The following is a 57,671-nucleotide window of genomic DNA, read 5'->3' on the forward strand; positions in this document are numbered from 1 at the left end:
GCCAGCATTTCAAAGAAAAACCAATAGGGGTAACTTACCATACCCAGTAAATGATACCGGGGATTAAAGAACATGATGCGGTGAAACCAGAGTGTTTCTATCGTGCCCCGCGTCCAGCGATTACGCTGCCTGCCCAATATTTTGGTATTGGAAGGTGCTTCTGTCCAGCAAAGCGGATCGGGAATATAGCTTACCTGGTAGGGCTGTTGGGCCTCTTCCATATACCGGCGCATGCGCACTACCAGCTCCATATCTTCGCCTACTGTTTTATGGTTATACCCACCCGCTTTAACTGCTATCTCTTTATCAAATGCGCCAAAAGCCCCTGAAATCAGCATCAGTCCGTTCATGCGTGCCCACGCCATGCGTCCCAGGATGAAAGCTCTTATATATTCCAGCGATTGCATTCTTGCCCAATAATTGGCTGGCAGATTTACTTTTATTAACCGGCCGTCTTTAATAATACAGGAGTTTGCGATCCGTACTACACCACCTGTTGCAATTACCTTTTTATCCGTTTCTTCCAGGAAGGGCTTAATCATTTTGAGTACCGCATCCTGTTCCAATATACAATCCACGTCTATGCAAACAATATAGTTATTGGCAGACACATTGATGCCTACATTTAATGCGTCGGCTTTGCCGCCGTTTACCTTATCTACAACGACCAGTTTTTTATAAGCAGGGTTTTTGCTCTTATAAATACCTCTTATTTCTTTGGTGGCTATTTTATACTGTACGTGGTGAGGTGTTTTTTCGAGATCATACGCGGCTATAAGTTTTTGAAGGCTATCGTCTTTACTGCCATCATTAATAATGATCACTTCGAGGTTGCTATAATACAAAGAGAGCAGGGAGCGCACATTCTCCACTATATTGGCGCCTTCATTATAAGCCGGTGCCAGTATGCTTACGGAGGGTGCATGGGGCGAGGACGCCAGTAAGCGATAATCGGTAATTGAATTTTTACGCATATACTTACGGGTCGCTCCAATGGAGTAGAGTCCGATCCATAAGTAAAACGAAATCAATACAACAGCATAGATAAATATGCCGTAAGTAAGGAGCAGGGTAAGGAAATTCCAGACACTCATGATGCCAGCTCGTATTTTATTTGATTAGCAATTGAATAGATGGTAGGGTTGTCGGCTGCTATATTGTTCAGCACTGTCATATTTTTGGGATTGATGGCTACTATAGCCCTGGCCGCTTCCAGTTTAATAGCGTCGTCTGCATCATCCAGCTTGCTTTTAAGAAACTCTATATCTGCTTCCGTGCCATTTATTCCTGTTTGTTTTAATATTTCCAACTTGTTTGCCGACGACTCGGCAGAATATTGTTGTTGCAATATTGCAACGGTATTTTCACCGGCAATAATGCCCAGTGTTTTGATCGCCTGGTTTCTTATTTTATGATTATCGCTATTCAGGCATTGTACTACCTCTTTGTGCACCCTGAATTGCTGGTATACTTCGGTGAGTTTAAGCGCGAAATGGACAACATAACTATTGGCTGATTGCAACCACAAAGGCAGGTGAGGCATTTCTTCACTGTTAAAACTGTCCAGCTGTTGCAGTAATTTGATCTGTTGCCATTCATGAAGCGGGTAGTTCAACGCATTAAGAAAGATTAACCCTTTAAAGCCGTCTAGCCCAACGATGGCTGTTTGTGCTTCCATACGTACAAAATCGTTGTCGCTGTTGGTATAGTCCAGTATGTCCGACAACGACTCCCGTTGTTGCATCATGTATAGCTCGTAAATACCTCTTGATCTTAGATGCCAGCGGAAGCTTTTCATTTTTGCTTCTGAGTCTTTTTTCAACCCTGTATGCTCGTATAAATGTACTACGCTGTCTGACAAATGACCCGCTACACTTTTTTTGAAGTTGATAAGATTGTCCGTGACGAATTGTCTTACATATTTTTTCTTAAAATGCACAGAAAAATCAGGCAGGGTAGCAGATGCATGCGCTTCCTCCATTGCCATTTGTTCGCTTATCCAGTCATTAAGTTGATCGGTAATGATTTCCTTTACGCGAAAGCGTTTCTTTTTGGTGTACAAAAACAGGTAGATCATACCCACCAGAATCAAAGTGAGTATACCAAAAAAGGCTGCACTAAAATAAAGATGCTCTGGTGAGAGAAGGCGAAAGAATGCGCCGCTGTTCATGGGCAATGAATTAGCGAGTTAACTGCTTTTTGATACGAATGCTCAATTCGTTCAGGCTAAAGGGTTTAGTAATATAGTCATCGGCTCCCAGGTCAAAAGCTTCCTGTACGATCTTCTCCTGCCCCATAGTGGAGAACACAATGACTTTAATTGGTTTTTCGGCGAGAGACTTGACAGCATTTACAATTTCAAGACCGGATACATAGGGTAACATAACATCCGTAAGGACCAGGTCCGGTAGTTCAGTCGCTAATTTTTCGAGGCCTTCCTTGCCATCATTGCAGCAAATCATTTCAAAGCCCTCTTTTTTAAGTTTAGAAGCTACTGCTCTTTGTATCAATGTATCATCCTCTATAAGTAATACTTTTCCTATTTTAAATAACATTTTTAATCGGGTTGACTATCCTATAGTTTTATACATTTGTAAATGTACAACAGAATAGATGATTATGATGTCTTATGGCGATATAAATAAACTTACTCAAACAATATAATCAGCTAATCTTTAAATTACGATAACTAATAAGAAATGCCCTCTTATGCCTGTAGATGTTGTTAAAAAAAATAATGTTACCGTACGAAATGAAAATGGCAGGCAAACCATTGTATTTGCACATGGGTTTGGTACTGATCAGACAGCATGGGGTACAGTAGCCGATGCTTTTGCGGATAATTATCGATTGATATTATATGATAATGTGGGAGCCGGGCTGTCAGATCCGGCTGCATTCAGTCCGAACAAATATGATACGCTTCACTCCTATGCTGAAGACCTGCTTGGCATTTGCCGGGGGCTTAACCTGGATGACGTTATAATGGTTGGCCATTCAGTGAGTGGTATGATCAGCCTGCTGGCGTCTATTAAAGAACCCGGCCGGTTTAAGAAATTGATATTGGTAGGCGCATCGCCCCGTTATCTGAACAGTGAGGGATACCTGGGTGGATTTACCCAGGAAGCGCTGGATGGTTTATATGCCGCCATGGCCAATAACTATTATGCCTGGGTAAGTGGTTTTGCGCCAATGGTGATGGAAAACGCAGATAAGCCCGAACTTGCCCAGAGCTTTGCCAATTCGTTGGCGTCCATCAGGCCGGATATTGCCCAGTCCGTTGCGCGTGTCATCTTTCAATCGGACCATAGAGCGGATCTTCCGAAAGCAACTATTGAAACATTACTGCTGCAAACGAAACATGACAATGCAGTTCCCGGAGATGTGGCTTTATACCTCAATCAGCATATCAGGGGCAGTCATTTAGAAATGGTAAATGCCGAGGGGCATTTTCCACATATAAGCGCTCCTGATGAGATTATCAGGGAAATTAAAAATTTTATCGGATAAATATTGTGGACAATACTGCAACAGTGGACTGGCAAAAAAGATCGCTTGATTTTTTGTTGAGTTTATACCAGGTAAAAAGCGAGAAAGATGTCGCCCTGATCAGGACGAGGATTACAGACAGTTTGCAAATTCATTCGGGAGCTACGGCAGCAGCCCTTGTGCGGCTGGAAGATGAAGTGACTGCCAGGATACTTTATGCAACCGTACCGACACCATCCAGCTTTTTTGATGCGGAGTATGCGGCTGCCATCATCCGGGCAAACGAAGTAAAGGTTACGGAAGACGCATCATTAAATTTATTGCCAGGTAAGAATATATTGTTCCCGGTTACCCACGGAACTTTGTCCGGGCTTTTCATTATTGCAACTGACAGGCCTGTTGATGAAGCTTATAACACTTTTTTGCTTCAGGCATGGGAAGGTTTAAAAGGGATGACCATGCTGGTGCAAACCTATTATTCCTTCGAGCACCTTTCTGCACGTTACAATGCTATTCTTAGTGCGGTTGATCAGGCGATCTTGTTTTTAGATAACAGGGGCAGGGATGGCTGGGTTAATACTGCTGCTTCGTTATTATTGAATATTGATGCAGGCCGGAACTCATCCTTGGTGATTTCACGGGCCATGCAACAGTGGAGAACTACTGCAGTAAATGCGAAGGAAATCGAACAGGAAGCTGTTAAGCTGTTTTATAAGCCGGACGGCATGGTGAAGGGATGGAAATGGATATTCGGCGACCCGGTATCTAAAGTGCTGGATGTTTCCTGTGTGTCGGTGGTTTCGGATACTATCAAGGGCCGGATGTGGGTATTTGCTGATATCACGCCCATCTATGCAGCCTCAGAACAACTCAAAGAGCTTAACGCCGAACTGGATAAAAAACGCCGGTTGGCGGATGATCAGAATAAGGCAAAGTCAGACTTCCTGGCTAATATGAGTCACGAGATCCGTACGCCGATGAATGGTGTGATTGGTATGACCAGCCTGCTGGCACTTACGCAGCTGGATGCTGAGCAGCGCGACTATGTGGATACCATTCGGGTAAGCGGAGAATCGCTGCTGTCAATCATTAATGATATTCTTGATTTCTCTAAAATAGAATCAGGCAAGATGGAGTTAGAAGCAGCCCCATTCCGGCTCAGTACGGCAATAGAAGAAGCCTATGACCTGATGAGTGTAAAAGCGAATGAAAAAGGACTTGATCTGCTTTATTATATCGAACCTGATGTGCCGTCGGATATCATTGGTGATGCCACCCGGTTCAGGCAAATCCTGTTAAATCTTATTTCTAATGGTATTAAATTTACCCGGCAGGGGGAGATCGAAATAACTGCGGAGAAAATAGGATTTGAAGATAATAGGTATACTCTGCAGTTTACAGTAAAAGATACCGGTATCGGTATTCCTGCCGATAAGTTCTATAAGTTGTTTGACAGCTTTTCACAGGTGGACTCTTCTACTACCAGGAAGTATGGCGGTACCGGTTTAGGACTGGCAATCTGTCAACGGTTGGTGACTTTGATGGAGGGGGACATACGCGTGGAAAGTCAAGAAGGCAAAGGGTCTGCTTTTATATTCACCATTAAGGTGGCGGCCAATACAGCGGTTACACATTTTAAAACGGAAGAAAGGCCTTTAATCAATACATTATATGGCAAAAAAGTGTTGCTGCTTGATGATAATGAAACCAATCTTAAAATACTCAGCAAACAATGTATTTTATGGGGTATGAAGCCTACGGCTGTAAATAGTTATACTGAAGCCATGACTGAGGTTACCGGCGAGCATTTTGACGTGGCGATTATTGATCTGCTGATGCCGGAAAGGAATGGCGTTGAGGTTGCCCGTCTCATACGCGGGGGGAATTCAAAGCTTCCAATGGTGCTCTTTAGCTCGGCCGGTCATTTACCTGCTGATGCCGATATCAAACAATTATTCAGCGCGGTAATTAATAAACCGGCCAGGCACAACGAGATAAAAGAGGCGCTGCTCCGGATATTGGGTGGAACAGGCGTTATAGCAGTTCAACCCGAAACTGCAGCAGAACAGGGAGCAGTTTTGCCCATCCGTATCCTGGTGGCAGAGGATGATTATATCAATCAAAAATTTATCATGCGCGCCATGAAGAAGCTGGGCTATTCGATGGATCTGGCGGTGAATGGTAAAGAGGCCGTAGAAAAGGCGGGGGAGACTGCCTACCAATTGATTTTTATGGACGTAATGATGCCTGAAATGGATGGTTATGAAGCTACCCGGATCATTTTGGAACATCATAGCCACGGCGCTCGCCCCGTTATTATAGGCCTTACCGCAAATGCACTCACCGGCGATCGGGAGAAGCTTTTGCAGGCCGGCATGGATGATTATCTGAGCAAGCCCTATAAAATACAGGATTTGGAAAATTTAATTACCAAATGGTCCTCACGGCTCGCTCCGGATATGGCAATCGCTACAGATAATTACAGGTACATTAACCTGGAGTATATTATGGAACTTGCGGGTGGCGAAAACGAATTTGTCGCAGAAATTATTGAAAGCTATCTTGAAACAGTGGGCCCCAATATCCGCTTGCTGCGGGATGCTATAACAAGTAATAATGCAGAAGCTGTAACCTTTTTGTCCCACAAGCTAAAAGGATCTTTCAGGTTTATTGGTTGTACAGAGCCTGGTAATATCATGGAAGCAATAGAAAATAACCATGAGCACGGGAACCTGGCGCAGATGCTTGAATTGTTACATGCCGTGGAAGAAGAATATGCCGGAACCGAGGAAGAATTAAAACAGGTTTTGTTAACGCTCAATACCTCCGGAGCTTAATGAAATGGTTGGTTATTGGTTGGAATTCTATTTCGACCGGGTAACTATTCCCAGGGTATTCATCAGTTCCCTCGCGGCAGCTGCGCCAGCGCGGTTGGCGCCGATGGTAGATGCAGAAGGGCCGTAACCAACAAGGTGAATACGAGGTTCTTTAATAACCATGGTAGCCAGCCTGCCTCCCATAAGGATTCCACCGGCTTCTTCTCTGGGCAATACCGGCCTCAAATGATCCAGGGCGCTTTTAAACCCTGTGTTCCATAAAATAACATCGGCCTGCTGTTCTGTTCCATCTGCCCATTTTACACCGTTGCCGGTTATTTCACTAAACATAGGGAAGCGTTGCAAAACGCCTCGTCTCCGCATGTCAATTATTTCTGCTGAAACAGGCAGGCCCGTTACCGAAACGACGGACAGGGGTATTAGCCCTTTTCTTACTCTTTCCTCAACCATTGCTACCGCATTGTGACCCGCCATATCGTCAAAAGGCCCTTCCCTGAACTCAGGTGGCCGGCGGGCAACCCAGGTGGTTGTAGTCACCCTGGAGATCTGGTCCAGCAATTGGATCGCAGAAATGCCGGCCCCTACTATAATCACATGTTTGCCCTTAAAGTCATCCGCGGTTTTAAAATCTTTGGTGTGCAATTGTTCGCCTTCAAAATCTTTGGCTCCGGGATAGTCAGGGATATAGGGATTTTCCCAGGTACCTGTGGCATTAATGATACCTGAGGCTGAAAATAATGTGCGGTTAGAATCGATATAAAATCGTTCTTCATGCCGGTAAACCTGTTCCACTTTTACTGGTCGGTAAACCCTTATATCCATTTGCTTTTCATACAGATCGTAATAATGGGGTACCGCTACACTGGCCTGTACTTCTTTTTCATGGGTTTCAATGGTTTTTTCGAAAGACATGCCTGGTAAATCATGAATTCTGTTTACCGTACTTAGTGTAAGTGAAGGCCAGCGGTATTGCCAGGCGCCACCAGCTTGTGGAGCTTCGTCAAGAATGATAAAGCCGGGGCCGATTTCTAATCCTTGTTTTTTAAGATGATAGGCGGCTGACAATCCTGCCTGCCCCGCGCCTATCACCACTATTTTTGTTTTGTAGCGGATCTTGTTGTTCATCACCGTGCTTTATTTATCTCCATCCTAACCCCGGCGCTACATGTTCTAATATAGATGAGAGTACATGCACATTATAGTCTACCCCTAGGGTATTAGGGATGGTTAGTAAAACCGTATCTGCTTCCTGTATCGCTTCATCTTTGGCTAATTCTTTGATGAGTTGATCAGGCTCGGCGGCATAGCTCCTGCCAAAAATAGCCCGCTTATCGGCTTCAATGAAACCGATCTTATCGGTTCTGCCGGCTTCATGACCAAAATAGTAGCGGTCCTGCTCGCTAACGATGGCAAAAACAGACCGGCTTACCGATACCCTGGGTTCCCGCTCATGCCCTGCTTCTTTCCACGCCTGCCTGAATAACCGGATCTGCTCGGCCTGTTGTATATGGAAAGGCTTACCGCTTTCATCAAATTTAAGGGTGGAACTCTGCAGGTTCATGCCTACCTTGCCTGCCCAAACAGCAGTAGCATCCGAGCCGGATCCCCACCAGATACGATCCTGCAGGCCCTGGGAAAAAGGCTCTAACGGCAGTAGCCCCGGAGGATTCGGAAACATCGGGTTAGGGTTGGGCTCGGCAAATCCGGTACCCTTCAATTTTTCAAAAAACTCCAATCCTTTCCGGCGTCCCATATCAGCATCGGTTTCTCCTTCAGCTGGCTCGTAACCAAAATAGCGCCACCCATCAATAACCTGCTCGGGCGACCCTCTGCCAATACCCAGTTGGAGCCTGCCTCCTGATATCAGGTCAGCAGCGCCCGCATCTTCCACCATATACAGCGGGTTTTCGTAACGCATGTCGATAACACCGGTGCCAATTTCGATTTTAGTGGTCTTCGCACCAATAGCTGCCAGTAAAGGAAAAGGCGATGCCAACTGTTTGGCAAAATGGTGCACCCTGAAATAGGCACCATCCATGCCCAGTTCTTCGGCAGCTACTGCCAAGTCGATAGACTGCAACAAAGTGTCGCCCGCTGTTTTGGTACTATAAGCCGGGTGATTGGCCCAATGCCCAAAAGATAAAAATCCTATTTTTTTCATTTATTACTCCTTCAGGGATGCAATGCAAATACGCATTCATCGCCTTTTACAACTTAATCAGATCAGTATTTTCAAAGTTATTAAATAACAACATGGGAGAACTAAAGTTCAATTAGCACGCTGACCTGTGCTTTAATTCATCCGGATACTTATTATTAACGAGTAAGCCGGCTCAATACGTAGTTCCAATGCGGATTATCCGGATCTAATTGTCGGGCTTTTTCAAAATTGATGATCGCTTTTTGCCGGTTGCCGTTTATTTTATAGGTTTCGGCAAGGCTCTCATATACGACAACTGAATTGGGATATTCAGCAGCATTGAGTTCAAATATTTTCAGGGCCGCTGCTGTTTTTTTACTCCTTCTCAATTCAATACCCAGGTTGTTCAACTGGTTCTCATTCAATAGAAGATGAGCGCTGCTGTTAGCTTTAAGTTGCCGATACCTGCTAATGGTTTCATTAATACCCTGTCTTTTTAGTGTTTGCCTTAACGTGTCCAACAGCGCCCAGGGATATTGATAGGTATTGATTTTCGAACCGGGATCAATAATATGCGTGCCGATATCGGTTACTCCGTTATTAGAGTTGGAAAGTACGACCACTGCAAATTTTTTTACTTTGTCAATACCAATGAAAGTCCGGTAGCCGGGCGTTCCTCCGTCTTTAAAAACAATATTTCTTCCGCCGTTTTGCCAGAGCGTCCATCCCATGGTAGCGTAATCAATACCACCGGCTTCTTTTTTTATCTGGCTTTGATGAGTTAGCTTCATTGCCGGATAAAGATCAGTTGCTATCCAGCCCAGGTTGGCTGCTGCAAAAGTGAGCAGGTCATTTACATTCGAGCGGAATGCACCCGCGCCATCTAATGATGCCAGGTTTAAAAATCCTACCGGTTGCCCCCATTCAGAATGGCCGATAGCCGTGTTCTTCAGAAGCGCCGGCGTAAGCGAAATAACCGTGCTTCCCATTTTTAAAGGATTGCAAATATGATCTATCACCAGCTGCTCATAATTTTTTTCTCCTGCAGCCCTTGTCAGTAGATGCCCTAATAACCCATAGGCTGTATTGGAATATCTCCACCTGGTTCCGAAATCGATATCCGCCCGGTAAGCAGCGAGGTATTCATACAACCTGTTGATGTTGTAATCCGCATAGGGATCGTCAATGTTTTTAGGATCTGTATTAAACGGGAACCTTGGGAAGGTAGCTGTATGGACAGATAAATTCAGCAGGGTGATTTCTGTCCCGTTTCGAACAGGAACTTTGACGGATGGAGGCAGCCATTTTGAAATAGGATCTTCAAGACTGAGTTTTCCTTCCAGGCTCATATCAGCCAATATCAGCGAGGTAAAGACCTTAGTGATGGAGCCAATTTCGTAAAGGGTATTGGCATCGGGCTTTGCCGGGTTTCGATCGCTAAGCACACCTTCACTATAAATACGCCTGCCGGCCGAATCAATAATGCCAACTATAATACTTTTGCTTCTTTTACTGTTAACAGCTTCCTTGAGAATTTGTGAGATATGGTCACCTGGTAACTGGCATCGTGCAGGAGCAAAACCTGCTAATAGCAGAACAATTAAGATATATGGTTTCATATTGCTAAATATGAGGTTTAAACTATAAAAGTTAGGTTAAATAAGACGGTGTTCCCAAAGCAAAAAGGTAAAAAGCGCTAAATGTCCTGTCAGTTGCGATTTTAAACGGTAAAAGCAGCAACGCGCAGGCGTCTTTTACACCAAAATGGAATGTATAAAATCAGCATCAGCCTGTGAAATTGATGTATTATTGGCCGTTACCTGCAGGCTTTTATTACTTTCGCCTGGAAATTTATAGATGCGTTTTTGCGAATGAGTCAATATACAAAGACAACCGCCATCGGGTTTTGTGCTGTTTTATTGTGGAGCGCTATTGTGGGACTTATCAGGGAAGTAAGTCATTCTTTTGGTGCTACAGGTGGCGCTGCCCTGATTTATACGGTAGCTTCGCTATTCCTGCTTTTAACGGTGAAATGGATACCGCTTAAAAAGTTTCCGAAAAAATACCTGGTATATGGGGGGCTGTTCATGGTCTCCTATGAACTATGTCTGGCATTGTCTATTGGTTACTCTCAAAATAGTAAACAGGCCATTGAAGTGGGCATGGTGAATTATCTCTGGCCAAGCCTCACCATGGTGGCTACTATTATTTTTACAAAGAAAAAGGCCAACTGGCTGATTTTTCCGGGCATTATCATTGCTATGTTGGGGATCATCTGGGTGTTGGGGGGCGAAGAGGGATTGAATATCGGAGAAATGCTCAGTAATATTCAAACAAACCCGTTAAGTTATGGTTTGGCCTTCCTTGGCGCCATCTTATGGGCTGCTTATTGTGTGGTTACCGTGCGCATGGCCAGGGGGCTAAACGGCGTAACCTTGTTTTTTATACTGGTAGCTGTCGCATTATGGATAAAGTATATCATTATCGGCGATCCGGCTGCGATGCACTTTTCTGCATCATCTGTTATTTACCTGGTGTTGGCCGCGGGAGCCATGGGATTTGGCTATGCTACCTGGAATGTGGGGATACTGGGTGGTAATGTAACTGTGCTGACAGGGGCTTCTTATTTTATTCCGGTTTTATCTGCAGCATTGTCATCGGTGCTTTTAGCAACGCCATTAGGCTTCTCTTTCTGGCAAGGCGCTATGATGGTGTGCGCGGGCTCTACTCTTTGCTGGCTGGCAACCAGGGTGCGTTCAGAGGCGGTACCAGGGCCTGTTTCAGGTGGAGGTCATTAGTTGCAGTCTTGCTCCATTTGATTTTCTGAAGTTTTATTGCCTGTTTTGCAGACATTTGTGCCATAGTCCCATTTTGTACTATGGACAATTTGATCATGAGTTTGGTGAATGAATATATCTTACCCGGAGCAGCCATCGGCACACTTTCTGTGTTCGATCTGCTGAAGCATACCAGCAGTGCGGGTTTTATAGAACAGACAGATTTTCGGGATATCTATCCAATAGCTATTGAGGTAAATACAGGTGTATTTACTAAACGTGATCTGACTGCAGGATTCCCGGAGGTTACCTTAAGCCAGTTAAATGACTCCATTTATATATCCTGCTCCTGCAGCAATCCATCAGGCAAAATGTGCGGGCACCAGGCTGAAGTGATCCATTGTATACTGGAACAAAAAATCTATCGTGTTTTTTTTGACGGTCCTCTACGCCATTCAGTTTTGATGTCAACCGCTAAAGCATATGGTCTTGACAAAGAGCTCAACCTGGATAGCTATTTTCGCTTACATTATAATGGAAGCCAAATTGATATCGAACCGAAAATAGCAGGCCTCCTTAAAATCGATAACCCGGCTTTTCAAAAAGAGTTGGTTCCGCAGTCCCGATCCGTTATAAAGGAGCTGGCAGCCCCGGAGGTAATGCAAAAGCCTTTGTTGGTTATTGGCAGACATCGCTATTATAACCAGTTGAACTTTACGTTGATGCATGCTGAGCGTGCAAAGGCTGGGACCATTAAAAATCCGCTGACTGCTATCGATCCCATGCAGCTGACCTGGAAATCGGACGATGCGGCGGTCATTAAATTTTATACTGCTATAGCAGCTTTTCAAAACAAATATGAGGCAGATCATGTTGCCGGGGAACTGGACGCATTGAGGCAGGTAATTAGCAATCCGTTAAAACTGGAGGCCTATTACCACGACAGGGATATTGCCGAAAATATATCTGCAAGATCATTGCGTCGGGTGGGGCTGAATATGCTGAAGCCCGAAATAAAATTAACAGTTTTTCAAAAAGAGCCCTTTTATGAGATAACCGGCGAATTAGTATTCGAACATATTGCCTTGCCTTTTAAAGACCTGGTGATCCGGCATGACTATTTTATTGAATACCGGCAGGTTTTTCACTTAATCAACAACCCGGATATGCAACGGGTGATTAAGTTTTTCAAGTGCAATAATGAAATTTTACTGATCCATGCTTCACAGTATGAGGCATTTCTTCAATCGGTATTGTCTCCCTTAGAGTCGCTGGTGCAGATCAACTACAGTTATATTCATACCGCAACACCGGCACAATTGGCTGAACAGGATTTTACAACGGAAAGGCTTATTTACCTGCGGCAGGAAGGTCATTTTATAGCTATTAACCCGGTGATGAAATATGGATCATCAGAAGCACCGGTATATTCCCGCAAACAGGTATTCGGAACAGATCAGAATGGAAATACTTTCAGGATAGAAAGAGATCTTGTTGCAGAGCTACAGTTCACTTCATTGATCATGCAACAACATCCTGATTTTAAGGAACAGGTAAATGAGCATGAATACTTCTACTTACATAAGAACCAGCTTTTAGATGATAACTGGTTTCTGGATGCTTTTGAAACCTGGAAGAATGAAGGCATTACGATATTGGGCTTTAATGATATTAAAAATAATAAGCTCAATCCCAACAAGGCCCGGGTCTCCATCAGGGTGGTCAGCGGTACCGATTGGTTTAATGCACGGATTAAACTCAGTTTTGGTAAAAGTGAAGCCACGCTGAAGCAGGTACACAGGGCCATCCGTAATAAAAGCAAATTTGTGCAGCTGGACGACGGCACCAGGGGCATTTTGCCCGCTGAGTGGATAGAGAAGTTCATCCGTTACTTTCATGCCGGCGACATCGAAGGAGAGCTGTTGAAAATAGCCAGGGCTAATTTTGCTGAGGTAAAGAGTTTATTTGAAAGCGATGTATTAAGTGAAGACGTGCACCAGGAGATCGCAGATTACGAGAGAAAGTTGAGCGCGAGGTATAACATCCCGGAAGTGGCTATACCGGAGGGGCTGAAGGCGGTATTGAGAGACTACCAGCACCAGGGCTTAAATTGGCTGAACTGGCTGGATGAATTGAACTTTGGCGGATGTTTGGCCGATGATATGGGATTGGGAAAGACGATACAGATGATCGCGTTCCTGTTATTGCAGCGGCAGAAGCGCGGACAGTTTACCAGCCTGGTAGTGGCGCCTACTTCATTGTTGTTTAACTGGGAGGACGAGCTGGAGCGATTTGCACCTTCTCTAAAGGTGACGATACATCATGGTGGCGACCGGCAGAAGCAGGTAGATGCATTTTCAAAATATGATGTGGTGTTAACCAGTTATGGAATAGTACTGTCTGATATACGTTTTCTAAAAACATTTCACTTTAATTACCTGTTCCTCGATGAGTCGCAGGCCATTAAAAACCCCGACTCCGAACGTTATAAAGCAGCCATGCAGCTGCAGGCAAGAAACCGGATGGTATTAACGGGCACACCTGTTGAGAATAATACCTTCGATCTATACGGTCAGCTTTCCTTTGCCTGCCCCGGATTGCTGGGCAGTAAACAATATTTCAGGGATATCTATTCCATTCCTATTGACCGGTATGAATCTATCAGGCGTGCCGGTGAGCTCCAGCAAAAAGTGAAGCCCTTTATATTGCGGCGGACCAAGCAGCAGGTTGCCATTGAATTACCGGAGAAAACGGAGATGGTGATCTATTGTGAGATGAATACCGAACAGCGTAAAGTGTATGATAGCTATGAGCGGGAGCTCCGGGAATACATCTCGGCTGTCGATGATGATGATATACATAAGAACAGCATGCATGTTTTAAAAGGCTTAACAAGGCTCCGGCAAATTTGCAACTCGCCGGTGCTTATTAAAGAAGGATATTCGGGCGATCATGCAGTCAAGCTGGAACTACTGATGGAGCAAATAGAGAATAAATCCCCCGCACATAAAATTTTAGTGTTTTCCCAGTTTGTTGGTATGCTCGACCTGGTTAAGGCTAAACTGGAAGAGCGAAACATAGGGTTCGAATACCTGACGGGACAAACCGGAGACAGGGGCCTGCGTGTGAATAATTTTCAAACCAATGAAGCCGTGAGAGTATTCCTGGTGAGTCTGAAAGCGGGGGGAGTGGGGTTGAATCTTACTGCCGCCGACTATGTATACCTGGTGGATCCCTGGTGGAACCCTGCAGCGGAAAACCAGGCGATTGACAGGGCGCATCGTATCGGGCAAAATAAAAATGTGGTAGCAGTGAGGTTGATTTGCCTGAACACCATTGAAGAAAAGATCGTTAACCTGCAAAAGAAAAAAAATAAACTTACCCGGAACCTGGTGAGAGCAGATGCTTCCTTTTTCAACAGCTTGTCTAAAAAGGAGTTGCTGGACATTTTGTAATGTTAAAGGTCTATCGGTACAACTTGTATCGTAACCGATTCGGTACCGGATATGTGCAATATTAAAAAATTATTATCCATTGGCGCCCCGTGAAGCAAAGCGATCTGATTTTTTATTTTTGCGCCGGTTTGAATAGCATAACTGCAATAAGGAATGGAGACCGCTTTGTTTTTCAACAGGTGTTTAATCAATACCATGAAAAACTTTATTTTTTTGTTTTTTCGAAAACCCGGTCTGCGTTCCTGGCAGAAGAAACGGTTCAGATCACCTTCATCAAACTCTGGAACTACAGGGAAAGCCTGAATGAAGCGTTTACGATATCCACCCAGATTTACCGTATTGCATCTACAACCCTGATCGATCTTTTACGCCAGCAAAATAATTCAGCCGTATTTATAAAAGAGCTGGAACAGCAGGGTGCCGGTTCTTTTTCAAACAATACTACAGAGCGGATTGAAACGGGGGAAATACAAACCGTATTAAGTCAGACCCTGGAAAGTATGCCGCCTGTTCGAAAAAGGGTTTTTGAAATGAGCCGGATTGAAGGATTATCACATAACGAAATTGCGGCAATATTACTCATTTCAAAAAAGACGGTTGAAGGTCATATTACCAAAGCTTTAAAGCAGTTGAAAGAGAGCCTTCCAGCGGTTTTATTATTATTTTTTAAAATTTTAATACTATTTTCTGTTCTCCGGCAAGGGTAAGGCGTTTCTGAAACGTATACATTAAAGCAGGATAACTTAGCGAAAAGCAGTTTGCATACAAAAGATAACATAAAGCAATATTTTTTACAACAGTGTAGTGCTGAGGAAGTAGCCCGTGTAGCGCAACGGCTGGAAGAAAATCCGGAAGCGGTAGCCGAATACATGACGGAGGCCGAATGGGAAACGTTTCAACAAACAGACCGGCTTTCGGCAAGGGTATCACGCAGTATCTGGCAAAAAATCCGCGATCAAACCCATGCTGAAAAAGGTAAGGTATTTTACGTCAGGCGATGGGCGGTCGCGGCCTCTGTTTTGCTAGTGTTGGTATTAAGCTGGTATGCCGTTAAAAAGCCGGCTGTAACTCATAACGCCCTGGCGTTGGTTATTGATACGAAAAGAATCCCTAAACAACAAGTGAAAAGCAATACCGGTAAGGTTTCCATGATATTCAGGCTGAATGACGGTTCCGAAATAGAATTGATGCCCGGTAGTGCCTTATCGTATCCCGATACTTTCATGTCGGATAAGCGATGCGTATCGCTTGGAGGCGAAGCCGTTTTTCATGTGGCTAAAAATAAAAAAATGCCTTTTGTTGTAAATAGCGGTACTATTTCGACAACAGCGCTGGGTACGGTTTTCAGAGTGAAGTCTCATGAAAAAAATGCGCATATTGAAGTTGAATTAATAGAGGGACGGGTGGTAGTGAAAGCTTTACGTGCCGGCTCAGCTTTTAAAGAGGTCTATTTGCAGCCTGGTGAAACGATGCGGTATAACAAAGCTCTTGAAACCGGGGCCATAGAGGCTATAACAACTCCGCGTAAAAAAGCAGATACTAAGATAACGGCGACCGATAGTAGTAATAAGCACCCTTATTGGTTCCGGAACGAACCGCTTGCAAACGTATTCGACCGGTTCTCAACGCTGTATCATTTAACCATCATTTATAATAAGGCCGAATTAAGCAATATGACTTTTACAGCAAGGCTTAAAAAAGAAGATAGTCCTGACAATATACTGCAGTCTATTGCATTGCTTAATGATCTGAAGATTGAAAAAACAAACGAGGGGTATAGTGTAAAAAAAAACTAGTACTTCTGTTGTTTGTAATAGCCTCCACGGGCGTAGCTATCCGGCCTTTACGGGGAAGAGGATCACATTTTTTTATTTTTCTAGCGCTAAGCCATCACCCAATAACACTTCCTGTATACCATTTTTTCCTTCCAATGTTAAACAATTATTACCACCAAGGGGTTGGCTCCTATCAATCGTATAAAGCTGTGTAATTAAAATTTTTTCGGATGAGCTTATTTAAACCGGGGCTTAAAAAAATACCCCAAATCTTCTGTATCATCTTTTTATTGTCAGGCCATGCGCAACTGTTTGCCCAGCAACAAGCGGTGGTGAAAGGGCAGGTAAAAGATGAGAATAATACGCCGTTGGCGGGAGTAACGGTAGTAGCGGTTAATACCCAGGCAAAAGTTACGACGGGTACAAAAACAGACTCCTCGGGAATGTTCCAATTTAGTAACCTTACATTGGGTGGACCTTACAGTTTTGAAGTGTCTTATGTTGGTTACGAACCTCAAACACTGATTGGTTACACGCTGAAGACCAGCTCTGATGTGTCTTTATTAATAGATTTAAAGCCGGTTGAAAGATCATTAGACCAGGTGGTAGCTATTGGTTATGGCACGGTAAAGAAAACAGATCTGACCGGGGCCGTGTCAACTGTAAGAATGCAGGATCTGCAAAATATTCCGATTACGCGTGTGGATCAAATGTTGGCAGGAAGAATAGCAGGCGCCGAATTTATGTCTACTGATGGAACGCCCGGTTCGGGAACTACCGTCCGTATCCGCGGTACCCGCTCCATTTCAGCCAGCAACGAGCCTTTATACGTGGTAGATGGTGTAATGGACGGCATCAACAACCTGAATGATCTGAACCCTTCAGACATAGCCGGTATCAGCGTTTTAAAAGATGCGTCTGCCACTGCTATTTATGGCTCACGCGGCGCAAACGGGGTTATTATCATTACTACTAAAGGCGGTGTAGACCGGGGAGGAAAGACCGATTTCAATTTCAAAGTATCCCGTGGTTTTGCTGAAATGCCAGGTTATTTAGACCTGATGAATGCCACTGAATTTGCACAGTTGATGAACGATCGTTTTTATTTAGCCAGTACAGCTAATCAAACAAAGCCATTGGAAGATTATCCTTATCCTGACCCGCTGTCATTGGGAGAAGGAACCGACTGGCAAAAAACCATCACCCGCAGGGCGCCTTTTTCAAGTTATTTATTAAGTGCTTCGGGCGGTAATAAAAATACCAGGTACTACCTTTCGGGTGGTTATGATGATGCCCAGGGTGTTATTATTAATACAGGTATGAAGCGTTTTCAGTTCCGCCTGAACCTTGACCAGACATTTAGCAAATATGCAAAAACCGGCGTTCGTATGGCATACTCCAATACAAAGCAGGAGCAGCCTTTACGCTACCTGGGCGCTTATAACAACTGGAGTGTGTCTTTTACGAGTGTTGCTCCCGTTGTTCCGGTATATAACCCTGACGGAACGCTGAATAGCTGGAACTCGCAGAACTACTCAGGAGGTGTATCAGATTTACCAATGCATGAGGTTACCATGAGAAAGAATACAACCGGTACGGGTACCATGAATACCATGTTGTATCTGGACCTCATGCCGGTTGAAGGTGTTGTTGCACATTCTTCAGTGTCTTACTCCAAATCGGACATCAACACTGATGCGTTGATTTTGTCTACAATGCCCAGTCGTGCTGCCACGGGCAATGCGACATCCAAAAGTATTAGTCAGAACGATAATATTTTAAATGAAAATACGCTCACCTATAAACATAGTTTTAAAAGCGGGCACAATCTCGATGCCATGTATGGGTTTACCGTGCAGAAACAGAATTTTTACAGAATTGGTGTAACCGGCAGCGGTTATTACAGCGACGAAACGGCACTTTGGGATATTGGTTCTATCCCGAACAAAGCGAACCTCGGCGTGAGCGGTGCAAAAGAACTCCAGACCCGCATGTCACACCTGGCTCGTGTAAATTATAACTATGCAGAAAAATATTATCTAACCGCTACTTTACGCAGGGACGGGGCTTCTAATTTTGCCGCTAATAATAAATGGGCCTATTTTCCTTCTGCCGGTATCCGCTGGAACGTACTGAATGAAAGCTTCATGAAGCATTCGGGGATGTCTGAGCTGGCCCTCCGGTTAAGTGCAGGCACATCGGGCAATGATGCCATTGCACGTTACCAGTCTTTAGATCGCCTGGGGTCTACCACATCGGGCTATTTGTTCGGGGGAACACAGCCGGTAGCATTTTATCCGACCGGACTGGCCAATTCAGGGTTGAAATGGGAAAAAACAACTACTTATAATGCCGGCCTTGATATGTCCTTATTTAATAAACGGCTTAATGTTACGCTCGAGGCTTATAAGAGCAACACTTCCGATTTACTGCTGACAGTGCAGGTACCCACGCAAACCGGGTTTTCATCCAGGTTAATGAACTTTGGTAAAACGTCTAATAAAGGTGTTGAGCTAACAATAAATTATGATGTGATACGTAAAAGAGATGTCTCCTGGGCTACCAGCCTTACCGTTGCACATAATCAACAAATGGTAGAAGATATTGGCTTAGTGGGCAGGGTGGTTACCAGCACCTACACTTATGGTGCGCAATATATGATCAACGGTTACCAGGACGGAATGCCGCTAAATGCGATTTATGGTTTTCAATATGCAGGCGTATGGAAAAGCCAGGATGAAATCACGAGGAATGCAACAGACAAGCAATATGTATCAGCATCGGCTGCCTATTTATCTGTTGGCCGGCAGCGTTATGTAGATCAGAATCGGGATGGATTAATGAATAGCGATGACCTGGTAATGCTTGGAGATGCAGACCCGGATCTATATGGAGGATGGCAAAATACATTCCGGTATAAAAAAGCATTCCTGTCTATTTACCTCAATTATTCAGTAGGCGGTGAAATGTACTACCCGGGCGGCATGTTTAATATGACAGGGGTATACCTTCAAAACCAGCAGCAAATGATGGTAAACAGGTATCACCCGGTGCGCAATCCTGGTTCTGATATTCCAAGATCTGATTCGAAAGATGATATCCCTAACGACCGTTTCGTGTATGATGCCAGTTTCCTGCGCTTTAAAGCGGCGTCAATCGGCTATACTTTTGACCTGGCAAGAATCACAGCGTCAAAGTTGAAATCACTAGCCCTTTCGTTAAACGGAAGCAACCTTTTCCTCTTAAAAAATTACATAGGGTATGATCCCGAAGTAAATACCAGCGGTACTTCTTCCACGCTGCGTCGTATAGACAACGGTTCATTTCCTCCGAACAGGACTCTCACTTTTACTGCAGAACTTAAATTTTAGATACTATGAAACTAATAAAAATATTTCCACTTGCTGTACTCCTTATTATTGGAGCAGGTATTAGTAGTTGCAGCAAGTTTCTGGAGGAAAAACCTCAGAGCTTTATTAATGCTAACAACTTTTATCAGACGGAAGCTCAGGCCGAATCTGCTGTAAACGCCTGTTATTTGAGACTTACCAATATATACAGGGGGTCACTGATGCTTATGACAGAATACACCACAGACCTGGCTTATCTTGGCGCAGGCGGTGTTGACGAATCTTTTGGAATATCTCCTTCTAACCCCGGATTCGGGGATGATATGTGGACCAATCCCTACAGTGGTATTATGATCTGCAATGCTACTATTGCCGGTATCCAAAATGCAACAGCTATTGACCCTGCCAAGAAGCCTGCATTGATTGGTGAAGCAGTTACTTTGCGTGCATTATATTATTATATACTTACCTGTACCTTTAAGGATGTTCCTTACTATACAGCCGATGCAAGTGCCAGTTTTGATGCGCTGATGGATGTAGCACAAATGGGCAGGATGCCGGCTGCGGCTACCAGGGATAGTTTGATCGCTGATCTTCAGAAATGGGCTCCCAGCCTGCCACAAACAAAAAGCTCTTCGATTGCGAATAATAGAATAGGTGCTCCCTTAGCGTACATGCTGATTGGCAAGCTGGCGCTCTGGAACAAAAGATGGGATGTATGTGTTGATGCCATGCAAAAAATAAAGACGATCTACGGGGCGCTGTCACAGTACCCCTTAACTGATACCTGGTTTCGATATAAAAACAGGCCCGAATCTATTTTTGAAGTACAGTACTCGGGAACGATTAAAATTTCCAATGTTGCCACGCAGTTAACGCCGGCAAGGGCTTCCGGAACTTCTTCTGTCTATGATGGCGTTAACATTCCTGAGCTGGGCACTACTACCACTACATTTACTGCAGCTACACCTTCCGGCTATTTTACTTCGCTTTATGACACTACAGACCCAAGAAGGAATACAACGCTGGCTTATACCTGGAACGGAGTATGGTTCAACCGTCCCAAATCTAATAATTATACAGGCAAACCATGGCCGGGTCCCAAATTCTGGTGCCCTAACATGAGTTTGCAACAGGATAATAATAACCAGAAAGTTTTTCGTTATGCCGATGCCCTGCTGATGTTGGCCGAGGCAGCTAATGAAAATGGAGACCAGGAAACAGCAATGTCTGCTATCAACGAAGTAAAAGCCAGAGCTAAGGCGGGCTTTGTGTTGGCCAGCTATCCGGGTAAAGCGGCGTTTTTAGAAGAGCTGAAAAAAGAGCGTGCAAGAGAACTTTTTGGTGAGTATGGCCGCAAATGGGATTTAGTGCGTTGGGGCGATTTCTTTAAAAGCGTAAGCGCCACTACCGCTAATGAAGTGGCAGCTATTAAAACAAATCTGCGTGCTTACCATGAGTACTACCCCATACCGCAAGCAGAGGTGGAACGTTCAGGCGGCATATTGACTAATGATGCATACAATAAATAAAAACGACAATTTATGAACCGAATAATATTAGCTCTTGTTGCAGGCATGCTCCTGGTAACAGGTTGCCAAAAAGAGGATACAACTTTTAATACCGATCTGGCGCTTGACTCAAGGTTTATAATCCTGAATGCCCCGGCTGATACTACTAAGATTGTGGTGTATTCAGATCATAACTGGACGATGGAGAATAGAGACAACGCACCCTGGGTGATTGTGCAGAAGGGATCAGGTTCCGGTACCGCCTATGCGATAGTCGAAGTACCCGCTAATACCGATGATTATCCGCGCGCCGCAACATTGGTTTTTAAGGCTGCCGGAAAAATGGATACACTTAAGCTTGGACAGAGAGGTTTGATTACTCCCAAAATAGCGATCACAGCGACTGCTGTAGCTCCGGGTGTGGCCGGCGGAACTGTTTCCACGGGTATCGATGCCAGCTTACCCCTGAATAAGATGAACCTGGGTTATAGTGGAGACGGTAATACATGGATCTCTGATCTGGAAATCATCGATAATCAGCTCATCTTTAATGTGGCGCCTAATTCAACGGCTGCAGCCCGTACAACAAAGATCTACCTGAACTATGTAGATCTGCTGGGGACCATAGCGCGCGATTCGTTGTCAGTAAACCAGGCAAAGCCTTAAGGTAACAAAGAGCTGGTATTGGCGCTTAAAACGCTATTTAATACTTTTAAGGATGAAAAAAATAATAATTTTACTGGTCTCCGTTATTGTTTCGTGTGCGTTACATGCACAACAGCCCGCAAGGCCATCGCTGGTATATACCGATGGTTTTGACCTGAATCTGGTCGGGCAGGCTTTTCCCCTTTCCAAAAGCTATCATCGGATCGATACGGCGCTGTATCCGGAATTTCCGCCTGTCATTAAAAGATTGCTGACGCATTCGGCCGGGCTGGTGATCAGCTTTAAAACTAATAGCCCGCGTATTACGGCTAAATGGTGTGTAACGGATTCAAAGCCTGGAAACAACATGACGCCCATCATGAATAAAGGCCTCGATCTGTATATCAAACGGGATGGCGTATGGGAATTTGCGGGAGTAGGACGTCCGGAGGGAGCTTGCAACGAGTATGTGTTAGTGCAGCATATGAACAAAGCCGAGAAGGAGTGCCTGCTATACCTGCCCCTATATGACAAAGTGAAAAGTTTATCCGTTGGGATCGATAGCGGTTACCAGATTACTAAAGGTGAAAATCCTTATACGAAGAAGAAAGTGGCTTTGTATGGTTCCAGTATTACGCAGGGGGCATCTGCCAGCAGGCCGGGAATGGCTTACCCGGCAAGACTTTCAAGAGATATGGGCATTGACTTTATCAACCTGGGTTTAAGCGGAAACGGTAAAATGGAAAAGGTAGTTGCCAATATGGTGGCAACCATCCGGGCGGATGCTTTTGTCCTGGATTGTTTTGCCAATCCCAGTCCTGAAGAAATTACACAGCGAACAGCATATATGGTGAAAGCGATCAGGGCAGCGCATCCGGCTGCGCCGATTATACTGGTACAAACCGGTCCACGCGAAAGCGGCAATTTTGATTCGGTGATCAACCAGGTGGTCCGGTTAAAAAATGAAAACACAAGGATTGAATTCGAAAAGCTGAAAAAAGAAGGCGTTCAAAACCTGTATCTCATCAGGGGAGACGAGCTCTTAGGACGCGATCATGAAGGTACAACGGATGGTGTTCATCCCAATGACCTGGGATTTGACCGCATGCTACAGGTAATCAAACCAGAAATGGCCAAAATACTTCAATAAACATTTTTATTTCAATTGTATGTCAAAAAAAATTTTTTATTTAACAGTACTGCTGTTTTGCAGCTGCCTGTTTCATTCAAAAGCCCGGAGCCAGTCCACTCCACAACGATTGAGCCTTGGTTTTTCCATTGGACTGGATAAGATCACTCCTGAAATACTAACCAAAGCAAAAGCTAATAGTATTGACTATATCGAAACGTCTATCAATCGCTATATAGATAGTGCCGGTAATTTCCTGTTGACCGACGCTGAAATGATCAACAAGGTAAAAGCAGCAAAAAAAATGGCTGATGATGCAGGAATACAAATATGGTCGATACATATGCCTTTTGGCCGGCTGATTGATATTTCCCTGTCAGATAGCGCAGGACGCCTGAGGGCATTGGGGCTGCATAAAAAAGTATTGGGCTTTTGCAAGATCTTAAAACCAAAGATCATCTTATTTCATCCCAGCTGGTTCCTGGGGCTTAATGAAAGGGAGTTTCGGAAGGCGCAGATGATAAAATCGGCTGTAGAATTAAATGCAGCAGTTAAAGCCATTAATGCTACGATGGTCGTAGAGAATATGTTCGGCCCGGAATTATTGCGCGATAAAACACGGGAACGTCCACTTTTTCGTACAGTGGGGGAGTCTGTAGAAATGATGAACAGGCTTCCCGCTGATATTTACTCGGCAATAGATCTGAATCATATAAAACACCCTGAGAAACTGATCTATGCCATGGGGCCACGCCTCAAGACCTTGCATGTGGCAGATGGTACCGATAAGGCAGAAAATCATTTCTTCCCCTGTAGCGGGCAGGGGCATAACGACTGGATAGCTATCTTAACGGCCATTAATGCTGTAGGATACAAAGGCCCGTTTATGTATGAATGCAAGTATAAGGACGTTATCGAGTTTAAAACCTGTTATGAAAGTTTGTATCAGGCATTTATACAATCTATGAACAAAGCGGAAAATAAGTAAGGATCCGATTAAAAAAATATGAAAAATAAAATAATTTTTTCCTGGTTACTGGTATTGGGTACAATGGTAACAATGGCGCAATCTCCGGATGGGCTGCCGCTGAAATTAAGAGTGGGTTCTTATAATGTCGGTCACTTTAACCAGGGTATGAAAGGTGGACTGGAAGCGAAGGGTAAGGAATATTATCCCAACAATAAGGAAGTGACAAGCGGTTATATAAAAAAAGAGCTGCAGCGTTGGAAAAAATGGATAGGGGAGCAAAGCCTTGATATTTTTGCAGTACAGGAATGGAATTATTATTTTGACCGGGATAGTATGTTTATTGCGGGTGACGAATTGCTAAAACCCTACTATGACAATATTTATTTTGGTGATGCACATAGCTGGATCTACAATGGTATTGCGACGAATTATAAACTAACCAATCTTAGGAAGAAGTATTGGTTCCAGGATTACTATGCATTGATTGGTGATCTCAAAGTGGGTAGCCAGACGATCCAGGTGATATCGATGCATATTCCCTGGCAGAAGGAGGAACATGCCGCTGCATTGGACTCGATCACTTCAGAATTGGAGAAGTATAAATATTTTATTTGTTTTGGAGACACGAACGCTTCTGACGCTGAAATCCTGGATTTCAAAAAATCTGGTTTTAATATTGCCAATGGGGGGCCGCAGGGCTGGTTTCCTACCAGCTCTACGGTGATATTAGATCGTATGACGGATGGCCCCGATCGTCATATTGATAATATTATTACCAGTAAGAACATCAAGATCATGAATGTTTCGGCGCCCCACACTACTTTAAACGACCAGGATCACCTGCCCATATTAGCAGATGTTCTTATTACCTGGTAGTCTGAACGGCCAGGCATTCAATAAGTGGCCAACCGACACGGCAGGACAGTTGTATATAATTTATGGATATTTTTGTTGGCAGGGTGTTGGTTGAATGTTTCGATATCAATGCCCCGTTTGGTTGCTCACAATTATACGATTGTCATATATGCACAGGATCTTTTTGTTAATCGCTTTAATATTAACGCAGTCTGGTAATGCCCAGCCACCATCAAATTTAACCACCGATTTGCTGGAACATACGGACAGAGTTTTTTTAGATGGCTATTTGACTACGCTTTCGTTACCTGAAACCCGCACAGCCATTGAACGTTACCAGGTTCCGGCTATAAGGAATGCCAAGCCCTGTTTGGGTTGGGTAATGAATAATGAAACGCCCAATACGGTGCAGACCGCCTATCGTATATTGATGGCGTCCAGCTGGGAAAAGCTGATTAAGGATGAAGCAGATGTGTGGGATAGCAGGAAGACCGAAAGCAATAACTCCATTGCTGTTCGTTATGATGGTAGGGCATTAGAGCCCTCAACAGTATATTACTGGAAAGTAAAGACATGGGACAATCACGGACAAGAGAGTGTATTCTCCCCCATAAAAAGCTTTATTACCGCCTCTAAACTGGATGGTAAAACGGCAACTTATCCATTACAAATAACGGATGAATATCCTGTGCAACTATTGCAGGATACAAAGACCCGAACTTTTGTAGATTTTGGCAGAGCGGCTTTTGGAAAACTAAAGCTTACACTGAGTTCCAAAACCGGCACAGATACAGTAATTGTTCATTTGGGTGAGCATAGTAACGGATCAAAGGTTGATCGTAAACCCGGGGGGACCATTCGTTACGCCGTTTATAAATTGCCATTGATGGCCGGCCAGCATACTTATACCATTAAGTTCAGACCAGATCCCCGGAATACGTTGCCGAAGGGTAATGAAAGCGGTGTTGATCCGGTATTGATGCCTGGGTATATAGGAGAAGTGTATCCGTTTCGCTATTGTGAGCTGGAAAACTATTCAGGAAAGGTTAAAGACCAGGATGTCGTGCGACAAAGCGTTCATTATCCTTTTAATGACAATGCTGCCACATTTTATTCTTCAGATTCCGTTTTGAATAAGGTTTGGGAGCTTTGTAAATACTCTATTAAAGCAACGTCTTTTTTAGGAGTCTATGTAGATGGCGACAGGGAACGTATCCCTTACGAAGCAGATGCATTGATCAATCAAATGGGACATTATTATACCGACCGGGAATTTTCGATGGCACGCCATTCTAATGAGTACCTGATTTATAACGCAACCTGGCCAACCGAATGGAATCTGCAAACCCTGATAATGGCCTGGGCCGATTACATGCATACAGGCAACCGGCAATCTATCACCAAATGTTATGATGATCTAAGAGCTAAAACATTAATGGCGCTGAAAGAAGAAAATGGGTTAATATCATCCAGGACAGGGAAGCTAAGTCCTGAATTTTATAAAAGCATTCACTTTAAAGGAAAGAATTTCAGGGACATTGTTGATTGGCCACAAACGGGTATCGTAGGTGCTGAGAAGCAGGAGCCTGGCGAATCTGATGGATATGTGATGACTACATATAATACAGTGGTGAACGCCTATCATTACGAAGCGCTGCAATTAATGAGCCGGATAGCTGGTGTATTAGGAAACATCGCGGATCAGCAGTTATACAGGGCCGAGGCCGAAAAAGTAAAGAAGCAATTTAATGCGCTTTTACTGAATGTTAAAACCGGCATTTATAAAGATGGTATTGACACGGAGCATAGTTCACTGCACGCGAATATGTTTCCCATGGCTTTTGGAATGGTGCCGGAGAAGAACAGGCAGGCCGTTTCCGATTTTATAAAATCCAGGAAAATGGCCTGTAGTGTGTACGGCTCTCATTTTTTACTGGAAGCTATTTACAATGCCAATGATGCTGCGTATGGCCTCGAACTATTGGCATCTACGATGGAACGGAGCTGGTATAATATGATAAGAGTTGGTTCAACCGTTACATTGGAAGCATGGGATAATAAATACAAGCCCAACCAAGACTGGAATCACGCTTGGGGCGCTGCTCCCGCACATTTGATTCCGCGAAGGTTTTTCGGCATAGAGCCCATAGAGCCTGGTTTTTCTAAAGTGCGCATCAGGCCGCAGCCCGCCGGTGTTAAAGAAGCAGCTATAAAAGTGCCGACCATTCGTGGAGATATAACTGCCTTATTTACTAATCAGCCAGGCGAAAGCTTTTTATTGGAAGTGAACCTTCCTGCTAATACAACTGGCGAGATATGGCTGCCCTTGACAGGAAAGAAAAGTAAATTGCTGTTGGATGGCAAAGAACGGCAATTTAAAAAGCATGGAGCTTTTGCGATCATCAATGCCGGATCGGGCAAGCATAGCCTTATCATAAAAAATGCCGGTCGGTAATTGTTAGGTGTTACTTTTTTTTTAATGCATTAGTGTGGGTGGTTAACTTAAGTGGGAGCTATTCGTTTCAGGTTTATTGAAGTGGCTAAAGGAGAGATCACTATTTTTCGTAGCTTGCTGTTTTTCCGGGCTTATTGAAACGTAAATATATCTGAAACCCCAATGAAAGTTAACCCACTCATCGTATATAAAGACATCTCGTCGCCCGTTGGATTGATCAGGTTGATAGCATCCAATAGGGGTTTAATGGCCGTTTTATGGGAAGGGGAAGATTATACAAGAACTAAATTGCCTGGCGCTGTTAAGGACGAAGAAGATGCCATACTGGTGGCAGCGCAAAAACAGCTCAAAGAATATTTTGCAAAAGAAAGAAAGGTGTTCGACATACCGCTCGATCTGCAGGGGACTGAATTCCAGTTAAGCGTTTGGAAAGCATTATTGGATATTCCTTACGGCACTACACAAACCTACAGCGGGCTTGCCCGTCAGCTGGGAGACAGTAAAGCAGTACGGGCCGTAGGAGGTGCGCTAAATAAAAACCCTGTTGCGATCATTGTGCCCTGCCACAGGGTAGTAGGTGCATCAGGCAAGCTCGTGGGTTTTGCAGGTGGTCTTGGAAACAAATCAATTTTATTGGGTATAGAAAATGGCCATAAAATGCCGACACTTTTTTAATCTCCGGCTATATGATAAGAGGAAAATCAAAAGATTTAATCGTAGTGGCGCCCGCATTTAACAGCAGTAATTACCAGGAGATATGTAAGTGGCTGGCCGGCCGGGACAATGACCTGAAGGTAATACTGGATACGCATGGTTATCCTCCTATGTGGACAAGGGAAAATAATTTTGAGTCGTTGGTGCATATTATCCTGGAGCAGCAGGTTTCACTGGCTTCCGCCCTGGCGGCATTGAATAAATTAAAAGAAAAGTTAGGGTACATTACCCCCGAATCCATACTGGGTCTTACTGATGAAGAAATGAGGGCCTGCTTTGTAAGCCGGCAGAAAATGGGTTATATAAGAGGACTGGCTGTGTCTATAAAAAATAAAGAAATTGATTTAGAAGCTTTTGCTGTCATGCCGGATGAAGAAGTGCGCAACAGTTTGGTTGCTTTCAAAGGAATTGGTAACTGGACTGTTGATGTTTACCTGATGTTTTCCCTTCAACGGGCAGATATTTTCCCGGTTGGTGATCTTGCTGCTGTAAACGCATTAAAACGATTAAAGCGGCTGGATCTTTCAACAACTAAGGAAGCTATTCTGTCAATCACCGAAACCTGGAAGCCGTTTCGGACGGTAGCCAGTATGATGCTCTGGCATTACTATTTGTCCAATACCAGAAAAAAGAGCATGCCGGTTTGATCAGGAATATATTTAGAAAATATTGAACGGATTACCTAAAACGATAACGCTGACCGGTCAGATTGAGGTATACAAAAGCTAACCACTGTATTAGGTCCCCTTTGTATTGTTTTCCTTCGAGTCAATGACAGGATTTAGAAACAGGAAGTGAATGTAGATAGTACTGGTGTTTATTGGAAGACTCTTTGCCCGCAATATAATATAAACAACTTTGAAGGCGCGGATACTCTTATGCGTATCACACAGATAGATCTTGACGGAAATTTTACAGTGAGAGCGACTAATAATTAAATTAGTATTCGTGGTAGGTACTGCGGATAAGCTGCTGGTAGGAATGTATAAATGCCGAAAACTCATTTGCCGTTGTTGGATCCGTTAGTATTCCCTGCGAGCTTATTTTTCCTTTTATTCCCTGTATCAGTAACATGCTGTCTTCGTTAAATACAGCCATTAGTGTTTTCATGATCAACTGAAGCTCTTTATGTGCTTTTTTTCCGTTGGCCGAAGCTGTAATAATGCCTAACGGTTTACCGGAGAAGACAGTAGTTGCAACACACCATTCCAGGGCATTTTTTAATCTGCTGGGGATACTGAAGATATATTCGGGTGTACAGATAATAACTCCATCAGCCAGTTCGATTTTTTTTCTGAAATGAACAACTGTTGCCGGCACCCGATCAACTGTCAATGCAGGATCAAAATGAGGGAGTTCCTGCAGCCCATCAAAAATGGAAATATTGAAATCTTCGTTAACCTGTGCTGAAAAATGCTCTACCAGTTTTTGATTCGAGGAAGATGTGCTTGCGCTGCCAATAATGGCGAGGATTTCAAATTTTTTCAAAACCAGGAGTTGTTGATGATAAATAATATTTGCGGTAATCGCGCAACCATGGTTGGTTTTTATGTACCATTAAGAACAAATATATAAGATACCCGGGTATAATACCTGGTTTAAAATAACGGAAACATGTAACTGGGATAAAATCGGTGCTGCGTTGATTGCTGTTAGCCGCGTTCCTGCATATTAAATACCGTTCCCGCCGGGTCCATGATCCAATGCATATTGGAAGGCAGGGCTTCGATATCATCGCAGGCGTTCACATTGTTGGCTTTTAAATACTCCGTAGCCGCATCAATATCCGGCACCGTTAATTGCAGCCAGGTTTCCGAGTGAGTGTAATTATCCACGCAATCCAGCCATAACACATTATGCCCGAAAACAACCTTATGAGTTCTCGAAACAGTGGGGTTTTGAATAGGCTGCTCTTCCACTTCCAGCTTCAGAATATCCCGGTAAAATGACACGGTTTGCTCATATTGGTGTTTGGGTATTTTAACAGCGATATTTATTCCTGCCTGAAAATTGATATCCATTATTCAAGTTTTAATAGGCCGCTTTACCGCCTGTTTTATTTAAATCGGTTGGACGCATTAAAATTAAAGAGGCTTGAAACAAAACCGCTTGTCATGGGGCAAGAAATCAATTTTAAGCGAAGTGTAAAAAAAGACCACAAGTTTTTGCTCTAAAAAGTATTAGCTTCTTTGCCACCGTTGTTTTTATCAATACATTTATTAAAAAATTGAGAGACTCAGCCCGGTCGAACAATGTATTTTATGAATTGTTAAGAGTTCAATGACGCTATTTATGGATTTTAAGCTTATTCTGAGGGAGATCAGTAGCTATGTAGCTGATTATTTTAGGGATCATGGCTCCGAAGAGCTCCTGTACCATAATTACGAGCATACTGCTTCAGTGGCCACGGCGGCTGCCGAATTGAATGCGCATTATGGCCTACCAGAGCAGGAGGATTTTGTGGTTCGGGCAGCTGCATGGTTTCATGACCTGGGTTATCTCGTAGACCCGGATAATCATGAGGCTGCCAGCGTGGTACTGGCAGAGAATTTTTTAAAGGAAAAACAGGTTACATCCGTCATTATAGAAGAAGTGAAAGATTGTATACTGGCCACGCGGATGCCCCAAAAGCCCAAAAACCTGCTGCAACAAATTGTTTGTGATGCAGATATGTCGCACTTTTCAACCGATTCTTTTGCAGAAAAAAGTAAACAGCTACGCAAGGAACTGCAAACACGCTGCGGCCTGGCTATTAGCAAAAATGCCTGGCGCCACCAAACGATCTGTCTCCTGGAAGTGCACCAGTATCATACCGATTATGCAAGAGCGCACTGGAACGTCAAAAAAATGGAAAATCTGGAAGACCAGTTGAAAAGAGATAAAAAATCAAAAGAGGAGGAAACCGCCGGGATCGATGAGAGTGGCGCCAAAAAGAAAAAAGGCAATGGAGATCGCCCTGAGAAGGGAATTGAAACCATGTTTCGCATTACTTCCACCAATAACCAGCGTCTTAGCGATATGGCGGATAAAAAAGCTGATATTTTGATCACTGTAAATTCAATACTATTGTCAGCCATATTAAGTTTGCTCATCCGTAAATTAGAAAGCAATACGCATTTGGTCATACCGACTATCATTATCCTGGTAGTATCTGCGGTTACCCTTATCTATGCCATCCTGGCTACACGCCCGAAAATTCCCAGCGGGGTTTTTAACCAGCAGGATGTTGAAAATAAAGATGTTAACCTCCTTTTCTTTGGCAATTTTTATAAAATGAATTTTGAAGACTACAAAAAGGGGATGTGGAAAGTAATGGAAGACCGGGAGTTTTTATATGGCTCACTTGTAAAAGATGTGTATTCGCAAGGTATTGTGCTGGGCCGTAAGTATAAATTGTTACGCGTTGCCTACAATGTGTTCATGTTTGGACTAATGACCGCCATTATTGCTTTTGTGATCGCTATTTTTTCTATTGTATAAAAGACAGTAATGGAGTTAAAAGGACGTGATTTTAGCTGGCTTGAATTTAATGAGCGTTTGCTGTATGAAGCGGCGGATAACACCGTACCCCTCGCAGAGCGCTTAAAGTTCCTGTCTATATACTCCTCCAACCTGGATGAGTTTTCTAGGGTTCGTATTCCTACTATTATCGCCCTGGGAAAGGTACAAAAACAGAGTAAAGCAGATAATGCGGCCATTATTTCGGGTATCATCAACGGGCAGCAGGAGCGGTTCGGCCAGATTGTGAAGACTGTAAAAGAGGACCTAAAAAAGAACGGTGTTTTTATAGTATATAATGAGCCGATACCGGCCATCGTCTTAAAAGAGGTGACGGATTACTTTTTTGCTCACATCGCAGCCTTCCTGAGGATTGCTTATCCACAGTCTGCGGGTGATTTTTTCCCGGAGAACAATCATATTTATCTGGCAGCAGAACTTAAAAATGAAAATAGCAAACAATTAGCCGTTATAGCTATTCCCTCTGATCATTTACAGCGGTTTTTCTCTCTGAAAAAAGACGGTGTTCAATATGTGATCTTTATCGATGATATAATAAGGACGCAATTACCTCATTTATGGCCGGGTATTACGGTGGATGCGGCTTATAGTTTTAAAGTTACCCGTGATGCCGAAATTGACCTGGATGATGAATACAAAGGCAACCTGGCGCAGAAGATTGCGGCGCAAATAGCGAAGCGTGATTTTGGGTTAGTGACCCGGCTCCTGTATAATGCTGCCATGCCCGATGCGCTGTTGCAGCAATTGGTGCGCAGCCTGGGTTTGCAAAATGCAATGATCATGCCCGGCGGTGTTTACCATAATCTGAAGGATCTTTCAGCGATTCCGGTTAAGGACGCCGCTTTAAAGGATGAGCCCTGGCCTGCCTTATTGTATCCTTTACCCGCGACAACTTTACTGGAAAGTATCAGCAGGCAGGATATATTACTGCATCTGCCGTTTCATAATTATGATATGGTACTGCGCTTCTTTAACGAAGCAGCACTCGATAGAACTGTTACAGAGATCAGCATGACCATGTATCGCATATCGGGAACGTCGAAGATTGCAGAGGCCCTGATCACGGCGGCGCTGAGCGGTAAAAAAGTAACCGTTTTTGTTGAGCTGAAAGCCCGGTTTGATGAAGCCAATAATATTACCTGGGCCAGGAAAATGAAAGCGGCGGGTATCCGTATTATTTATAGTATCCCTCAAATGAAAGTGCATGCCAAAGTTGTTTTGGTGAAAAGAAAATATGAAGGTCACTGGCAATACCTGGGGCTCCTGGGTAGTGGTAATTTTAATGAAGTGACCGCCCGTTTTTATACCGACCAGGTATTGATGACCAGCAATAGTAGTTTATTGAAGGATCTGGATCAGCTCTTTCAGCTATTAAAGAAGAATAAAAAATCTTTTACAGCAGATGCGTTGGTTCCTCAGCAATTACTCATTGCGCCTTTTAATTTGCAAACCCGCTTCGCCGCGTTAATCGACAGGGAAATCGATCATGCCAGAGCAGGTCGCAAGGCTGAAATTATTGTCAAGATCAATAATCTGGAAGACGAAAAAATGATCCGGAAGCTGTATGAAGCTTCTAACGCCGGGGTAGTTGTACAATTGATCGTAAGGGGCATTTGCAGATTGGTGCCTGGTGTAACAGGGCAGAGTGAGCATATTACGGTAAGAAGAATTGTAGATCGCTACCTGGAACACGGCCGTATTTTTAGATTCCGGAATAATGGCCGGGATGAGATTTATATGGGCTCGGCCGATTGGATGACCCGTAATTTATACCGTCGTATCGAAGTGTGTTTCCCGGTAGTAGATAGCAAGGTGAAAGCCTCTCTGCGCGAGGTGCTGAACATTTATTTAAGAGATAACCGTAAAGCAACATGGATTACGGTAGACGGAGCTCACCATCCTATTAATGGTAAGGGCAAAAAACTACAGGCGCAGGCGGCTATGTACCGATGGGTTAAAGAACAGTGTGAATAAAATTGAAGCAGATGAAGCAGAAAGAGTTACTTATTTTGTTATTGACAGGATGTTTTGCATTGCTGGCCTGCGGGCAGCAGGCAGAAAAAGCGTTGGCTGCACCGCCCGGTTATGATTGGTCGGTATATGAAAAAATAATATTGCCGGATGACTTACTTGAAATTTCGGGAATTGCTTTTGCGCCGGGGCGATATGACACGCTGTATGCGCAGCAGGATGAAGAAGGTGCGGTCTTTAAAGTAGGTATTCCGTCAGGGAAATATAAAAGAGTGAAATTCGGGGATGGGGGAGATTATGAAGACATTGCCGTTAAGGCCGATACCCTGCTGATACTGGAGTCTGATGGTTCTTTTTATGGATTCAAGCTCGATAGCCTCGGCGAAAAAAAAGTAAAACCTTTTGGCTACTATGCGAAGATACTGCCTAAGGGAGAATATGAAGGTCTGTTTGCAGATGCTATAACAGGGAACTATTATGCACTTTGTAAATCCTGCAAAGGTGACAAAAAAAATAAGCAGGTTACGGTTTATCAGTTAGAGTGGAGCCGGGATTCCTTAATAGTGGCAGGGCATCATGCCATTGATGTGAGTACAATAATGGCAGCTTCGGGAAAAAAGAAAGTAGCTGTTGAGCCCTCTGCATTAGCCAGGCATCCGGTGACAGGCGAATGGTATATTGTATCATCAGTGAACAAAATGCTGGCGGTAGCTAATAAACAATGGCAAGTTACAGCCACTTATCCGTTAAGCAGGAAGCTGCTGGGGCAACCTGAAGGTATTGCATTTGATGGAGCCGGTAACTTATATATCAGCAGTGAGGGCGATGAACTGCTGGCAGGGAGAATATTGAGATTTGCTTATAAGAAGCCTTAATCATGATTACACGGACACTTATTACACTCGTGGGACTTATCACTTCGACGGTACTTGCCGCGCAACCTCAACCGGTGCAGCGTGTTATATTAATTGGTGATGCAGGTGAGATCAACCATGAACAAACAACGGTGATTCCCGATGCGGCTGCTAAAGTGTTGCCAGGTATTACTTCCGTTTTTTATTTAGGAGACAATGTATATCCCAGGGGTATGGGGTTACCGGGCACTAAAGCCGAAGCTGAGGGGCAGGCGATCCTGCGTTCGCAGTTCGCACCTTTACGGGCTAAGGGGGCGCCGGTATATTTCCTTCCGGGTAATCACGATTGGGATCGCATGGGAAAACAAGGCCTGGCAAAGATCAAAGCACAGGGAGATTTTATTACTGCTCAAAACGATCCCCAACTTAAAATGATTCCCGCTAATGGCTGTCCTGATCCGGTTGAAATTTCTTTGGGCGACCAGGCGGTCGTAATCGCCTACGATTCGGAGTGGTGGCTGTTCCCCTATAATAAAGAGAACAAAGATGCCGAATGTGACTGCGATACCGAAACGGAAGTACTGGAAAAGCTGTCAGGCTTATTCTGGAAAAATAAGGACAAGCTAATCCTGCTGGCCAGTCATCACCCTTTCCGTTCTTATGGGGTCCATGGAGGAAAGTACAATTGGAAGGATCATTTGTTCCCGTTAACTACGCTTAATAAAAATATGTGGATACCCTTGCCAGGCTTGGGTTCTTTATACCCGCTGTTGCGCAAGAGTGTTTTTATGAATGCGGAAGACCTGGGCCATCCTGAATACCAGCAACTGATACAAAGGGTGGAAGCTGTTGCGGAGGGTTTTCCGAATATCATTAAAGTGGCAGGGCATGAACATGGTTTGCAATTGATCGACGATAAAGGCCTGCAGGTGGTAAGCGGTGCGGGCGCTAAAAGCACCTATGCAAAAAAAGGAAAGCACGCGCTGTTTACTGACGAAAAGCAGGGATTTGCAGTGATCGACATTTTTGCTGATAAAACATCCGGCATACAGTTCAATGTATACGGCAAGGATGGTGTTGTGCGTGAAGCTTATAAGCACACAGCAGGCTATACTGCCGGAGATAACAGCCTGCCTTCTGAAAGCAGTGGCCTTCGGGGGGATAGTATAACGGTTGCCGCAAAAGCGAAATACGATCAGGTAGGGCGTCTGCACCGCAAGATATTCGGAGAGAATTATCGTAAAGAATGGGCTGCCCCAACCAGGCTGCCCATAATACACCTGAGCCGGTTACAGGGCGGGCTAAAGCCCCTGCAAAGAGGGGGTGGTATGCAAACCGTCTCAATCAGGCTGGCAGATACCAGCGGCAAAGAGTGGGTGTTGCGCAGCGTTAATAAAGTACCTGATGCCGTATTGCCCGAAGGGCTGCGCAGCACTTTTGCGAGCGACCTGGTAGATGATTATGTAAGCGGCCAGCATCCTTATTCAGCGTTGATCATTCCCCCGCTGGCCAGCGCCATAAAAGTGCCGCATGCTTCACCGGTTATCGGAGTGGTAGCGCCTGATCCTAACCTGGGTATGTATAACCAGCTGATGGCAGGTAGTGTTGCGTTGCTGGAAGAAAGAGAGCCGGGTGGTAACTCGGATAATTCGGAAAAGTTGGTAAAAGCATTATTGAAGGATAATGATAATACTTTTAAAGCGAAGACTTTTTTCAGGGCAATGTTGCTTGACCTGTTGGTTTCGGACTGGGACCGCCACGAAGACCAATGGCGTTGGCTGAATACCAGTAATACTAAAGATAAAGATTACGCGCCGGTACCCCGTGATCGCGACCAGGTACTGAAGATCAACACCGGCATTGTACCTAAAATGATAACCCGGAGCTGGTTGATGCCAACTTTCCAGGGATTTGACAGCATAATACCGTCGGTAAAGTACTCCCTGTACAAGCATCGTTTTGTACATGCGTTTCCTGCTTTCCAATTTGCCAAAGACGAGTGGAAAGAAATGACTGCCGATTTTGTAAATAAGATGACCGACTCGGTAATCGACGTGGCCATAGCGCAGCTACCGGCTTCGTCGAGGACTATCCGTGGCGCAGCGTTGGCTGCAACTATGAAAAAAAGGCGCGATCAATTGCCCGCCGCAATGGACAGGTATTATAATTTTTATAACCAGGTAGTGGATCTGCGGCTTAGTGATAAAAATGAGCAGGTGCTTTTGGAAGACGCACCAGGTGGTGGCTTGCACCTCATTGTCAGGAAAATTAACAAGGATGGTGAGGTGAAAGGTAAGCTGGTAGACAGGGTGTATGAACCGGAAATTACGAGAGAGATCAGGCTGTATACCGGTGCAGGTACGGATACGATATCGGTTGGGCACTCCAATTCCCGTATCAAACTGCGGATGATCGGCGGAAAGGGCGATAAGCACATAGCTGTAGTACAACCTGGGCCAGGTATTCGTTTTTACAGCCAATCCGGCGGAGTTACCTATTCAGGTGATGAGAGTCGCATCCGTAAAAAGATCAGTGACGATTCTTTGCAAACAGCTTTTGTTCCTGTAAATCTATATTCTAAAACCATGCCCCTGATTACCGGGGGCTTCAACCGGGATGATGGATTGATATTGGGCGGCGGATTCAGGCATATTCAACAAAAGGGATTCAGAAAACTACCGTATAGCAGTTCACAGCAACTCCTGGTATCCGGGGCCTTTGCCACAGCAGCTTACCAGGTCAAGCTAAAGGCCGACTGGATTGAAGTGGCCGGTAAGGCCGATATTGAACTGCAGGCCTTTACCTTTGCGCCACACAATACACATAATTTCTTCGGCATTGGTAATAATACGGTGTATGATAAAACGCATGCTATTACTTATTACCGGAGCCGTTACACCATTGCTCAGGTAGATCCTTTACTGCGCTGGCGCCTGGATAAAAACGTTACCCTCCGGCTAGGGCCTTCTTTTCAGTATTACAGCATGGAAGAGGACGATAATGAAGACCGGTTTATTCTTACACAGCCCCTGTTGAGTTACGATAGCGCCGAGCTTACGCGTAGCAGATTATTTGCCGGTGCCTTGTTTTCCTATGAAAAAGATAGCCGTAATAGTAACCTGTTCCCAACAAAAGGCGGCTATTTTTCGTTACAGATTAGAGGTTATACCGGATTGAACCGTTATAGCCGGTCGCTGGTACAGGCCTTGCCGGTCATGGCTGTTTATATGCCACTGAATCATCAGTCCTCCATCATACTGGCCAATAGAACAGGAGGCGGGGTGACGTTAGGTAATGCAGCTTTCTACCAGTCAATGTTCCAGGGCGGACATGATAATTTACGGGGTTTCCGTAATTACCGGTTCGCCGGTGAGCATATGCTGTACAATAACCTGGAGCTGAGAATGCGTTTAGCGCAAATTGGCAGTTATATTCTGCCAGGTCAGTTAGGCGCTACTTTCTTCTATGATGCCGGTAAAGTATGGGCAAAAGGAGCTGATAGTGGTGAAATACACCAGGGTATCGGCGGTGGTATTTATTTTGCGCCTGCAAATATTGCAGTATTTCAATTATTGGCAGGATATTCTAAGGAAGGGTGGAACCCGCATTTCACAATGGGTTTCAGGTTTTAACTAAAACAACTCATGGATACGTTTTTACATAAATATTTGGATATTACTCAAATCAATACGAGCTTTTCCTTTGCGCCGTATTACAGGTTTTTAAAAAAAAGGATAGAAGGGACAGATGAAGTGAAAAGGCAAATGTTTCAATATTTTGCTTCACGGATAGAAGAGGCAGGCGTGCAGGAGCGGGATGTGGCGGCGGACGAAATATCTGCCTATAAAGGACTGCTGGATATTTTATATGTAAGTCTTACCAATGTAACTATCGACGGGGACAAAGATCTTTGGGGTATTACAGCGCCATTTACATCTACATTTGCGTATGGTACCCCCTCATTATATCGCTCGTTTATAGAAAAAAATACCGGCTGGCTGAAACCCGAATTTGAAGCTAACTTTAAGGAGATTGGCCTGGCGGCTCTAAAAAATATTTACCATACCATATTAGATCAGCTCTATGGTATCGCCCATCCTTCAAAAGATGAGTTTATTTACCGGTACATCGACAGTGCAACCGGCTTATACCGTTTTTTTAAGATCAATTTCGGCCACGATTTTATTGATATAAAATATAATAACGAACTGCCTGAGCTAAGTGAACGCATGATTACCAGTATTACCGAAGATGATGTTTTCGTGAGGTACATGTTGAGGAAATTACCGCTTACAGGGTTTTCCTTTCGTGGCTTTGGTGTGGTAACTATTGCCGATGTGACACAACAGCAAACCATGGTATATATCAAGGAGCGGTTGTGGAAACTGAAAGATGATGTTTCCTGTATGGAGGAAGGCTTTGAAGATCTTAGGGTAGCCGTAAAATCATTGCTGGGATCTAACAAAATTGAAATTGGCGCCATGCCGTTCATCATTATGAATAACCGGATGGTAAGGAAGGCAGGAGAAGGTCTGATTGGAGGATCCGAATTGAGTGAGCAGGAGGCGCAGACTTTTTTCAAGACATTTGAAGCGGATAGCAAGCCGGTTGTGGTTGATGATATAGCCAGTTTGGGATCCCGGTTCCCACTGGTAGAAAAAATCCTAAAAGGAACGCCGTATCGGACTTACGCTGCCATGCCTATTTTTTACCAGCAGAAAGTATATGGTGTGGTTGAATTATTTGCCACTGAGCCGGGACTGATCACAGCAGAACGCATTAAATTACTGGAGCGACTATATATAGAGCTGGCGCAACTAATGAAAGTGGGGCACGAAATGTTTGAGAACGATATCAGGGCCGTTATATCAGACCGTTTTACAGTGATTCAGCCCTCGGTTGCCTGGAAATTTGACGATGTAGCCCTGGCTTATCTTCAACAACAAAAGGTGCATGGTAAGGTGATTCAGAAGGTGCCGATTGTTTTTGAATCGGTATATCCTTTTTACGGGGCAGTAGACATTCGTAATTCTTCGCTGATCAGAAATAATGCAATCAGGGCCGACTGGCAACTGCAACTGCAATGGTTACGTAAAACAGCTAATGAACTGGCGCAATTTGATTTGCCATATGTACAGCAACTGATGCAACAGCAGATCGAATTTTTGAAAGATAATAATGTAGATCAACCCATCAGTAGCGAAACGATATCCACTTCTAATGCGTTGGATAAAGTATTGAGAAAGCTGCTGGGTACATTGAGAACCGAGCAGCCGGAAACGGCGGCGATCTGTAATGCCTACCTTAATGCAATAGATCTGGCCAATGGTTCCTGTAGTATTAACCGCCGCAACCTCGATATGTCGATGCAACAAACCATTTCCAGCATCGATATTTTACTTGATGAAATGAATAACCGGATGCAGGAGATCTATCCGGCTTATTATAATAAGTTCCGTACCGATGGTATAGAATATGATCTCTATGCAGGGCAAACCATTAGTCCGGAAAAGCCTTTCAGCAATGATCAGCTACATGAACTGCATATAATACAGCTGGAGTACATGCGCAAAGTAGCGCTGGCCAATGCTGCCCAGCAACATGCTCTTTTGGTGCCTTTGCAATCTACCCAGCTTATTTTCGTAAACAGCGATGTGATCGATATTACTTTCAGGGAGGATGAGAAACGCTTTGATGTGGAAGGAGCTTATAATATCCGGTACCAGATGATCAAAAAGCGGATCGATAAAGTGCATCTGCGCGGCTCGCAGGAGCGGCTTACGCAACCCGGTAAAATTGCTGTTGTTTACATCAATGAAGCGGATGTGGAAGACTATAAGACTTTGTTACAGCAACAGGTTAAAAAAGGATTATTTGTGAACCTGGAACATCTTCAGCTCGAAGATCTGCAGGGTATCAGCGGACTAAAAGCATTGCGCGTAACCGTTAAAGAAGATTAGTATTTAGGTACTCTCCTGGGTTTTTTCTGGCTGGCCTTCCAAACGGCTTTCGTTACAAAATGGCCCATCAGAGAGCCCAGTACCACATCGCTTGCCCAGTGCCGGTTATGGTAAATGCGGGAAGCTGCCGTAGCTGTAGCAATGGTATAAGCCAGTGGCCCTACCCATTTATGATCCTTAAATTCCAGTGCAATTAGTGTAGCCGCAGTAAAAATGGTATTGCTGTGGCCACTGGGTGATGAAGTATAACCTGGTTTTGCAAAGGGAGCAGCATAATCCCAGGACGATGAAGCGGCATCCGGGCGATTACGGCGTATCAGTTTTTTCGAAGCCGTATATATAACCGTAGAAATAGCAAGGGCCTTGGCGCCGGTAAGACCGGCAGATTCAATTTTAGGTTGTTTAGTGATAGCGCCTACTGCATACATGGCCGGGAAGAGATAAAGACCATATGTATTTCCAAAAGGTTCTACTACCCGGGCAAAACTTTCTCCAGCGTTGGAGCGGTTATGTTGCACTACATTACGGATTTCCCAGTCGGCCAGCAGCAGGGCGCCTGTTCCCGCAGCTAACAATGAAAAACGCATCCATTCTTTTTTATCCCAATGCGCCGGCCTTGAGAGGGTATAGGTGAGAGCCGGTATAAAGCTTTTAATATAATCTTTGTTCAGTTTGTAATAAGTTGCGGTATCCGTTGCGGAAATTATTGCAGAACTATCGGGCAATGCAGGATTCGGGATGGAGGAGCTATCGGTTTGTGCCTCCGCTAATTGAGTAATAAAAATGTAAATGATCAATAAACACCGTTGAAAAAGAAAGCGATCCCCCATTCCTGAAAATTTCAGCTGCAAATATACAGCATGCGCCAACACGTTATACCTGAGCCATTGTTTGAGTACCGCATTGCAGTCTCAACCAGGCAAAGTTAATATATGGTTACTCTAAGTTAAATAATCAGTGGGAAGAAGCAGGTATCCCCTTTAACTTTGAGTGGTCTATAAACCAATTTGTACCATGAACAGATTTTTAATGATAGCTTGCTGCCTGTTGTTTTTAAGTACAGGTTTTGCCCAAAGCGATACTGCTTTGATACAGGTGGATCTGGACCAGGAGCTTGGTGATAGGCAGCCATTATGGGCCTGGTTTGGTTATGATGAACCCAATTATACCTATATGAAGGATGGTAAAAAGTTACTAAGTGAAATTGCTGCTCTAAGTCCTGTACCGGTGTACGTACGTACGCATTCGTTAATGGTAACCGGAGACGGAAAGGCTGCACTAAAATGGGGAAGCACCAATATGTATACCGAGGATGCGGCAGGCAACCCGATCTATAACTGGACCATTGTAGATAGCATATTTGATACCTATATTAGAAGAGGCATGAAGCCGCTGGCCCAGATCGGTTTTATGCCGGAAGCATTGTCAACCCATCCGCAACCTTACCGGCATTACTGGAAGCCGGGAGATAAGTACAGTGATATCGTCACCGGTTGGGCCTATCCTCCAAAAGATTATAATAAATGGGCAGAGCTCGTATTTCAATGGGTAAAGCATTGCGTAGACCGGTATGGTAAACAAGAAGTGGAAAGTTGGTATTGGGAAGTATGGAATGAGGCAGACGGGTATTACTGGAAGGGGACAAGGGATGAGTTTTTTAAACTGTACGACTATGCCGCAGATGCCGTTAAACGCGCCTTACCAACGGCGCGTGTCGGGGGCCCAAATACAACCGGTGGAGCGATGAAGTGGCTGGATGCTTTTATAAAACACTGTCTTTATGAAAAGAATTATGCTACGGGCAAAATCGGCGCTCCGCTAGATGCAATCCTGTTTCATGCCAAAGGATCGCCCAGGCTGGTTAATGGGGTGGTTGTGATGAGTATCCGCAACCAGTTGCGAAATATAGAAGACAATTTCCGGGTAATTGCCAGGTATCCCGAACTGAAACATCTTCCCGTGATCCTGGGAGAAAGCGATCCCGAAGGTTGTGCAGCCTGTGGCATGGCTACAGATCCTCAAAATGCTTACCGTAATGGTACCATGTACTCAAGTTATACGGCAGCATCATTTGCCCGGAAATATGAATTGGCTCAGCGATACAATATGAACCTGATCGGAGCGGTAACCTGGGCTTTTGAATTTGAGGACCAGCCCTGGTTTTACGGCTTTCGGGATCTGTCTACCAACGGCGTTAATAAGCCGGTGCTCAATGTTTTCAGAATGTTTGGTATGATGAAAGGAAAACAGGTAGCAGCAGAAAGCAACCGCCGTTATGCTTTACAGGAAGTGCTAGACTCCAGTATTCGCCGCGCTGCTACAGACATCGGAACACTTGCCTCTAAAGATCAGCGTTCTGCAACGGTAATGATCTGGAACTATCACGATGCTGACGAAAAGGGTATCATGGCGCCTGTACAACTCTCTGTAGCCAACCTGCCTGTTAAGAACGTGAAGCTGACCCATTATCGTATAGATGATGCTTACAGTAATGCCTATGAGCATTGGAAGAAAATGGGATCGCCCCAACAACCTACTGCATCCGAGGTGAGGGAACTGGAGCGGTCGGGACAGCTGCAATCTATTGAATCTAAAAATGTCAATGTGCGGGGAGATGGAAGTATTGATACCCGTTTTGCATTACCAAGACAGGGCGTGTCATTAATAAAGCTGGAATGGTGATAAGCAGGTTGCAAGCGGAGCCGTTGTTGGAAGAAGACCCAATTTTAAAGCAGGACGCAGCAGGACAATTAAAGCAAACCTGCATTTATTTTCGTAGCTGCTTCCGGGTATCATGTTGACGATGATGTGCTGTATGGCAAAGCAACTTTTTTTATTTATCCCCCGGATTTTAATATCGACGAATATGATGAAAACAAGAAGTGTCGGCGTCCTGCTCCTGTGTATATGGGTGACGTTATGTTCTTTTCAAAAGGGCAACAAAGTGCAGGTAAATGAGACAAGAGTGTCCACTCCTTTTGGACAATTAAAAATATTGACCCCCGATTTTAGTAAATGCGCTGAATTTAATATTGCAAAATTTGGCGCGGTTAAAGGCGACAAGGAACAAACTTCGGAAGCTATTGCCGAAGCTATCAACGCTGCCAGCACTGCGGGGGGAGGAATCGTAGTGGTTCCCGAAGGAGAGTGGCTGACTAAAAAGATCCATCTGAAAAGCAATGTGAATCTGCGTATTGATAAAGGTGGGCTGTTGTTGTTTTCGGAGTCTCCTGAAGATTATTTGCCAGCTGTTCATACTACCTGGGAGGGCATGGAATGTCTGAATTATTCACCGTTGATTTATGCCTACCAATGTAAAAATGTGGCAATCAGCGGTGAAGGGGAAATTAAAGCCCAAATGGATACCTGGAAACAATGGTTCAGTCGTCCACCTGCTCACATGCAAAGTATCAAAAGATTGTATAACCTGGCGCAGGATTATACGCCCCTGAGTCAAAGAATGATGGTCAACGACAGCGCGCACCTGCGTCCGCAGTTCATCCAGTTTAACCGTTGTGAAAATGTATTGCTGGAAGGTATTACTATTACCAATAGTCCTTTTTGGACCATTCATCCTTACCTGAGCAGAAATGTCCTGATCCGTAAGCTAAAAGTATATGCGCATGGACATAACAATGATGGGGTGGATCCCGAAATGAGTCAAAATGTATTAGTAGAAGACTGCGAATTTGATCAGGGTGATGATGCGATCGCTATTAAATCGGGCCGAAACCCCGAAGGTTGGCGGCTTAAAACACCATCAAGAAATATCGTTATCCGTAACTGTTTCGTGAAGAACGGGCATCAGCTGGTGGCAATCGGCAGCGAATTGTCGGGCGGTATCGAAAATGTATATGTTGAAAACTGCAAAGTCGCCGAAACTAATAAAGAGCTGATGCATTTGCTGTTTATTAAAACCAATGAGCGTATGGGGGGGTATGTGAAAAATATTTTTGTTCAAAATGTAACAGCGCATCATATCAAAGAAGGTATCCTGGGTATCGATATGGATGTATTGTATCAATGGCGCAACCTGGTACCCACGCGTATAAAAAAACTGACACCAATACAGGATGTATACCTCAGCCAGGTAAAAGCGCAGTCGGGTAAGTTCGTGGCTAAGATCAATGGTAGCCCGGAACTTCCTGTAAAAAATATAAGGTTACTGCAAACAGATATGGCTCAGGTTTCGGAAGAAAAAATACAGGAGAAAAATGTGTCGGGTTTCCTGTTTCAATAAGTGTTTGATGAAGTTTCATCTTTTTATGAGCGGGCTGAAGCTGTAAAAATTGGGGTAAGGCTAAAGATAACTGGTGACATGTCTGATTTCAGTGGCCGGGCCGGGAACAACCAACAAAAAGTAATTTAATACTAAAAATATACAGAACATATGAACAGGAGCCATTTTACATGGAAGCTGCTGATAATAGCAGCAGTGTTGTTCTTGGTGCAGACTACACAGTCTGCCTGGTCGCAAAAGTTTAAACAATGGGCGCAAACACCTCCCATGGGGTGGAACAGTTGGGATTGTTATGGTCCTACCGTTGAGGAGCATGAAGTGAAAGCAAATGCAGATTATATGGCCAAATATCTTAAGGCTTATGGTTGGGAATATATAGTGGTAGACATTCGCTGGTTTGTAGAAAACGATAAAGCCGGTGGATACAACCAAACCAATCCGCGTTATGTACTGGATGAGTATGGCCGTTATCAGCCCGCAGTCAATCGTTTCCCTTCAGCCGCAGGAGGTAAGGGTTTCAAAGAGCTGGCTGAATATATCCATAAAAAAGGGTTGAAGTTTGGTATTCATATTATGCGCGGTATTCCTAAAGAGGCCGTAGACAAGAAGTTGCCTGTAAAAGGTACAGCTAATATAACGGCTGACCAGGTATATACCACCGAGCTGCAATGTAAATGGCTTAAAGACAACTATACGATACTGGCTGATAAACCGGGTGCACAGGAGTATTATAATTCGATCATGGACCTATACGCGTCCTGGGGTGTTGATTTTATCAAGATCGATGATCTGTCCCGGCCTTATCACCAGCGTGAAATAGAACTGATCCGGAAGGCGATCGATCAAACCGGCCGCCCAATCGTATTAAGCACTTCTCCCGGTGAAACACCTGTTGAAAATGCTGCGCATGTACAAGCCCATGCCAATATGTGGCGCATGGTAGATGACGTATGGGATGTGTGGAAGGATATGACCCATTTAATAAAAGTAGCGCAGGGTTGGTACCCTTATATACAACCGGGAGGCTGGCCTGATTGCGACATGATACCTTTGGGACGTATCTCTATCAGGGGTGAACGTGGTAATGATCGCATGACGCGCCTTACAAAAGATGAACAGTATAGTTTGATGACCTTGTTTACCATTTTTAAATCGCCATTGATGTTTGGCGGAGATCTCCCAAGTAACGATACTTTTACTTTATCCTTACTTAGCAATAAAGAGGTGCTGAAAATGCACAGGGAAGCTACCGGTGTAAGGCAGCTGTTCCAGGTTGAAGGAAAAGTCGCAATCACATCGCGGCATCCTAAGACGGGAGAGGTGTACCTGGCCTTATTCAATGTTGGGGATGGTAAAGAGCCTGCTGAACTTAATGTGTTATTAGCTGATTTAGGCTTTGATGCTAAGGCTAAAATAGTAAACCTGTGGACGGGAAAAAAACTGGGAGTGATTTCGGGAAATTTTAAACAGGAACTGCTGCCTCATGCTTCAGGCTTATATAAATTTACGGCCGTTCGCTAGATAAATCCTACCGGCATAAATCTTACCAGTCGGGGCCTGTTAAAAAGCCCGGTAAGAACAGGTAAATCTGTTCAAACCAGGCTAGGGCTTAGGGGGGCTGCACAAAGAAATTATAAGAGGGTATTGAAAAAAACGGGATTTTTCCCGTTTTTGAGTATAAGTGATTCGATTATAAGATCGTTTGTATCATTAATGAAAACTTGTCCTGGTTTATCTTATTGAGGCATGACATTTGCCTTATACCAGGAAAATGTAAGATCGCTCTGGAAGCAAAAGCCCTAAAACCGCCTTTAATATGCCTGATATCCCAACAGGAAATGATCCATGTCCACCTTTTGCAGAGGCTGGCAAGGACCTGCTGATCGCCACCTATGTTATCTGTATTCCATCCAGAAAAATTGTTTATAACAATTATGACATACGCATATCGCTTGGGTTTAGCGAACAGGAGTTGGCTTCTATGTCTTCCACTGAGAGTTTTTTATTGTATCATCCGGAAGACTATCCCGCGATCAGGGATTTTTATAACAACGCAAAAGATATTAAAGAGTTATATGATCAATTTGTGTATTACCGGCACCTCGATCATTCAGGTAGCTGGGTACTCCTTCGTGCCAGCAAGAGAATTTTAAAAACAGATGAGAAGGGAAAGGTTAGCCAGGTACTGGTGACTGTCGAAAAAGTAAGCCGGCCAGAGGGGGATACAGACCAAAGGGATACCGGAGGGACTGAACAACAAACAATCGACAAGTACCGTACCTTATTCCATAATATGGATGAAGGTTATTGTATCATCCAGATGCTATATAACAGGCAGGGGTTTTGCAATAACTGGCGCTTTCTGGAAGTGAACCCTGCATTTGAACGGCATAATGGAATCGTCAATGCAACGGGGAAAACGATCCTGGAAGTAACGCCCGGGATCGAACAGGTTTGGTTTGATATTTACGGAAGGGTGGCAGAAACCGGGGAGAGTATACGTTTTGAACAGCAGTCTGATGCTTTACAGCGAACGTTTAATTTATATGCTTTCAGGGTGGGAAACCCGGCGGAGCGGAAGGTAGCGGTGTTGTTTACCGATATTACTGCGCAAAAAGTGTCTGGGGAGGCGTTACGAAAGAGCGAAGAGCATAACAGGGCAATTGTAAGCCAGACAAGCGTAGGGATTTTTGGCGCCGATCTTGATGGTCATATCACTTTCTTAAATGAAAAAGCTTCTCAACTTTTCGGGCTCTCGAAAAATGAAGGAATTGGCGTCAATGTACTGGATATCACGGTTCCCGAATTCAGGGAAGCTACTGTGCAAAAGTTTGGTAAACTCATAGCTGAAGGCAGATCCTTTGAGTCGGAGAAACGCATGTTTCGTAAAGATGGCTCCGAGTTCTGGGCGAATGTAAGTGTAGCCGGTATCTTTGATCAGTTGGGAGAAATAAAGTCAGTAGTGGCCGTTGTAATTGATATTACCCAACGTAAAGCGGCTGAAACTGCTTTGCGCGAAAGTGAACAGCAGTTAAAGGAACTGCTTCGGCTGAAAGATGATTTTATTGGTATTGCCAGTCACGAATTGAAAACCCCGGTTACCAGTATGAAAGCCTATGCTGAGATCGTTAAAGAAAGTATGGAGCAATTAGGCGATAAGCAGAACAGCTACCTGCTTTCTCGTTTAAATCAGCAAATAGACCGCCTTACAACATTGATCAGGCATCTGCTGGATACCAGCCGGATATCGGAGGGGCAGTTGCAGCTGGCATCTGAAAATGTAGATATGAACAGTTTATTGCTTGAACGGGTAGACGAAATTAAACGAACTACCGGTCACCAGTTTGTTTGTCACTTAGGAAAGCTTCCGGAAATACCGGGCGACCGCGAGCGTCTGGCGCAGGTAATGACCAATCTTTTGTCGAACTCAGTTAAGTATGCGCCGGCTCATACTACTATTACAGTATCCTCCGAACTGGAAGATAACGCTGTGAGGGTTACGGTGCAGGATGAGGGACCTGGTATTGCTACAGCAGATCAGGAAAAGATTTTTGAAAAATTCTTCCGCAGCGGAACCAAAGTGATGAGCACTTACCAGGGTATGGGATTGGGGCTATATATTACGGCCCAGATCATCCAAAAGCACGGCGGTGAGCTGGGCGTGCAAAGCGAATATGGCCGGGGCGCAGCTTTTTCGTTTACCCTCCCGATTAGAAAAGAAATAGTTACATAGGAACTCCTGGAAAGGTTCATGAAAAAAGTGTTAAAAGCCCGGGCTATAGCTTTTATGGTACAGTACTTGGCATAAAGTGGTAAAGTCTCCGTGATAAACGGATTTTATTAACCTATAAAATTTATAACGATGAGTAAATTTACAGACCAGGTAAAAGGAAATTGGAACCTTGTGAAAGGGAATCTGAAACAGAAATGGGCCGATCTCACAGATGATGACCTCTTATATGAAGAAGGACAGGAAGACGAGGTGATTGGTCGCATTCAAAAGCGGACCGGTGAAACAAAAGAAGACATTAACCGGTTTATCGACGATCTGAAATTTGATTAGTCGTGAGTTTGATTTTTTTCTACATCGATACCCCTCAAAAGCAGGGGTATTTTTATAAATTTTATTGCCTGTTTATTAGTTCCTGGAGAAAGGGTAACTGTGCCGGATTGATTTTTTGCTGTGCCTCCTCCTGCGAAAACCACGCCCATCGGTCCACCTCCGGAACCTGTATGTGTTTGCCCGAGCGGGGTGGCCATTCTAAGCTAAAAAGGTTACTGGTGCAATCACCGGTTACAATATCTCCTTTCACAGCCCAGGCTTGCACCCACTTTCCGCTTTTTTGTCGAACAGGAGTAAGTGAAATAAAATCGCCGTCAATTTCTTTACCGGTCTCTTCCTTAAACTCTGTTCTTGCCCGTTCCAGTGCATCTTCATGTGCTTCTATTTCACCTTTGGGTATCGACCAGGCTCCCGCGTCTTTATTTTTCCAGAAAGGACCACCCGGATGTACCAGGAAAAAATAGTATTCATCTTTTTGTATTTTAAACAATAGTATGCCTGCGCTCATTTTCATGTGCTATCAGTTTTTGATCCTGCTTTTAAGATACAACAATTTTTGATCCATACGAACCACAGCTTTTTTCATAGAAGAGGGCGCATTCAGGCGATATCCTATAGAAATATGGCCTGTAGTTCTATTGTCTTCTGTAACCACAGTAGTGCGTTGCTGACGGAAGGCCGTTTCAATAGTGCGAAGGTATATGGCTGAGAAAAAGCGCTTCCCATTATAGCCCAGGCCAATGCTGCCACCCAGCCTGAAAACGGGGTTATTTTGATGGGCTTTTATTGTCCCGTCAATTGTGTTGTTTTCGGTAAGAGTATGTGCAAAGCCGGCTTGCAAACTCAGGCCCGCCGACGCATAGAATGACTTTAAATAAACAAAAGTATAGTAATAGGCTGGCCCCGCTAATAGCTCCAGGGTTTTAGATTTTTGTCTGACGGAGCCGGCAGTAAATGGCGATTGATCATCACTTATATAGTAGCGGTAATTAAAAACAGGTATGAAGCTGCCTGCACTTTTTACTTGCCGTTCAGCATGCGTCACTAATGAGTTTACTGAAAATTGAGGATTGAAATTGTAAGCAGTTGCCCCCTGGTATTGCTTCAACACAAGGTCGGGAAACTGAATATAAGCTTGCCCTCGTGTCCAGCCGGTGCGATAATCTGCTGTGTTTTCGAGGTAATATCCTTTGGTACGGTTGTAAGAAAAGGATTGTTGCCAGTGCCTGAAATTGAAACCTGCATTAAATCCTCTTATGGTTGTCTTCCCCATTGTGGCCATTGTGTTTTTAGCAGTAAAGAGGTGAGGCGCAATATTGAAGCCAAAAGAGAGATATCGGTAGCTGAAGCTTAGGCGATTGTTGCCTGCAGCATTAGCCGCCAGTTTTATGTCGTTTGTGCCATTTAGTACAGCAAGTCTTTCTACATCGCTGTTTTGAGTCAGTTTTATAGTAAATAAAGAATCTGTACGCTCAATTTTGGATGGGTGAACATTTTTGCTTTGGGCCGTGCTTTCACCTGACAGGCATGTTGCCACAAGAATGAACAGGAGTTTAAGTGCAGTAATGCTTTTTTTATTTAACCTCAGAACTGTCACTTGTTTTAGTTTCAGCATGCATATAAATGTCCTGCGCCGGAAGCGGTATGGTAATATTGTTGGTATTGAAAGCTTTTTCGATCTGTATCAATACATCGCTTTTGATCTGCGACCACTCCCGTATATCGGTTGCCCAGAAATGAATCAGGAAGTCAATAGAACTTCCTGCGAAATCTTTCACCAGCACAACAGGAGCAGGGAAGTGGGCTATTCTCTTGTCTTTAGAAACAATGCTCAACACCAGCGGTTTTATTTTTTCCAGATCGGTACCATAAGCCACACTTATCATAATATCTACTCTGCGCGTTGCATCGTTCAATGTCCAGTTTACCAGGTGCTCATTTAAAAGATCTCCGTTTGGAATTACTACTTCGGCTCCATCTGACGTGGTCATAATACTGCTTCTGAAGCCAATAGACTTCATAGTCCCGGTTCGGCCCCTGATCTCTACAATATCTCCAACGTTAACCGGTTTTTCGAATGAAATGATTAAACCGCTCACCAGGTTATTGATCAGCGTTTGTAAGCCAAATCCAATGCCCACGCTTAGGGCGCCAACTATGATAGTGATCTTATCCAGGGGGATGCCTGCCGCTGCAAATGCTAGGAATATACCTGCGCTGATAATGGCGATGCGTACTAATAATAACCAGCTTCCGATACCTCTTACCCGTTTACCTTCGTCATCATGCTTATCAGCTGCAAAAAAAGACACTACTTTAGATACAACGGTAGCAATAATCAGTATTCCAAAAAAAGTAGCAATATGGGTAATAGTAAATGAGTAGGCACCTAAGGTTCGGGTTTTGGCCATAAAATGGATAACGGGATCCGTTATCCGGTTGAAAGCGTAAAAGTTTCTTCCGAGCAATATGACCCAGCCTATAATAAAAAAGGCCTTGAAGAGCGTAGGGGCGGTAGTGCCAACCTGTTTAAAATTAAGGTAGAACAGGTTGCGTTCGGGTGTTTTATAAAGCTCATTGGCATATAGCAATCCTTCATTAATCAGCCGGATGGTCCAGGCAAATGATATTCCGGTTACAATATTGAAGATGCCGGTAGTGAGCAACATTTTGGAAAGGTTATACCTGCCATAAATATTGGCTATGGCAGCTCCCATCTCCAGGAGTACTGCCAGCCCTATAAAGTAAATAATCCATTTTTCCTTTAGCTCCTTCTTTTTACCGGTAATAAAAATAATCAGCATGGCAAAAAAACAGGACAGCGATACGGCCAGCATGATCCATCTTTCCGGCCGGGATGCCTGCAGTACCAGGTTAATTCCGGATGCGATAATGAAAAAGACGAAAACGGTTAGCCATACGATCCACCAGTAACGCGTGATAAAGCCGCGGAAGATAATGGTTAACGAAATGCCCGAGCTTAACCATAAAAGGAGATTGAATATAAAAGGAGGTAGTATAAAAATGAACTGGAAAATACTGATCACAATAAGCATTGCAGAAAGAAACGGGTAGCGGAACACCAGTTGCCCGGTCATATCGCCGGACAACCGGCCATCTTCTGCCAACCGGTTCCTGAGGGAGCGGATAAAAATATAAGACATAAAGATCAAGATGAATAAAATAATGATCTTGCCTATATTATTTCCTGCATAAAAAAGCAGCGCAAGCTCTCCCTTTAAGGCAGATATAGTAATTATTTCTTTAAGAGATCGTTTAAAATGAATGGAATCGCCCAGGTTGGAAAAGTCCCTTTTGAAAGTAGTGGCGGCCAGATCCCTTTGATAATTTTCAATATTGTCTGATGTAGTTGACAATACGTTGACCATTGAATTTACCTGCTGTTGGGTAAGCTGTACATTGTTAATAGCTTGCTTTACAATACTGTCGGCAGGAGCGATAACCCTGGCAGCTACAAGCAGTTCAGAAAAATATTGAACGGCGCCCATCGAGTCGGCCGGGGTGATAAAAAGAGCACTGTCTGTTGCGAAAGAATCGATCTTATTCCTGTAATGTAATAATTGTTTGGTGTAGGCATCCAGTTTTAGCTTTCTGGTGTTAAGCCTTTGTTTCAGTTCATTGACCAGTATATCAGATGTGACCAGGTTCCTGTAAGTTTGCGCAGTACCCGGATTAATAAGAATGCCATCAAGGCTTACCTGGTACCAGTCGGTAATCTGTCGCAACTCCCTGGAAAGCCCTGCCGTGTCAATCCCGTTCTTTACAAAGTCTTTTGCATTAAATGTTTCATTTTTGATAGCTTCTAAGATTTCTTTTCGTCGCGTAGCTGCCAGGTCCTGCCGGAATTCAAAAAGGCTCTGCCGGATTTCCATTTCACCAAATCTCCTTGCTTTTTCTACAATAGAATTGCTATCTGTAACAGAAATCACCGAATCCTTCCGGACTGTATCTGTAGCCTGTCCCAACGCATCTACAACTATTAGCAGCAGGATCTGGGCGAAAAGAAGGTTCAGTATTAATTTGGCTTGACGATATGATAGGGCTTTTTTCAAAAAACAGGTGGCGGTTTAGATTTATAAATGTAGCTCCAAGATGTATAACTAACAAATTATATCGAACTAAATATTGAATTTGATTGTATACTTCGATGCATCAAGATATTTTGCAGACTGTATTCTTAAGGAGGCAGGGATTTTGTATCTTCGGTTTATCATACCACTCTAAACCAAATAAGTTATGAAAAAAATCCTGTTGATGCTCGGCGCCTTTCTGTTTTCTTCACTGATTTGTATCTCTCAAAATGCCCAGAAACCCAAAAGCGATCTGGTATTGAAAATAAACGGAGATGAATTACAAGGCAAAGTGTTGGAAATAGGTGATAAGGTGAGACGCTCACCTACAAAATAAAAAAGCAGGATATTTTAAAAGTGATTTACGCGAGCGGTCGGGTAGAGTTTTTTAATAAACCTGCGCTGTCATCCGAAAAGAACACAGGCCCGGGCGCTTCAGTCAGCGGGCTGCAGGAGCACCACAACAAAGTAGCTATTCTTCCATTTGCCTATATCAAAAACAGCCAGTCTGCCAGCGATGAAATGAGTCTGAAAGCGCAGAACGATACCTACATGTTGTTAAGCAAGCATGCTGGCGGATTATCTGTTATAGATCCCCGAACCACGAATGCATTGCTGGCTAAAGCAGGGATCAGCCGCGCCAATATTACAGGTTATACCATGGAAGAAATATGTAATGTGCTGGGTGTAGAATTTGTTGTAGATGGCACCATTACCCAAAACCTGGCCTCCAATACTACCACTTCGAGTTACAGCAATGACAGTAAAGGTGACAAGGACGATAAAAAGCACAGTTCTTATGAATATGGAAGTACTGTGAACAGAAGTAATTATGAAACATCGGTAACCTTGAATATTTACACCGATAAGAATAATGCGATCTTCAACGAGCAGCGCAAGGCCTTGCTGGTACAAAATGAAGGAGCTTATGATAGCCCCTTGCAATACTTGTTAAAGCGTTGCCCGCTGTATAAGAAATAGCCTCCATTGCAATTATGCTTACACATTTTGATGCTGCAGAAAAGTATACATGATGATCCGACGGGCGGATGGTTACATATCCGCCGGGATCGCAGAAAATATATATCCTGGTTTATGACTCAAAACGCATCCGCTGTATTCTTACCGCGTTTAGAATGGCCAGTAATGCAGCCCCTACATCCGCAAAAACGGCTTCCCATATAGTGGCCAGTCGGCCCGCGCCCAAGATGAGTACAATGCCTTTGACCACAAACGCCAATGTGATATTTTGCCAGACGATCTTTTTGGTCTGCCTGCCAATATTAATGCCAATGGGAATTTTTACCCGGTTTGTCACCCTGTATTACGATATCGGCTGTTTCAATGGTAGCGTCGCTGCCAAATCCGCCCATAGCAATACCTGCATCGCTTAATGTCACTACAGGCGCGTCATTTACCCCGTCTCCTGTAAAAGCTACTGTTTCTTTCCGGGTTTTGATCTCTTTAGCCTTATTGACTTTGTCTTCAGGCAGCAGGTCTCCAAAAGCATTGTCGATACCTAATTGCCAGGCTTCGGTGTTTTCCCATTGATCAGTTCTTTAGCGCCGGCCTTTGTATATACTTTTTGTTCCTGTGTACAGCAAATCTGCTGGCCCTGCGCATTGTATTGATGCTGAGGTTTCATAGCAATAATCTTTTAATTGTTGTTAATAGAGCCGCTCGGGGCGGCGGGTAAGTAGGGGATTGTGATGGGGAGTAACACAGTTCATCATTCTTGTTTTAATGTTCGTGCCCTCCGGCATTCGCCAGCTTAGCGTTAATAAAGAAGGCGCCTTTTGTAACCAGCTTCGCGTTGGCTGAGATTTCCTTTACGGGTGTTACCGCTGTATAGCCTAGTTCAGACACACCTTTAACGATCTCTACTTTTTCGAAATTCATTGTGGCGCCACGGGTTTTTAGTTTTTCTTTTGGCGCATGATCCCCGCCGGCCTCATGTTCATGCCCGTCTTCTTCCTGAGCCGGGGCTTCCGGCACTTTGTCTGTTTGGATGAATATGTAATTTTTTCCGTCAGCTTCCACAATAGCGTCATTAGGTACCGTAGTAGCAGGCACATTGTCAATGCTTATCATGCCGGTAATATTCATGCCATCTATCAGCCCGGTTTTATTACCTGTTACCGTGCAGTGAACCGCAACGGTTTTACTTTCATTTTCGAACGAAGATCCGATATTGAAGACTTTTGCTGTATAAGTATTGGTTGGATTATTCGTTAGCGTAAAGTTGACTGACTGGCCTATTTTAATATGCGGAAGGTCTTTTTCGAAAACCTGCAGATCCAGGTGAAGCAGGCTGTTGTTAACGACTTCAACTACCGGAGATGATACATCTACATAGCTGCCGATTTTTGCAAATTCAGCACTAACGGTACCATTAACCGGGCTGGTAACTACTAATGCAGATCTTAGATTGGAAGCACTTACGGAAGAAGGGATTATCCCCATTAACTGGATCTGCCGGTACAGGGATGCTTTGCGGGTTCGTAGGGCGTTAAGCTCGGCAGTGGCGTTCTGGAGGTTCTTCAGGGCGCCGGCATTACCTTCATTCAACTCCTTTTGTCGCTGCATTTCCTGCCCGGCCAGCACGATCCGGCTGTCGATGGTAAGGTACTCTTCCTGCAGTTGTATAAACTGTGGATTTTCGATAGTAGCAATCACCTGACCCTTGCTTACATGGTCGCCCATTTGTACCCTAAGAGTTTTGATGACGCCTCCGTAAAGTGAGGTAGCATTGGCCTTATTATTATTGGGCACCCGCAATGCACCGTTGGCTTTAATGGTTGCGGTCAGGTTTTTGTTTTCAAAATTACCTAATATTATTCCTACAGCCTTCATTTGCTCTGCAGTGATAGTGGCTATGGAAGATGAACCACCTTCGTCATGTTCTGCTTGAACACTGGTTGCTTGTTCTTTTGCTTCTGGCGACCTCTGGTCGCTTTGCTCTTTATTGCTGCAGCTGGTAAAAGAAGCGATGACAAGAATACTTGTTATAAATATATGGATGATCTTCATTGCTGTTATTTGTTGTTATAGTAATTGAATTGGATAACGGATTGGTTGTATTCGTTCAATACATCCAGGTAGCTTTGCCGGATGCCTATGGCCTGGCTAAGGAACTGGCTCAACTCGGCAAAACTGATTTCTCCGGCCCGGTAGCTTAAGCCGGCTGCTTTAATAATCTCTTCCGCTTGTTTTAAACCAGAGGTTTCATAGAAGCTGACCAAAGAACGGTTTTTTTCGATAGCGGTTAATGAGATGGCTTTTTGTGTTTGTAACTGCTGTGTCTGGTAGGCAAATGATTTTTCGGCTACTTCCCTTTCGGCCTCAGCTGCTTTTACTTTGCTGCGATTGGCTCCTGTTCCAAATAAAGGGATGGCGGCACTCACAGAGAAGCCGGTAAACGGGTCTTTGGCTCCCCATACACGCTGGCTAAAAAACCTGCCGGAGAAATCGGGCCTGTTCGTATTCTTTTGAACTGCAATGTTAGAAGCAGCTATGTCTATGTTTTGCTGCTGCAGTTGAAGTAAAGGGTGTAAGCCGCCGTTTTCTGACAGGTCGGTAGATAGCTTTTCGAGCGAATGGGTAACCGGTAGCAACCATTCATTTTGATTCAGTAAGATCATCAACTGTTGCTGTTGCAAAACCATATCTTTTTTATTCTGCTCAACAAAAGCCTGTATCTCCCGTAGTTTTGCTTCTGCCGCTATTTTGTCCAGCTTAGCTACATCGCCCGTACGCAATCTCAGGTCTGTCGCTTTCAAAAGATCGGTATAAATGCTATCTAAACTTCCATATAACGCCTGCTTGTCCTGCAAATACCATAAACTATAGTAGGCCGTTTTTACATCTTTTTTGATTACCGCATTTAAAGCCTCTGTATTGAGCTCCGCATACTTCAACTGAGATGTGAAGTAACTTTTGCGTGCCGCGTACAAACCGGGCCAGGCAATACTTTGAGATATACCGATCTTCAATATGCCTTTATTGTCGGAAGGGCGCAGGTCTTCATTTTCTGCAAACAGGCCTGTTTTAGGAATATCGTTGGCCGTGTGCACATTGAGCATGGCACTGCGTATTTCAGATTGGTTAATGCCTATTTGCAGATTGTTTTTTACAGCAGTTTCTACGGCCTCATTAATAGTGATGCGCTGCTGTGCATGTCCGGATGTAAATCCGGCAAGGCATATCAATAGTATAGTAGCAGGAGCTTTCATGTTGCTGTTTTTTGTAAAGCTGAGCTTTGTATTAAAAATGATGTACAGGAGCGGAAGCACAAATAAGGTCAGAAAAGTGGCTGTAGCCAGTCCGCCAATGACAACAGTTGCCAATGGTTTCTGTACCTCGGCGCCGGCGCCCGTGCTGATAGCCATTGGTAAGAAGCCAAGCGATGCAACGGTTGCAGTCATCAATACCGGGCGCAGCCTGATTTTAGTTCCTTCTATCACCCGTTTCAATACGTCTGTCCAGCCTTCTTTTTTCAGCTGATTGAAAGTGCCGATCAATACGATACCGTTTAATACAGCCACACCGAAAAGCGCAATAAAGCCGATGCCGGCACTGATGCTAAAAGGCATGCCCCGAAGCAACAGGGCAAAAACGCCCCCGATAGCGCTCATAGGGATCGCTGTAAATATGAGTCCGGCCTGTTTAAAGGAATGGAAAGTAAAATAGAGCAGCAGGAAAATTAACAGGAGCGATATGGGCACGGCTATACTCAGCCGGTTACTGGCTTCTTTCAGGTTTTGAAATTGTCCGCCATACGTAAAATAATATCCCGCGGATAATTGAACCTTTGCAACCAGTTGTTTTTGTATATCCGTCACCACGCTTTCCACATCTCTGCCGGATACATT

General features: G+C 44.1%; 43 protein-coding genes (2 of these 43 cut by a window edge). 27 read left to right on the forward strand and 16 right to left on the reverse strand.

What is annotated here, in order from left to right:
* The 3 genes in view from U0035_RS19230 to U0035_RS19240 are tightly spaced (at most 10 nt apart) and all read right to left on the reverse strand, a layout consistent with a single transcriptional unit that may run on beyond the window.
* Positions 1-1,094, reverse strand: partial view of a glycosyltransferase family 2 protein gene (locus U0035_RS19230; protein ID WP_114790566.1) — the 5' portion only. Its footprint begins 343 nt before the window's first position; 1,094 of the gene's 1,437 nt are visible here — the first part of the coding sequence; the start codon lies at positions 1,092-1,094; the stop codon falls past the left edge of the window.
* Positions 1,091-2,170, reverse strand: a complete 1,080-nt coding sequence (locus U0035_RS19235) for a HEAT repeat domain-containing protein (RefSeq protein WP_114790567.1) — start codon at positions 2,168-2,170, stop codon at positions 1,091-1,093. Before U0035_RS19235 ends, U0035_RS19230 begins: the two co-directional genes overlap by 4 nt.
* Before the next feature lie 10 nt (positions 2,171-2,180).
* Entirely contained in the window at positions 2,181-2,555 is a 375-nt protein-coding gene (locus U0035_RS19240) for a response regulator transcription factor (protein ID WP_114790568.1), read from the reverse strand.
* A 154-nt stretch (positions 2,556-2,709) separates the two neighbouring features.
* Between U0035_RS19240 and U0035_RS19245 the strand changes: the two genes are divergently transcribed.
* Positions 2,710-3,510, forward strand: coding sequence for an alpha/beta fold hydrolase (locus U0035_RS19245; protein ID WP_114790569.1), 801 nt, complete (start codon positions 2,710-2,712; stop codon positions 3,508-3,510).
* Between the two features lie 5 nt (positions 3,511-3,515).
* On the forward strand, positions 3,516-6,326 hold the full coding sequence (locus tag U0035_RS19250; RefSeq protein ID WP_114790570.1) for a hybrid sensor histidine kinase/response regulator: 2,811 nt from the start codon (positions 3,516-3,518) through the stop codon (positions 6,324-6,326).
* A 27-nt stretch (positions 6,327-6,353) separates the two neighbouring features.
* On the opposite strand, the gene U0035_RS19255 is transcribed toward U0035_RS19250, so the two are convergent.
* The 3 genes from U0035_RS19255 to U0035_RS19265 form a co-directional block, all read right to left on the reverse strand.
* The gene (locus U0035_RS19255; RefSeq protein ID WP_114790571.1) at positions 6,354-7,451 is read right to left on the reverse strand and encodes an NAD(P)-binding domain-containing protein; all 1,098 of its coding nucleotides are present in this window, start codon (positions 7,449-7,451) and stop codon (positions 6,354-6,356) included.
* Positions 7,452-7,464: 13 nt separating this feature from the next.
* Positions 7,465-8,487 (reverse strand): LLM class flavin-dependent oxidoreductase, encoded by a 1,023-nt coding sequence (locus tag U0035_RS19260; protein WP_114790572.1) that lies wholly within the window; start codon positions 8,485-8,487, stop codon positions 7,465-7,467.
* A gap of 155 nt (positions 8,488-8,642) precedes the next feature.
* A complete protein-coding gene (locus U0035_RS19265; protein ID WP_114790573.1) occupies positions 8,643-10,085 on the reverse strand; it encodes a serine hydrolase domain-containing protein in 1,443 nt (480 codons plus the stop codon).
* A gap of 252 nt (positions 10,086-10,337) precedes the next feature.
* Here U0035_RS19265 and yddG point away from each other — a divergent pair, with 252 nt between their 5' ends.
* The 13 genes from yddG (at position 10,338) to U0035_RS19330 (ending at position 28,749) form a co-directional block, all read left to right on the forward strand.
* On the forward strand, positions 10,338-11,264 hold the full coding sequence (gene yddG / locus U0035_RS19270; protein ID WP_114790574.1) for an aromatic amino acid DMT transporter YddG: 927 nt from the start codon (positions 10,338-10,340) through the stop codon (positions 11,262-11,264).
* A gap of 80 nt (positions 11,265-11,344) precedes the next feature.
* Entirely contained in the window at positions 11,345-14,698 is a 3,354-nt protein-coding gene (locus tag U0035_RS19275; protein ID WP_211316410.1) for a DEAD/DEAH box helicase, read from the forward strand.
* A 128-nt stretch (positions 14,699-14,826) separates the two neighbouring features.
* Positions 14,827-15,405 carry an RNA polymerase sigma factor gene (locus U0035_RS19280; protein WP_162817830.1) on the forward strand — a complete coding sequence of 193 codons (579 nt, stop codon included), beginning with the start codon at positions 14,827-14,829 and terminating at the stop codon, positions 15,403-15,405.
* A gap of 51 nt (positions 15,406-15,456) precedes the next feature.
* Positions 15,457-16,494: a FecR family protein gene (locus U0035_RS19285; protein ID WP_114790577.1), complete on the forward strand. Its 1,038-nt coding sequence runs from the start codon at positions 15,457-15,459 to the stop codon at positions 16,492-16,494.
* A gap of 209 nt (positions 16,495-16,703) precedes the next feature.
* Entirely contained in the window at positions 16,704-19,844 is a 3,141-nt protein-coding gene (locus tag U0035_RS19290) for a SusC/RagA family TonB-linked outer membrane protein (protein WP_114790578.1), read from the forward strand.
* A 5-nt stretch (positions 19,845-19,849) separates the two neighbouring features.
* On the forward strand, positions 19,850-21,355 hold the full coding sequence (locus U0035_RS19295) for a RagB/SusD family nutrient uptake outer membrane protein (protein ID WP_114790579.1): 1,506 nt from the start codon (positions 19,850-19,852) through the stop codon (positions 21,353-21,355).
* 12 nt (positions 21,356-21,367) lie between these two features.
* Positions 21,368-22,000: a BACON domain-containing protein gene (locus U0035_RS19300; protein WP_114790580.1), complete on the forward strand. Its 633-nt coding sequence runs from the start codon at positions 21,368-21,370 to the stop codon at positions 21,998-22,000.
* A 52-nt stretch (positions 22,001-22,052) separates the two neighbouring features.
* Positions 22,053-23,129, forward strand: coding sequence for an SGNH/GDSL hydrolase family protein (locus U0035_RS19305; RefSeq protein WP_114790581.1), 1,077 nt, complete (start codon positions 22,053-22,055; stop codon positions 23,127-23,129).
* A gap of 19 nt (positions 23,130-23,148) precedes the next feature.
* Positions 23,149-24,096, forward strand: a complete 948-nt coding sequence (locus U0035_RS19310) for a sugar phosphate isomerase/epimerase family protein (RefSeq protein ID WP_114790582.1) — start codon at positions 23,149-23,151, stop codon at positions 24,094-24,096.
* Positions 24,097-24,114: 18 nt separating this feature from the next.
* Entirely contained in the window at positions 24,115-24,954 is an 840-nt protein-coding gene (locus U0035_RS19315; protein WP_114790583.1) for an exonuclease/endonuclease/phosphatase family protein, read from the forward strand.
* A 148-nt stretch (positions 24,955-25,102) separates the two neighbouring features.
* Positions 25,103-27,388, forward strand: a complete 2,286-nt coding sequence (locus U0035_RS19320; RefSeq protein ID WP_114790584.1) for an alpha-L-rhamnosidase-related protein — start codon at positions 25,103-25,105, stop codon at positions 27,386-27,388.
* Between the two features lie 162 nt (positions 27,389-27,550).
* Positions 27,551-28,063: a methylated-DNA--[protein]-cysteine S-methyltransferase gene (locus U0035_RS19325; RefSeq protein ID WP_114790585.1), complete on the forward strand. Its 513-nt coding sequence runs from the start codon at positions 27,551-27,553 to the stop codon at positions 28,061-28,063.
* An 11-nt stretch (positions 28,064-28,074) separates the two neighbouring features.
* Entirely contained in the window at positions 28,075-28,749 is a 675-nt protein-coding gene (locus U0035_RS19330; protein WP_114790586.1) for a DNA-3-methyladenine glycosylase family protein, read from the forward strand.
* A gap of 292 nt (positions 28,750-29,041) precedes the next feature.
* Here the strand turns inward: U0035_RS19330 and U0035_RS19335 are convergent, their stop codons facing one another.
* Both U0035_RS19335 and U0035_RS19340 read right to left on the reverse strand, forming a co-directional pair.
* Positions 29,042-29,590: an NADPH-dependent FMN reductase gene (locus tag U0035_RS19335; protein WP_211316411.1), complete on the reverse strand. Its 549-nt coding sequence runs from the start codon at positions 29,588-29,590 to the stop codon at positions 29,042-29,044.
* A 164-nt stretch (positions 29,591-29,754) separates the two neighbouring features.
* Positions 29,755-30,123, reverse strand: a complete 369-nt coding sequence (locus U0035_RS19340) for a VOC family protein (protein ID WP_114790588.1) — start codon at positions 30,121-30,123, stop codon at positions 29,755-29,757.
* A gap of 271 nt (positions 30,124-30,394) precedes the next feature.
* Here U0035_RS19340 and U0035_RS19345 point away from each other — a divergent pair, with 271 nt between their 5' ends.
* From U0035_RS19345 to U0035_RS19365, 5 genes are read left to right on the forward strand one after another with little or no spacing between them, the layout of a single operon-like run.
* On the forward strand, positions 30,395-31,582 hold the full coding sequence (locus U0035_RS19345; RefSeq protein ID WP_114790589.1) for a Pycsar system effector family protein: 1,188 nt from the start codon (positions 30,395-30,397) through the stop codon (positions 31,580-31,582).
* A 9-nt stretch (positions 31,583-31,591) separates the two neighbouring features.
* Positions 31,592-33,595 (forward strand): polyphosphate kinase 1, encoded by a 2,004-nt coding sequence (ppk1, locus tag U0035_RS19350; RefSeq protein ID WP_114790590.1) that lies wholly within the window; start codon positions 31,592-31,594, stop codon positions 33,593-33,595.
* An 11-nt stretch (positions 33,596-33,606) separates the two neighbouring features.
* Complete coding sequence (locus U0035_RS19355; protein WP_114790591.1) at positions 33,607-34,467, forward strand: SdiA-regulated domain-containing protein; 861 nt, start codon at positions 33,607-33,609, stop codon at positions 34,465-34,467.
* Positions 34,468-34,469: 2 nt separating this feature from the next.
* On the forward strand, positions 34,470-38,078 hold the full coding sequence (locus tag U0035_RS19360) for a BamA/TamA family outer membrane protein (protein ID WP_114790592.1): 3,609 nt from the start codon (positions 34,470-34,472) through the stop codon (positions 38,076-38,078).
* Positions 38,079-38,090: 12 nt separating this feature from the next.
* Positions 38,091-40,406 carry a GAF domain-containing protein gene (locus tag U0035_RS19365; protein WP_114790593.1) on the forward strand — a complete coding sequence of 772 codons (2,316 nt, stop codon included), beginning with the start codon at positions 38,091-38,093 and terminating at the stop codon, positions 40,404-40,406.
* Here U0035_RS19365 and U0035_RS19370 read toward each other — a convergent pair.
* The gene (locus tag U0035_RS19370; protein ID WP_162817831.1) at positions 40,403-41,203 is read right to left on the reverse strand and encodes a phosphatase PAP2 family protein; all 801 of its coding nucleotides are present in this window, start codon (positions 41,201-41,203) and stop codon (positions 40,403-40,405) included. The genes U0035_RS19365 and U0035_RS19370 overlap by 4 nt on opposite strands.
* 217 nt (positions 41,204-41,420) lie before the next feature.
* Between U0035_RS19370 and U0035_RS19375 the strand changes: the two genes are divergently transcribed.
* The 5 genes from U0035_RS19375 (at position 41,421) to U0035_RS19395 (ending at position 48,709) form a co-directional block, all read left to right on the forward strand.
* Positions 41,421-43,088: a GH39 family glycosyl hydrolase gene (locus tag U0035_RS19375; RefSeq protein ID WP_114790595.1), complete on the forward strand. Its 1,668-nt coding sequence runs from the start codon at positions 41,421-41,423 to the stop codon at positions 43,086-43,088.
* A gap of 184 nt (positions 43,089-43,272) precedes the next feature.
* Entirely contained in the window at positions 43,273-44,646 is a 1,374-nt protein-coding gene (locus U0035_RS19380; RefSeq protein ID WP_245957692.1) for a glycoside hydrolase family 28 protein, read from the forward strand.
* A gap of 150 nt (positions 44,647-44,796) precedes the next feature.
* Positions 44,797-46,167, forward strand: a complete 1,371-nt coding sequence (locus tag U0035_RS19385) for a glycoside hydrolase family 27 protein (RefSeq protein WP_114790596.1) — start codon at positions 44,797-44,799, stop codon at positions 46,165-46,167.
* A 295-nt stretch (positions 46,168-46,462) separates the two neighbouring features.
* Positions 46,463-48,379: a sensor histidine kinase gene (locus tag U0035_RS19390; RefSeq protein ID WP_114790597.1), complete on the forward strand. Its 1,917-nt coding sequence runs from the start codon at positions 46,463-46,465 to the stop codon at positions 48,377-48,379.
* Between the two features lie 129 nt (positions 48,380-48,508).
* Positions 48,509-48,709 carry a CsbD family protein gene (locus tag U0035_RS19395; RefSeq protein WP_114790598.1) on the forward strand — a complete coding sequence of 67 codons (201 nt, stop codon included), beginning with the start codon at positions 48,509-48,511 and terminating at the stop codon, positions 48,707-48,709.
* A 61-nt stretch (positions 48,710-48,770) separates the two neighbouring features.
* Here the strand turns inward: U0035_RS19395 and U0035_RS19400 are convergent, their stop codons facing one another.
* The 3 genes from U0035_RS19400 to U0035_RS19410 are packed head-to-tail and all read right to left on the reverse strand — an operon-like array spanning position 48,771 to position 52,782.
* Positions 48,771-49,223: an NUDIX hydrolase gene (locus U0035_RS19400; RefSeq protein ID WP_114790599.1), complete on the reverse strand. Its 453-nt coding sequence runs from the start codon at positions 49,221-49,223 to the stop codon at positions 48,771-48,773.
* A gap of 6 nt (positions 49,224-49,229) precedes the next feature.
* A complete protein-coding gene (locus tag U0035_RS19405) occupies positions 49,230-50,246 on the reverse strand; it encodes a DUF4421 family protein (RefSeq protein WP_162817832.1) in 1,017 nt (338 codons plus the stop codon).
* Between the two features lie 37 nt (positions 50,247-50,283).
* Positions 50,284-52,782, reverse strand: a complete 2,499-nt coding sequence (locus tag U0035_RS19410) for a mechanosensitive ion channel family protein (protein ID WP_114790601.1) — start codon at positions 52,780-52,782, stop codon at positions 50,284-50,286.
* A 184-nt stretch (positions 52,783-52,966) separates the two neighbouring features.
* Between U0035_RS19410 and U0035_RS19415 the strand changes: the two genes are divergently transcribed.
* The gene (locus tag U0035_RS19415) at positions 52,967-53,137 is read left to right on the forward strand and encodes a hypothetical protein (protein WP_162817833.1); all 171 of its coding nucleotides are present in this window, start codon (positions 52,967-52,969) and stop codon (positions 53,135-53,137) included.
* Positions 53,138-53,157: 20 nt separating this feature from the next.
* Positions 53,158-53,781, forward strand: a complete 624-nt coding sequence (locus tag U0035_RS19420; protein ID WP_114790602.1) for a hypothetical protein — start codon at positions 53,158-53,160, stop codon at positions 53,779-53,781.
* Between the two features lie 112 nt (positions 53,782-53,893).
* Here the strand turns inward: U0035_RS19420 and U0035_RS19425 are convergent, their stop codons facing one another.
* From U0035_RS19425 to U0035_RS19440, 4 genes are all read right to left on the reverse strand, one after another.
* Positions 53,894-54,118: a hypothetical protein gene (locus tag U0035_RS19425; RefSeq protein WP_245957693.1), complete on the reverse strand. Its 225-nt coding sequence runs from the start codon at positions 54,116-54,118 to the stop codon at positions 53,894-53,896.
* A 201-nt stretch (positions 54,119-54,319) separates the two neighbouring features.
* Positions 54,320-54,445: a hypothetical protein gene (locus U0035_RS19430; protein WP_262510848.1), complete on the reverse strand. Its 126-nt coding sequence runs from the start codon at positions 54,443-54,445 to the stop codon at positions 54,320-54,322.
* A 95-nt stretch (positions 54,446-54,540) separates the two neighbouring features.
* Positions 54,541-55,830: an efflux RND transporter periplasmic adaptor subunit gene (locus U0035_RS19435; RefSeq protein ID WP_114790603.1), complete on the reverse strand. Its 1,290-nt coding sequence runs from the start codon at positions 55,828-55,830 to the stop codon at positions 54,541-54,543.
* A 5-nt stretch (positions 55,831-55,835) separates the two neighbouring features.
* Positions 55,836-57,671: the 3' portion of a CusA/CzcA family heavy metal efflux RND transporter gene (locus tag U0035_RS19440; RefSeq protein ID WP_114790604.1), read on the reverse strand. It continues 2,481 nt past the right edge of the window; only the last 1,836 of its 4,317 coding nucleotides appear in the window; its start codon lies off the right edge, out of view; the stop codon is at positions 55,836-55,838.

The sequence above is a fragment of the Niabella yanshanensis genome (assembly GCF_034424215.1).
GTDB lineage: Bacteria > Bacteroidota > Bacteroidia > Chitinophagales > Chitinophagaceae > Niabella > Niabella yanshanensis.

Excerpts from the sequence above, each read along its gene's own strand:
- U0035_RS19235 (WP_114790567.1), bottom strand. The coding sequence starts at position 2,170 with ATGAACAGCGGCGCATTCTTTCGCCTTCTCTCACCAGAGCATCTTTAT.
- U0035_RS19240 (WP_114790568.1), bottom strand. The coding sequence starts at position 2,555 with ATGTTATTTAAAATAGGAAAAGTATTACTTATAGAGGATGATACATTG.
- U0035_RS19245 (WP_114790569.1), top strand. The coding sequence starts at position 2,710 with ATGCCTGTAGATGTTGTTAAAAAAAATAATGTTACCGTACGAAATGAA.
- U0035_RS19255 (WP_114790571.1), bottom strand. The coding sequence starts at position 7,451 with ATGAACAACAAGATCCGCTACAAAACAAAAATAGTGGTGATAGGCGCG.
- U0035_RS19260 (WP_114790572.1), bottom strand. The coding sequence starts at position 8,487 with ATGAAAAAAATAGGATTTTTATCTTTTGGGCATTGGGCCAATCACCCG.
- U0035_RS19265 (WP_114790573.1), bottom strand. The coding sequence starts at position 10,085 with ATGAAACCATATATCTTAATTGTTCTGCTATTAGCAGGTTTTGCTCCT.
- yddG (WP_114790574.1), top strand. The coding sequence starts at position 10,338 with ATGAGTCAATATACAAAGACAACCGCCATCGGGTTTTGTGCTGTTTTA.
- U0035_RS19275 (WP_211316410.1), top strand. The coding sequence starts at position 11,345 with ATGGACAATTTGATCATGAGTTTGGTGAATGAATATATCTTACCCGGA.
- U0035_RS19290 (WP_114790578.1), top strand. The coding sequence starts at position 16,704 with ATGAGCTTATTTAAACCGGGGCTTAAAAAAATACCCCAAATCTTCTGT.
- U0035_RS19295 (WP_114790579.1), top strand. The coding sequence starts at position 19,850 with ATGAAACTAATAAAAATATTTCCACTTGCTGTACTCCTTATTATTGGA.
- U0035_RS19300 (WP_114790580.1), top strand. The coding sequence starts at position 21,368 with ATGAACCGAATAATATTAGCTCTTGTTGCAGGCATGCTCCTGGTAACA.
- U0035_RS19305 (WP_114790581.1), top strand. The coding sequence starts at position 22,053 with ATGAAAAAAATAATAATTTTACTGGTCTCCGTTATTGTTTCGTGTGCG.
- U0035_RS19310 (WP_114790582.1), top strand. The coding sequence starts at position 23,149 with ATGTCAAAAAAAATTTTTTATTTAACAGTACTGCTGTTTTGCAGCTGC.
- U0035_RS19315 (WP_114790583.1), top strand. The coding sequence starts at position 24,115 with ATGAAAAATAAAATAATTTTTTCCTGGTTACTGGTATTGGGTACAATG.
- U0035_RS19320 (WP_114790584.1), top strand. The coding sequence starts at position 25,103 with ATGCACAGGATCTTTTTGTTAATCGCTTTAATATTAACGCAGTCTGGT.
- U0035_RS19325 (WP_114790585.1), top strand. The coding sequence starts at position 27,551 with ATGAAAGTTAACCCACTCATCGTATATAAAGACATCTCGTCGCCCGTT.
- U0035_RS19330 (WP_114790586.1), top strand. The coding sequence starts at position 28,075 with ATGATAAGAGGAAAATCAAAAGATTTAATCGTAGTGGCGCCCGCATTT.
- U0035_RS19340 (WP_114790588.1), bottom strand. The coding sequence starts at position 30,123 with ATGGATATCAATTTTCAGGCAGGAATAAATATCGCTGTTAAAATACCC.
- U0035_RS19345 (WP_114790589.1), top strand. The coding sequence starts at position 30,395 with ATGGATTTTAAGCTTATTCTGAGGGAGATCAGTAGCTATGTAGCTGAT.
- ppk1 (WP_114790590.1), top strand. The coding sequence starts at position 31,592 with ATGGAGTTAAAAGGACGTGATTTTAGCTGGCTTGAATTTAATGAGCGT.
- U0035_RS19355 (WP_114790591.1), top strand. The coding sequence starts at position 33,607 with ATGAAGCAGAAAGAGTTACTTATTTTGTTATTGACAGGATGTTTTGCA.
- U0035_RS19360 (WP_114790592.1), top strand. The coding sequence starts at position 34,470 with ATGATTACACGGACACTTATTACACTCGTGGGACTTATCACTTCGACG.
- U0035_RS19365 (WP_114790593.1), top strand. The coding sequence starts at position 38,091 with ATGGATACGTTTTTACATAAATATTTGGATATTACTCAAATCAATACG.
- U0035_RS19375 (WP_114790595.1), top strand. The coding sequence starts at position 41,421 with ATGAACAGATTTTTAATGATAGCTTGCTGCCTGTTGTTTTTAAGTACA.
- U0035_RS19380 (WP_245957692.1), top strand. The coding sequence starts at position 43,273 with ATGATGAAAACAAGAAGTGTCGGCGTCCTGCTCCTGTGTATATGGGTG.
- U0035_RS19385 (WP_114790596.1), top strand. The coding sequence starts at position 44,797 with ATGAACAGGAGCCATTTTACATGGAAGCTGCTGATAATAGCAGCAGTG.
- U0035_RS19390 (WP_114790597.1), top strand. The coding sequence starts at position 46,463 with ATGCCTGATATCCCAACAGGAAATGATCCATGTCCACCTTTTGCAGAG.
- U0035_RS19395 (WP_114790598.1), top strand. The coding sequence starts at position 48,509 with ATGAGTAAATTTACAGACCAGGTAAAAGGAAATTGGAACCTTGTGAAA.
- U0035_RS19400 (WP_114790599.1), bottom strand. The coding sequence starts at position 49,223 with ATGAAAATGAGCGCAGGCATACTATTGTTTAAAATACAAAAAGATGAA.
- U0035_RS19415 (WP_162817833.1), top strand. The coding sequence starts at position 52,967 with ATGAAAAAAATCCTGTTGATGCTCGGCGCCTTTCTGTTTTCTTCACTG.
- U0035_RS19430 (WP_262510848.1), bottom strand. The coding sequence starts at position 54,445 with ATGAAACCTCAGCATCAATACAATGCGCAGGGCCAGCAGATTTGCTGT.
- U0035_RS19435 (WP_114790603.1), bottom strand. The coding sequence starts at position 55,830 with ATGAAGATCATCCATATATTTATAACAAGTATTCTTGTCATCGCTTCT.